The 56,796-nt window shown below is 71.4% G+C and carries 52 protein-coding genes and 2 pseudogenes (1 of these 54 only partly in view); 24 read left to right on the top strand and 30 right to left on the bottom strand.

From position 1 onward, the window contains the following. Positions 1 to 523, bottom strand: partial view of an LLM class F420-dependent oxidoreductase gene (locus E0H26_RS12765; RefSeq protein WP_131303994.1) — the 5' portion only. The gene continues 458 nt to the left of window position 1, outside the view; the window shows 523 of its 981 coding nt (coding positions 1-523); its start codon is at positions 521 to 523; its stop codon lies off the left edge, out of view. 146 nt (positions 524 to 669) lie between these two features. Between E0H26_RS12765 and E0H26_RS12760 the strand changes: the two genes are divergently transcribed. Together E0H26_RS12760 and E0H26_RS12755 are read left to right on the top strand one after the other, a co-directional pair. Then, positions 670 to 1,875 (top strand): low temperature requirement protein A, encoded by a 1,206-nt coding sequence (locus E0H26_RS12760; RefSeq protein ID WP_131303824.1) that lies wholly within the window; start codon positions 670 to 672, stop codon positions 1,873 to 1,875. A 48-nt stretch (positions 1,876 to 1,923) separates the two neighbouring features. Continuing rightward, on the top strand, positions 1,924 to 2,787 hold the full coding sequence (locus E0H26_RS12755; protein ID WP_131303823.1) for a DUF1028 domain-containing protein: 864 nt from the start codon (positions 1,924 to 1,926) through the stop codon (positions 2,785 to 2,787). A gap of 78 nt (positions 2,788 to 2,865) precedes the next feature. Here the strand turns inward: E0H26_RS12755 and E0H26_RS12750 are convergent, their stop codons facing one another. Further along, positions 2,866 to 3,720: a maleylpyruvate isomerase N-terminal domain-containing protein gene (locus E0H26_RS12750; RefSeq protein WP_131303822.1), complete on the bottom strand. Its 855-nt coding sequence runs from the start codon at positions 3,718 to 3,720 to the stop codon at positions 2,866 to 2,868. A gap of 85 nt (positions 3,721 to 3,805) precedes the next feature. After that, a complete protein-coding gene (locus tag E0H26_RS12745; protein ID WP_131303821.1) occupies positions 3,806 to 4,693 on the bottom strand; it encodes a phosphatase PAP2 family protein in 888 nt (295 codons plus the stop codon). A gap of 85 nt (positions 4,694 to 4,778) precedes the next feature. Here E0H26_RS12745 and E0H26_RS12740 point away from each other — a divergent pair, with 85 nt between their 5' ends. Continuing rightward, on the top strand, positions 4,779 to 5,450 hold the full coding sequence (locus E0H26_RS12740) for a DUF3159 domain-containing protein (RefSeq protein WP_131303820.1): 672 nt from the start codon (positions 4,779 to 4,781) through the stop codon (positions 5,448 to 5,450). Between the two features lie 302 nt (positions 5,451 to 5,752). On the opposite strand, the gene E0H26_RS12735 is transcribed toward E0H26_RS12740, so the two are convergent. After that, complete coding sequence (locus tag E0H26_RS12735) at positions 5,753 to 8,653, bottom strand: glycoside hydrolase family 48 protein (protein WP_131303819.1); 2,901 nt, start codon at positions 8,651 to 8,653, stop codon at positions 5,753 to 5,755. A gap of 961 nt (positions 8,654 to 9,614) precedes the next feature. Between E0H26_RS12735 and E0H26_RS12730 the strand changes: the two genes are divergently transcribed. Continuing rightward, entirely contained in the window at positions 9,615 to 11,108 is a 1,494-nt protein-coding gene (locus tag E0H26_RS12730; RefSeq protein WP_131303818.1) for a GH1 family beta-glucosidase, read from the top strand. Between the two features lie 220 nt (positions 11,109 to 11,328). Here E0H26_RS12730 and E0H26_RS12725 read toward each other — a convergent pair whose 3' ends face one another. Further along, the gene (locus E0H26_RS12725; protein ID WP_131303817.1) at positions 11,329 to 12,060 is read right to left on the bottom strand and encodes a hypothetical protein; all 732 of its coding nucleotides are present in this window, start codon (positions 12,058 to 12,060) and stop codon (positions 11,329 to 11,331) included. Further along, positions 12,057 to 12,560, bottom strand: a complete 504-nt coding sequence (locus tag E0H26_RS12720) for a SigE family RNA polymerase sigma factor (RefSeq protein WP_131303816.1) — start codon at positions 12,558 to 12,560, stop codon at positions 12,057 to 12,059. The genes E0H26_RS12725 and E0H26_RS12720 overlap by 4 nt, the downstream gene beginning before the upstream one ends. A 142-nt stretch (positions 12,561 to 12,702) precedes the next feature. Between E0H26_RS12720 and E0H26_RS12715 the strand changes: the two genes are divergently transcribed. After that, entirely contained in the window at positions 12,703 to 13,503 is an 801-nt protein-coding gene (locus E0H26_RS12715; protein ID WP_131303815.1) for a DUF3152 domain-containing protein, read from the top strand. Between the two features lie 90 nt (positions 13,504 to 13,593). After that, on the top strand, positions 13,594 to 14,823 hold the full coding sequence (locus tag E0H26_RS12710) for an MFS transporter (protein WP_131303814.1): 1,230 nt from the start codon (positions 13,594 to 13,596) through the stop codon (positions 14,821 to 14,823). A gap of 57 nt (positions 14,824 to 14,880) precedes the next feature. Here E0H26_RS12710 and E0H26_RS12705 read toward each other — a convergent pair whose 3' ends face one another. The 3 genes from E0H26_RS12705 to E0H26_RS12695 form a co-directional block, all read right to left on the bottom strand. After that, positions 14,881 to 15,303, bottom strand: a complete 423-nt coding sequence (locus tag E0H26_RS12705; RefSeq protein ID WP_131303813.1) for a roadblock/LC7 domain-containing protein — start codon at positions 15,301 to 15,303, stop codon at positions 14,881 to 14,883. Next, complete coding sequence (locus E0H26_RS12700; protein WP_206025044.1) at positions 15,300 to 17,816, bottom strand: sensor histidine kinase; 2,517 nt, start codon at positions 17,814 to 17,816, stop codon at positions 15,300 to 15,302. Before E0H26_RS12700 ends, E0H26_RS12705 begins: the two co-directional genes overlap by 4 nt. 121 nt (positions 17,817 to 17,937) lie before the next feature. Next, entirely contained in the window at positions 17,938 to 19,323 is a 1,386-nt protein-coding gene (locus tag E0H26_RS12695) for an FGGY family carbohydrate kinase (protein WP_131303811.1), read from the bottom strand. A gap of 255 nt (positions 19,324 to 19,578) precedes the next feature. Here E0H26_RS12695 and E0H26_RS12690 point away from each other — a divergent pair, with 255 nt between their 5' ends. After that, the gene (locus E0H26_RS12690) at positions 19,579 to 21,492 is read left to right on the top strand and encodes an anthranilate synthase family protein (RefSeq protein WP_131303810.1); all 1,914 of its coding nucleotides are present in this window, start codon (positions 19,579 to 19,581) and stop codon (positions 21,490 to 21,492) included. An 86-nt stretch (positions 21,493 to 21,578) separates the two neighbouring features. Here E0H26_RS12690 and wrbA read toward each other — a convergent pair whose 3' ends face one another. Beyond that, positions 21,579 to 22,196 carry an NAD(P)H:quinone oxidoreductase gene (wrbA, locus tag E0H26_RS12685; protein WP_131303809.1) on the bottom strand — a complete coding sequence of 206 codons (618 nt, stop codon included), beginning with the start codon at positions 22,194 to 22,196 and terminating at the stop codon, positions 21,579 to 21,581. Positions 22,197 to 22,343: 147 nt separating this feature from the next. Here wrbA and E0H26_RS29865 point away from each other — a divergent pair. From E0H26_RS29865 to E0H26_RS12665, 5 genes and pseudogenes are all read left to right on the top strand, one after another. Beyond that, positions 22,344 to 22,529 (top strand): annotated as a pseudogene (locus tag E0H26_RS29865) (ATP-binding cassette domain-containing protein); the annotation flags it as partial. Further along, positions 22,512 to 22,715: a response regulator transcription factor gene (locus E0H26_RS29860; protein ID WP_240742151.1), complete on the top strand. Its 204-nt coding sequence runs from the start codon at positions 22,512 to 22,514 to the stop codon at positions 22,713 to 22,715. The pseudogene E0H26_RS29865 and the gene E0H26_RS29860, both read left to right, overlap by 18 nt. Before the next feature lie 52 nt (positions 22,716 to 22,767). After that, positions 22,768 to 23,256 carry a GNAT family N-acetyltransferase gene (locus E0H26_RS12675; protein ID WP_206025042.1) on the top strand — a complete coding sequence of 163 codons (489 nt, stop codon included), beginning with the start codon at positions 22,768 to 22,770 and terminating at the stop codon, positions 23,254 to 23,256. Between the two features lie 70 nt (positions 23,257 to 23,326). After that, complete coding sequence (locus E0H26_RS12670; protein ID WP_420812839.1) at positions 23,327 to 23,914, top strand: HAD family hydrolase; 588 nt, start codon at positions 23,327 to 23,329, stop codon at positions 23,912 to 23,914. Positions 23,915 to 24,235: 321 nt separating this feature from the next. Then, a complete protein-coding gene (locus E0H26_RS12665; protein WP_131303993.1) occupies positions 24,236 to 25,312 on the top strand; it encodes a winged helix DNA-binding domain-containing protein in 1,077 nt (358 codons plus the stop codon). A 40-nt stretch (positions 25,313 to 25,352) separates the two neighbouring features. On the opposite strand, the gene E0H26_RS12660 is transcribed toward E0H26_RS12665, so the two are convergent. After that, positions 25,353 to 25,949, bottom strand: a complete 597-nt coding sequence (locus E0H26_RS12660; protein WP_131303805.1) for a maleylpyruvate isomerase family mycothiol-dependent enzyme — start codon at positions 25,947 to 25,949, stop codon at positions 25,353 to 25,355. Positions 25,950 to 26,077: 128 nt separating this feature from the next. Here E0H26_RS12660 and E0H26_RS29290 point away from each other — a divergent pair, with 128 nt between their 5' ends. The 3 genes from E0H26_RS29290 to E0H26_RS12650 all read left to right on the top strand — a co-directional run bounded on the left by E0H26_RS29290 (position 26,078) and on the right by E0H26_RS12650 (position 29,116). Next, the gene (locus tag E0H26_RS29290) at positions 26,078 to 26,227 is read left to right on the top strand and encodes a hypothetical protein (protein ID WP_165521835.1); all 150 of its coding nucleotides are present in this window, start codon (positions 26,078 to 26,080) and stop codon (positions 26,225 to 26,227) included. After that, positions 26,224 to 27,219 carry an NAD-dependent epimerase/dehydratase family protein gene (locus tag E0H26_RS12655; protein WP_131303804.1) on the top strand — a complete coding sequence of 332 codons (996 nt, stop codon included), beginning with the start codon at positions 26,224 to 26,226 and terminating at the stop codon, positions 27,217 to 27,219. The genes E0H26_RS29290 and E0H26_RS12655 overlap by 4 nt, the downstream gene beginning before the upstream one ends. 151 nt (positions 27,220 to 27,370) lie before the next feature. Further along, a complete protein-coding gene (locus E0H26_RS12650) occupies positions 27,371 to 29,116 on the top strand; it encodes an L-lactate permease (protein WP_131303803.1) in 1,746 nt (581 codons plus the stop codon). A gap of 57 nt (positions 29,117 to 29,173) precedes the next feature. Here the strand turns inward: E0H26_RS12650 and E0H26_RS12645 are convergent, their stop codons facing one another. The 6 genes and pseudogenes from E0H26_RS12645 to E0H26_RS12610 all read right to left on the bottom strand — a co-directional run bounded on the left by E0H26_RS12645 (position 29,174) and on the right by E0H26_RS12610 (position 34,271). Further along, on the bottom strand, positions 29,174 to 29,839 hold the full coding sequence (locus E0H26_RS12645) for a class I SAM-dependent methyltransferase (RefSeq protein WP_240742125.1): 666 nt from the start codon (positions 29,837 to 29,839) through the stop codon (positions 29,174 to 29,176). A 92-nt stretch (positions 29,840 to 29,931) separates the two neighbouring features. Next, on the bottom strand, positions 29,932 to 30,702 hold the full coding sequence (locus E0H26_RS12640) for a MerR family transcriptional regulator (RefSeq protein WP_131303802.1): 771 nt from the start codon (positions 30,700 to 30,702) through the stop codon (positions 29,932 to 29,934). A gap of 54 nt (positions 30,703 to 30,756) precedes the next feature. Then, the gene (locus E0H26_RS12635; protein ID WP_131303801.1) at positions 30,757 to 31,518 is read right to left on the bottom strand and encodes an ABC transporter permease; all 762 of its coding nucleotides are present in this window, start codon (positions 31,516 to 31,518) and stop codon (positions 30,757 to 30,759) included. 255 nt (positions 31,519 to 31,773) lie between these two features. Further along, positions 31,774 to 32,556, bottom strand: a pseudogene (locus E0H26_RS12625) (ABC transporter ATP-binding protein); the annotation flags it as partial. Positions 32,557 to 33,342: 786 nt separating this feature from the next. Beyond that, positions 33,343 to 33,537: a DUF397 domain-containing protein gene (locus E0H26_RS12615; RefSeq protein ID WP_131303800.1), complete on the bottom strand. Its 195-nt coding sequence runs from the start codon at positions 33,535 to 33,537 to the stop codon at positions 33,343 to 33,345. Further along, complete coding sequence (locus tag E0H26_RS12610) at positions 33,525 to 34,271, bottom strand: DUF5753 domain-containing protein (protein ID WP_131303799.1); 747 nt, start codon at positions 34,269 to 34,271, stop codon at positions 33,525 to 33,527. Before E0H26_RS12610 ends, E0H26_RS12615 begins: the two co-directional genes overlap by 13 nt. Positions 34,272 to 34,467: 196 nt before the next feature. Here E0H26_RS12610 and E0H26_RS12605 point away from each other — a divergent pair, with 196 nt between their 5' ends. The 3 genes from E0H26_RS12605 (at position 34,468) to E0H26_RS30410 (ending at position 35,296) form a co-directional block, all read left to right on the top strand. Further along, a complete protein-coding gene (locus E0H26_RS12605) occupies positions 34,468 to 34,764 on the top strand; it encodes a hypothetical protein (protein ID WP_131303798.1) in 297 nt (98 codons plus the stop codon). A 125-nt stretch (positions 34,765 to 34,889) separates the two neighbouring features. Further along, a complete protein-coding gene (locus tag E0H26_RS29855; RefSeq protein ID WP_240742124.1) occupies positions 34,890 to 35,042 on the top strand; it encodes a hypothetical protein in 153 nt (50 codons plus the stop codon). A gap of 95 nt (positions 35,043 to 35,137) precedes the next feature. Further along, positions 35,138 to 35,296 carry a hypothetical protein gene (locus E0H26_RS30410; protein ID WP_338106208.1) on the top strand — a complete coding sequence of 53 codons (159 nt, stop codon included), beginning with the start codon at positions 35,138 to 35,140 and terminating at the stop codon, positions 35,294 to 35,296. Between the two features lie 122 nt (positions 35,297 to 35,418). Here the strand turns inward: E0H26_RS30410 and E0H26_RS12590 are convergent, their stop codons facing one another. Genes E0H26_RS12590 through E0H26_RS12575 form a run of 4 tightly spaced genes read right to left on the bottom strand, consistent with a single transcriptional unit; the run spans position 35,419 to position 39,790 of the window. Next, positions 35,419 to 36,627, bottom strand: a complete 1,209-nt coding sequence (locus E0H26_RS12590) for an ABC transporter ATP-binding protein (RefSeq protein WP_131303795.1) — start codon at positions 36,625 to 36,627, stop codon at positions 35,419 to 35,421. Positions 36,628 to 36,638: 11 nt separating this feature from the next. Further along, positions 36,639 to 37,472 carry a carbohydrate ABC transporter permease gene (locus E0H26_RS12585; protein WP_131303794.1) on the bottom strand — a complete coding sequence of 278 codons (834 nt, stop codon included), beginning with the start codon at positions 37,470 to 37,472 and terminating at the stop codon, positions 36,639 to 36,641. A gap of 1 nt (position 37,473) precedes the next feature. Beyond that, the gene (locus E0H26_RS12580) at positions 37,474 to 38,475 is read right to left on the bottom strand and encodes a carbohydrate ABC transporter permease (RefSeq protein ID WP_131303793.1); all 1,002 of its coding nucleotides are present in this window, start codon (positions 38,473 to 38,475) and stop codon (positions 37,474 to 37,476) included. Positions 38,476 to 38,503: 28 nt separating this feature from the next. Further along, complete coding sequence (locus E0H26_RS12575) at positions 38,504 to 39,790, bottom strand: ABC transporter substrate-binding protein (protein WP_131303792.1); 1,287 nt, start codon at positions 39,788 to 39,790, stop codon at positions 38,504 to 38,506. Between the two features lie 244 nt (positions 39,791 to 40,034). On the opposite strand from E0H26_RS12575, the gene E0H26_RS12570 reads away from it, so the two are divergent. From E0H26_RS12570 to E0H26_RS12555, 4 genes are all read left to right on the top strand, one after another. Then, a complete protein-coding gene (locus tag E0H26_RS12570) occupies positions 40,035 to 40,613 on the top strand; it encodes a DsbA family protein (protein ID WP_131303791.1) in 579 nt (192 codons plus the stop codon). 54 nt (positions 40,614 to 40,667) lie between these two features. Continuing rightward, positions 40,668 to 41,372: a VOC family protein gene (locus tag E0H26_RS12565; protein ID WP_131303790.1), complete on the top strand. Its 705-nt coding sequence runs from the start codon at positions 40,668 to 40,670 to the stop codon at positions 41,370 to 41,372. A 188-nt stretch (positions 41,373 to 41,560) separates the two neighbouring features. Beyond that, a complete protein-coding gene (locus E0H26_RS12560) occupies positions 41,561 to 41,995 on the top strand; it encodes a RusA family crossover junction endodeoxyribonuclease (protein ID WP_131303789.1) in 435 nt (144 codons plus the stop codon). Positions 41,996 to 42,042: 47 nt separating this feature from the next. Next, entirely contained in the window at positions 42,043 to 42,312 is a 270-nt protein-coding gene (locus E0H26_RS12555; RefSeq protein ID WP_131303788.1) for a hypothetical protein, read from the top strand. A gap of 96 nt (positions 42,313 to 42,408) precedes the next feature. Here E0H26_RS12555 and E0H26_RS12550 read toward each other — a convergent pair whose 3' ends face one another. The 6 genes from E0H26_RS12550 to E0H26_RS12525 form a co-directional block, all read right to left on the bottom strand. Beyond that, positions 42,409 to 42,969 carry an isochorismatase family protein gene (locus tag E0H26_RS12550; RefSeq protein ID WP_131303787.1) on the bottom strand — a complete coding sequence of 187 codons (561 nt, stop codon included), beginning with the start codon at positions 42,967 to 42,969 and terminating at the stop codon, positions 42,409 to 42,411. A gap of 893 nt (positions 42,970 to 43,862) precedes the next feature. Next, positions 43,863 to 44,558, bottom strand: coding sequence for an HAD family hydrolase (locus E0H26_RS12545; protein ID WP_131303991.1), 696 nt, complete (start codon positions 44,556 to 44,558; stop codon positions 43,863 to 43,865). Between the two features lie 521 nt (positions 44,559 to 45,079). Beyond that, complete coding sequence (locus E0H26_RS12540; RefSeq protein ID WP_131303786.1) at positions 45,080 to 45,964, bottom strand: acetyltransferase; 885 nt, start codon at positions 45,962 to 45,964, stop codon at positions 45,080 to 45,082. A gap of 160 nt (positions 45,965 to 46,124) precedes the next feature. Then, complete coding sequence (locus E0H26_RS30290) at positions 46,125 to 46,259, bottom strand: hypothetical protein (protein ID WP_276320388.1); 135 nt, start codon at positions 46,257 to 46,259, stop codon at positions 46,125 to 46,127. 159 nt (positions 46,260 to 46,418) lie between these two features. Next, positions 46,419 to 46,991, bottom strand: coding sequence for a TetR/AcrR family transcriptional regulator (locus E0H26_RS12530; protein ID WP_240742123.1), 573 nt, complete (start codon positions 46,989 to 46,991; stop codon positions 46,419 to 46,421). A 347-nt stretch (positions 46,992 to 47,338) separates the two neighbouring features. Further along, positions 47,339 to 50,041, bottom strand: coding sequence for an MGH1-like glycoside hydrolase domain-containing protein (locus E0H26_RS12525; RefSeq protein ID WP_131303785.1), 2,703 nt, complete (start codon positions 50,039 to 50,041; stop codon positions 47,339 to 47,341). A gap of 42 nt (positions 50,042 to 50,083) precedes the next feature. Here E0H26_RS12525 and E0H26_RS12520 point away from each other — a divergent pair, with 42 nt between their 5' ends. Next, positions 50,084 to 52,015: an amylo-alpha-1,6-glucosidase gene (locus tag E0H26_RS12520; protein WP_131303784.1), complete on the top strand. Its 1,932-nt coding sequence runs from the start codon at positions 50,084 to 50,086 to the stop codon at positions 52,013 to 52,015. 86 nt (positions 52,016 to 52,101) lie between these two features. On the opposite strand, the gene E0H26_RS12515 is transcribed toward E0H26_RS12520, so the two are convergent. Further along, positions 52,102 to 54,015, bottom strand: a complete 1,914-nt coding sequence (locus tag E0H26_RS12515) for a Xaa-Pro dipeptidyl-peptidase (protein WP_131303783.1) — start codon at positions 54,013 to 54,015, stop codon at positions 52,102 to 52,104. 405 nt (positions 54,016 to 54,420) lie between these two features. Between E0H26_RS12515 and E0H26_RS12510 the strand changes: the two genes are divergently transcribed. Next, positions 54,421 to 55,746 (top strand): glycosyltransferase family 4 protein, encoded by a 1,326-nt coding sequence (locus tag E0H26_RS12510; protein ID WP_131303782.1) that lies wholly within the window; start codon positions 54,421 to 54,423, stop codon positions 55,744 to 55,746. Positions 55,747 to 55,771: 25 nt separating this feature from the next. Here E0H26_RS12510 and E0H26_RS12505 read toward each other — a convergent pair whose 3' ends face one another. Next, complete coding sequence (locus E0H26_RS12505; RefSeq protein ID WP_131303781.1) at positions 55,772 to 56,206, bottom strand: VOC family protein; 435 nt, start codon at positions 56,204 to 56,206, stop codon at positions 55,772 to 55,774. Positions 56,207 to 56,302: 96 nt separating this feature from the next. Next, positions 56,303 to 56,796: non-reducing end alpha-L-arabinofuranosidase family hydrolase (locus E0H26_RS12500; protein WP_276320386.1), on the bottom strand; the 494-nt coding region annotated here is incomplete at its 5' end.

Here is a 56,796-nt window from a genome sequence, read left to right as displayed (position 1 = left end):
AGTTGAGGATGACCCCGTCGGCTTCGGCGGCGGCCAGCCGCAGCATGCCCGGACGCAGCGCGGCCAGCAGCAGCGGCGGCGGTACGGCCGGCGGGCGTTGCAGGGTGAACCGGCGCACCGCGAACGTGTCGAAGGCACCGTCGACGGTCTCCCCGCGCAGCGCCGCACGCAGGAAACGCACCATGTCCCGGGTACGCCGCAACGGCGCGGTGAACTCCACCGCATTCCAGTCCGACACCAGCATCGGCGACGACGCGCCGATGCCGAGGCAGAACCGGCCGGGAGCGACGTCGGCGAGCGCGGCGGCGCTCATCGCCAGCAGGCCGGGGCCACGGTTGAACACCCCGGCGATGGCGGTACCGAGCCGTAGCCGTGGCTGCCAGGCGGCGGCCAACGCCAACGGGGTGAACGCGTCGGCACCGTTGACCTCGGAGGACCACACGTCGGTGAAGCCGGCCTCGGCGATGGCCGCGTACCCGGCGGCGTGGTCGGCCAGCGGGATACCGTCCAGCGGCACCGTCATCGCCCATCGCGTCGTCATCGATCGATGGTGCCCGCCGAGCGGCCCGCCGAGCAAGATCTTGTCGGTTTCCGGGTTACCCGCCACGAGGGCAGCCGGTGGTGTTACGACAACGGGATGGGCCGGACTGTTGATCGGGATCGCTGACCGTGGCGCGCGTCGCCGGTCGGCTGACGCCGGTCAGCCGGGACCCGGGGCGAGCGACGTTCCTGGAGTTGTTCTTCGATCTGATCTTCGTGTTCGCGCTCACCCGGATCTCCGCCCGGGCCTTCGAGGACCTCGCCCTGGAGCCCGGTGGCGCGACGGGGTGGACGCCGGTGACCGGGGGCGCCAAGACGCTGCTGTTGTTGCTCGCCCTGTGGGCGGTCTGGCAGGGCACCGCCTGGTCCACCAGCCGGTACGATCCGTACCACTCCGGGCTGCAAGTCATCGTGATCACCGCGCTGGTGTGCAGCATGGTGATGGGGGTGGCCATCCCCCGGGCGTTCACCGCCACCGGGTTGGCCTTCGCCGTGGCGTACGTGGTCGCTCAGCTCACCCGACCGCTGACCCTGCTCGCCGTCGGGACACCGGAGCGGCTCCTCAAAATCAGGACGGCGATCACCTACGCGGTCACCGGGGTGCTGTGGATCGTCGGCGCCCTGCTGCCGACCAACCCCCGGGTGGTGCTCTGGAGTTGCGCGCTGGGGGTCGAGTACGTCGCCGGCCGGTTCGGCTTTCCGATTCCTGGGCTGGGCCGCTCGATGGTGTCCCGCTGGGAGATCGCCGGCCGGCATCTGGCCGAGCGCTACCAGCAGTTCTTCCTCATCGCGCTCGGCGAGACGATCCTGGTGGCCGGCTTCTCCTACAGCGACAGCGGCTACGGCGCGGCCCGGACCGCCACCTTCGCGCTGGCCATGACGATCACGATCCTGCTGTGGCGGATCTACGTCCAGCGGGCCGGGCAGATTCTCGCCGAGGCGGTCGCCGAGGCCCGCCGGCCGGCCAGCATCGGCCGCTCGGCGGCGGACACCCATCTGGTCATGGTGATCGGGTTGGCCGCCATCGCGATCGGCTACGACCTGGCCATCCAGCATCCGATGGATCGCCCCGAGAACGCCTGGATCGCCATGATCGTCGGTGGGCCGGTGTTGTTCCTGATCGGCCGCGCCCGGTTCGAGTACGAGGTGTTCAACCGGGTCTCCCCGTCCCGGTGGATCGCCGCGCTGGTGCTGGCCGTCTCGGTGCCGGTGGTGGTCCACCGTCCGCCGCTCTGGTCGGAGGCCCTGGTCGCGGTCGTGCTGGGCGCGGTCGCGCTGGCCGACGCCCGCCGGGCCCGCAACGGCCCACCGGAGGCCCCGGCCCCGCCGTTCTGACCGCGCGGGACCGGCAACCGGGCCGCGACCAGCGCTAACCTTTCCCGCGTGACCTTCTCGCTCGTCGCCCGCTCCGCCGACGGCCGCCTGCACGGCGTCGCCGTGGCCAGCCGTTTCCTGGCCGCCGGCGCGCTCGTCCCGGCGGCCGAGGCCGACATCGGCGCGATCGCCACCCAGGCGCACGTGAACCTGGCCTACCGCCCGCAGGGACTGGCCCTGCTGGGTACCGGGGTGGCCGCCGCCGGGGTGGTCGCCGGACTGGTCGCCGCCGACCCGGAACGCGACCACCGGCAACTCGGTGTGGTGGCCGCCACCGGCCCCGGCGCCACGTACACCGGCGCGCACTGCCGCGACTGGGCCGGCGGGCAGGCCGGTGACGGCTGGGCCGCCCAGGGCAACATCCTGACCGGCCCGGAGGTCGTCGACGCGCTGCGCGACACCTGGCTGGCCGGCACCGATCTGCCCTTCGCGCAGCGGCTGCTCGCCGCACTGCGCGCCGGGCAGGAGGCCGGCGGCGACCGGCGTGGCCAGCAGAGCGCCGGGCTCGTCGTGGTCCGTCGCGGCGGCGGGTACGGCGGCACCGGCGACGTCATGATCGACCTGCGGGTCGACGACCATCCCGATCCGATCACCGAGCTCGACCGGCTGCTGGCCGTACACACCCTCATGTTCAGCCGTCCCGATCCGGCCACCCTGCTCGACCTGGCCGGTGCGGTGGCCGTCGAGGTGGCCGGGCTGCTCACCGCGCTCGGATATCCGGCCGACCCGGCCGAGCCCGAGGACGCGTTGGTCGCCTGGGCCGGTCTGGAGAACCTGGAGGAGCGGCTGGCGCCCGGCCGGATCGACCCGGTGGTGCTGGCCCACCTGCGCGCTGCCGTGCCCCACGTACCCGCACCTCGATCCGCCGCCTGACCGCCGCTCGCGGCGGGCCGGCAGGCGCCGGAGGCCGCTGCGGCACGCGGGCGGGACAGGCGTCGTCGATAGTGGTCGTCAGCGGCCGAAGGAGAGCAGTGGCAGGCCGACGCCGGAGAGGACCGCCTGCTCGGCCCGGCTACACCCGGCACGGCCGGTGACCTTGGCGATCAGGGTCAGCCGGTCCCAGCCCAGTTCCGCCGGCAGGCGACGCCCGCCGGTGAGCAGGTCGGCGATGACCCGGCTGGCGGTCGCGGTCAACCAGGGTGGCCGGTCCAGCGCCGCGGCCAGGTCCAGACCGTGCACCCCGACCTCCACCACCCGGGTACGCAGGAACTCCGGCACCGTCATCGCGTCGCCGTGCCGGGTGCGTACCACCCGCTCCGGTGGGTGTGCGTCGACCGCCGCGAGCGTGGCCCGCCAGGCCCGCTCGAAGTCCACGCCCGGCCCCGCCCCGCCGCCCGACCATGGGCGACCAGGACCACTCCGGCCCTGGCCCCAGCCTCGGCCCTCGACCCGGCCCCGGCCAGCCTCGACCTGGCCGGCGTCGATCCCGGATGTCTCGGCCCGGGCGGACTCCACCCGGGCCGCCTCGGCCTGAGCGGCGCCGATCCGGGCGGCGTCCACGTCAGGGGTGAACTTGGCGGCGCCGAAGTAGCCGGCGGCGTCGACCAGCGCGCCGGTCGGCGCGGGCGCGGCCAGCATGTCGACCAGCCGGCCGGCGCCGGTGCGTACGTGTGCCAGCAGTTCGGCCAGCGTCCACGGCGCGCAGCGGGTGGGCCGGTCCAGGTCAGCCGGATCGAGGGTGGCCAGCACTTCGGTCAGCCGTGCGCACTCGTCCCGGAAGGCCGCCCGGACGAGGTCCAGGTCCCCTACCCGCTCCCCCGACTCGGACAACTCGGCTGACTGCTCCGCGGACCGCTCACCGGACATCGACCGTCTCCGTCCCCCATCGCCGCCACGACCGCCCCAGTATTCATGATCGCGCTCAGGCGGGCGGGGCGACGAGGGCGTGGGGTCAGCCCTGGTGGCGGGGGACGATCCGGTGCACGGCGGACAGGACCAGCGCCATCACCACCCCCATCGTGCCGGCGATGCCGGCGGCACTGCCGGCGTACCCGACGAAGAGGGGCTGCCGGGACAGTTCGGCCGGCGCGGTGGCGCGCAGCCCGACCAGCCAGGTCAATGCCAGCGCGCAGGCCGCGATCGCCAGCAGCCCGCCGATGCCGAGCAGCAGTGCGCTGCCCCGGTGCGCGTCGGCCGAGGCCACCTGCGCCCGCTCCCGCTGGGTGATCAGCAGCAGCAGGCCGGCCAGGGCGGCCCACACCCCGACCACGAGGAACGCGGCCACCGCGTCGCTGGGTCGGTGCCAGCCGGCGGACAGGGTCGCCACCCCGGCGGCCGCCGCGTAGCCGGCGCCGACCAGGGCGGCGAAGGCCCGCCCCTTGGGCGGCAGTACGAGCACCAGCGCCACCGCCACCGAGGCGGCCACGGTGGTGTGACCGCTGGGCAGGCTGTTACCCACGTCGGCCCGCTCCGGGTCGATGCCGTAGTCCGGCCGCACCAGACCGTACTTGAGTACCTGGGTGCTGACGTTGGCCCCGGCGATCAGCAGGGTGGCCGCCACGGCGAGGGCCACCCGGCCCCGGATCAACGCGATGAACCCGATCATCACGGTGACCGCCAGCAGCGAGACCACGGACATCGCGTTGAGAATCCGGTTCACCGGATCCACGATGTGGTCGCGGCCGATCCGGTTGCCGGTCAGCGCCACCGTGTCGATCCACTGCCCGACGTCGGTGTAGAGGGCGAATCGCCAGACGACGATGAAGGCCACCGTCTGGACGAGGGCCAACACGACCAGCCAGACCGCAGTCCCACCCCTCGGCGTCACGCGCACCCGCACAACTTAGCGGCCCGCCTCTGCCAGTCGACCGGTGGCCCGCCGACCGCGTCGGGATAGGTTTGGGCACTGGTGAAGGAGGACGACGGTGACCGGTACGTCGGAGCGTGACACCCCGAGCGTGCAGCGACCGGAGTCGCTGGCCGACCTGCTCGGCGGGCGGCGGGGAGCGGTCGACGCGACCCTGCCGCCGGTCGCCTTCACGGCAGGCTGGCTGCTGGCCGACCGGTCGATCACGGCCGGCGTACTGGCCGCCCTGGCCGTCGGCGCCGCGGTGGCCGGATGGCGACTGCGTCGTGGGGACCGGCCCCGGTCGGTGCTGCTCGGGCTGCTCGCCGTCTGCGTGGCCGCAATCGTGGTGGCCCGCACCGGACGGGCCGAGGACTTCTTCCTGGTGCAGTTGCTCGCCAACGCGGCCAGCGCCCTGGTCTGGGTGGTCAGCATCGTGGTGCGGTGGCCGCTGCTCGGGGTGGTGGTCGGCGCGGCCCTCGGGCAACGGAGTCGGTGGCGGCGGGACCCGGCGCTGCTGCGGGCCTACGCCCGGGGCAGTTGGGTGTGGACGGCCACCTACGCGGTGCGGGTGGCGGTGTTCGTGCCGCTGTACCTGGGCGGTCAGGTGCTCGCCCTGACCGCGGCCCGGGTCGGGCTCACCTGGCCGCTGGTGGCCACGGCGTTGGCGGTCAGTTGGGCGGTGGTGCGCCGGTCGCTGCCGGCCGGGCATCCGGGGCTGCGGCATCCGGACACGGGGCCGCAGGCATAGCCACCGGGCTTCAGACATAAAGGGAGAGGCCGCCACGGGGGGAGCGGCCTCTCCGGTGATGTACGTTACTCCGTCCCCGGCGGTGTTGTGATCCCGGGGCGGCCACTTTTTTTCGCGATCTGCGTGGTGTGGCCCATCGGATAGTCGGCGGTGGGGTGGGCCGGCTGCTCCGCTGCGTCGGCCAGAGGGCCGACCCACCCCGGCCTGACCGTGGGAGTCAGGCCGCCGGCCGGACCTGCCTCTTACCCCCGAGGTCCGGCCGAAGCCTCCGGGTGGGTCACCGCCCACCCGGAGGGCGTCGTTCAGCCGTTGGGGAACAGCTTTCCGTAGTCGGCGTACGCCATCGCGACGTCCGCCTGGGCCCAGAACCGGTGGTAGCGGAACTCCGGCTCCGGCCCGCCGTCGAGGTACGCCTGGACCTTCGGCCACGCCGGGTCGTTCTTGTAGAACGACCGGATGTCGACGAAGCTCTTGCCCGGGGCGACCACGTCACCGTTGGGCATCCGGCCGGTCCAGCCCTGCGGGATGTACAGGCCCTGCCCGGTGGAGGCGTCGTAGACGTCGTCGAAGCGCCGGTAGTCGCCACGCTTCTCCACCGTCGACACACCCTGGGCGTCGCTGGCCGCGTGCAGCGCGTCCAGCAGCCCCTTGGCGGTGTTCTTCGCCGCGGTGTTGCCCGACTTGGCCGCGTACGCGATGAGCGTACGGGCGTAGGCCGCGGCGACACCGACGTCCTGACCCTTGACCGTCACCTCGACGTGCAGGTTGTTGTTCGGCTGCGGGTTGCTCGGGTTCCAGTTGGCGGGCTGGCCCGTCCACTTCATGTCCGACGGGATGGACCAGTTGGTGCCCAGCGTCGTGTTGGCGATCGCCCACGGCACCCACTTGTCCAGCAGCGCCTTGGCCCGGGTGTTGCCCGAGACCAGGTACAGCTCGGCGATGCGCTGCATCGACCAGGCCTGCATGCCGAACCACTGGTTCGACGGCGGGTCGTTGTAGACCGGGTCCTCGTCGTAGAACATGCCGTAGAAGGTGGCGGTGCCGGCCGGCGGAGTGCCGTAGTGCCCGCCCCAGCTGTTCGTCGCGCCACCGGCGATGCCGCCCTCGGCCGACTGCAACCAGGTGTAGAGCTCCAACTGCCGGTTGAGGCTGTTGGTCCAGTCCGCCGCCGCCGTCGCCGAGCGCGGCTTGAGCTCGTCGACGTTGGTCAGCGCCCAGGCCGCGAACGGGTTCTGGTAGCCGAAGTGGCTGTGGCTGGAGCCGATCCGCCAGGACCAGTTCTGGCTGGCGTCGTACGCGCCGCCCCAGGCGTAGTACCAGGACAGCAGGTAGTGCGCGGACTCGCGGTTGTTGCCGGCCGGGCAGGCGCTGGCCCCGACGCAGTTGCCGATCCGCTTGAAGTACTTGTCGAACAGGGCGTACCGCAGGTAGTCACCCATCCGCGCGGCCTTGGTCACGGTGGCCGCCACATCGGCCGCCTTGCCCTGCTCCTTGGCCCAGGTCAGCGCCCAGTACGCGGCCTGCACGGCGCGGGCGTCGGCGTCCGGGGCGTTGGTGTACTTCCACTGCCGGGCCGGGGCGCCGGACTCCTTGATGAACAGGTCCAGGTAGCCGTACTGGCCGCCGTGGCGGAAGGTGTCGCAGGACGGGTGCGGCACGGTTTCCCACACCGACTCCTGGGTGCCCCGCTGGAAGGTGTTGATGTACGCGGGGCGGGTGGTGCCGTCGCCGCAGCGGCCGTAGCCGTAGACGTTGTCCACGTCCAGCAGCCAGTGCATGCCGTAGATGTTGCCGGTGCCGTAGGTCTGCTGGAGTTCCGCGCGCAGCGGGTCGCGGCCGACGGGCACGTTGGAGTCCAACTGCGACGGGTACTGGTTGGGCAGGTCGTTCTCGGCCGCGTAGCTGGCGTCGCCGGGGCTGCCGGCGGTCGGCTGGTCGGCCGTGGACGGGATGATGTAGCGCTCCATCACCGTCCAGGCGTTGTTGAACGGCGTCCAGTTCTGGGTGACCCGGCCGTAGTACGCCTCCAGCCACAGCCAGAAGCTGAACGCCTCGGAGGTGGTCTGGTGGCCGTGGTCGGGCGCCTCGACGATGAGCGTCTCGATCGAGTGGTACGGCACGCCCTCGGGGCTGAAGTACCCCGAGTTCTTGATCTTGCCGTACTGGGTGAGGAAGCGCTGGACGTACTCGCCGTCGCCACCGGGCACGTCGTTGTCGATCTCGGTGACGGTGACGGTGGCCGGCGTGTAGCCCGAGGCCGAGGCGGTGACGGTGGCGGTACCACCGACGGTGTCGGCGTCCTCGGCGGCCCGGACGGTCACGTCGACCCCGGTGTTCCAGTTGCTCGGGGTCAGCGTCACCGAGGTCGGCGTGACGGTGATGTCGGTGTCGCCGGTACGGGCCAGGGTCGCCGCGACGTTGGCGGTGGGCGCCCGGTTCAGCTTGAGGTTGAACGTCGAGCTGCCGCCCTCTGCCACGCTCAGCGCGGTCGGGGTGGCCACCAGGGCCGGCGAGGTGGCGGCGGTGACGGTGAACGCCCGCTCGGCGATCGCCGACAGGCCGCTGTTGTCGAACGCCCGGGCCTGCACGGTGTAGTCACCGGCCGGCAGGTTCTCCAGGGTGTACGCGTACGGCGCGGTGGTGTCGGTGTTGACCAGCAGGCCGTTGCGGTAGAACTCGACGCGGGCGATGGTGCCGTCCGGGTCGCTCGCGGTGGCGGTCAGCGGCACGGTCGCCGGGGCCACGAACGGGCCGGCGGGGATCGACAGGCTCACCGTCGGGGGTTGCTGGGCCGTGCCACCGCAGGTGACCCCGTTGACCGAGAACGAGGTCGGCTTCGGGTTGCTGCCGGTGTAGGAGCCGTTGAAGCCGATGGTGGTGCTGGCGCCGGTGGCGAGGTTGCCGTTGTACGACTCGTTGACGGCGGTGACCTGGTTGCCGCTCTGGCTCCACCGGGCCGACCAGCCCTGGGTGACGCGCTGGTTGCCGGGGAAGGCGAACCGCAACGTCCAGCCGTTGATCGGATCGCCGATGTTTCTGATGGTGACGTTGGCGGTGAAGCCGTTGCTCCAGTCGTTGGTCGTGTAGACCACATCGCAGGCCGGCGCGGCCTGTGCGGCGCCGGCGGGTACGGTCACCCCGCCGATCGCCAGCGCCGCGGCGGCGAGCCACGCCAGGCGGCGACGTCTTGCCAGATTTCTCATCTGCGCGGTGTCTCCTCGAACCGGGCCGGGGACGGTGCCGCCCCGGCGGGACGCCTCGCCCACGACAGGGACGCGAGACGTCAGTGGATGGTGGTGAACCGGCCGATCGGCCGGAAACGCAGCAGGTCGCCGTCGGGTACGGCGCCACACCCACTGCACTCAGGGTGCCGTACCGGACGCACCGGAAGCCCTCGGCGACCCCGCGCTCACGCATACCTGGCTCCACGCGGTCGATCGACAGTGTGCCATGGAAGCGCTCCCAGCACCAGGGATCCCACTTCCGGAACCAGCCGGTTGTTTCGATCTCGTTTTGGGGCTTTCACAAAGCCGTGACGGGCGTTACAGTCGCAACAACGTCGATGGGAGCGCTTCCATCGACAAGGTTCCAAGCAATGGATTACCTGGCGCTGTGCCCACAGCACCGGGTACGAAGACCGCAGGCCGACGGCGGGCCAGCCCGGACACCGCCGTCAGCCGTCGCCCCACGACAGTGAGGGGAGGTGGATCCTCAAGCCACTCGCGTGGCCCGGCTCCCGCGCGACACGCACGACTGGGACGCCAATCCGCACGTGCGTGTACCGCAACACGGTGGGGACGGGGGTTGCCCTCCCCCGTCCCCACACTAAACCCCCGTTCACGATGGGAAAAGAGGCCGACGGGTCAGACGCGCATCACCCGCGCGCCCCGCACGGCAGTAGCCCCGCCCGCCGACCGTGCGCTGCCCCGCCGACCACCCCGGGAGCACGCCGCCGGTCCGCCCGCGGAACTCGGCGTACCCGGTCCCGCCACACCCGCTGCCCGACCGGCCGACGCCAACCCCCCATTCACCCTTGCCACCCCCGCCGCCACGACCGTTCGTGATCTGCGACGATCGGGCCCCGGCGGCGGCCGCCCACCCTCTACGCTGTATTGGGAGCGCTCCCGAGGCTCCGGGCGGCCACCCCATCCACAAGGAGAACCCATGTCGATGCTCACCAGGCGACACCTGCTGCGCCGCGCGGCGCTGTCGGCCACCGCCGCAACCCCGGCCGGCGCCGTCCTGGGCACGGCCGCCACCGCGGCTGCCGCCACCGCCCTCACCGGCTGTCAGCCCGGTGACCCCGCAGCACCGAGCGACCCGTCGGCCAGCGCTGCCGCCCGGTTGCAGTTCCCCACGAACTTCGGCTGGGGCGCGGCCACCTCGGCCTACCAGATCGAAGGCGCCGCCAAGGAGGACGGCCGGGGCGAATCGGTCTGGGACACCTTCAGCCGGGCACCGGGACGTACCCGCAACGGCGACACCGGTGACGTCGCCGCCGACCACTACCACCGCTACGCCGAAGACCTCGATCTGATGCGCGACCTGGGGCTGCGCAGCTACCGGTTCTCCATCTCCTGGCCGCGCATCCAGCCCGACGGCACCGGCGCCGCCAACCAACGTGGCCTCGACTTCTACCGCCGCCTCGTCGACGGCCTGCACGAACGCGGCATCGCCCCGATGGCCACCCTGTTCCACTGGGACCTGCCGCAGACCCTGCAGGACGCCGGCGGCTGGGAGTCCCGCGAGGTCGCCCACCGCTTCGCCGACTACGCCGCCACCCTCTTCGACGCGCTCGGCGACCGGGTACCGGTCTGGCTCACCATCAACGAGCCCAAGACCGTCGTACAGAACGGCTACCTCCAGGGCCACCACGCCCCCGGCCGGCGGGACCCGGACGCCGCGTACCTGGTCGCCCACCACCTGCAACTCGCCCACGGCCTCGCGGTCCAGGCACTGCGCGCCGACGGCGCCAACGGCCGCATCGGCCCGGCCTTCAACCTGCACCCCTGCTACCCGGCCGACGACTCCCCCGGCGCCGCCGAGGCCACCCGGCTGTACGACGGCTACGAAAACCGGCTCTACCTCGACTCGGCCCTCAAGGGCAGCTACCCGGAGGACGTCCTGGCCGACCTCGGGCCGGACAGCCGGATGGTCCGTGGCATCCGCGACGGCGACCTGGACATCATCTCCTCCCCCATCGACCTGCTCGCGGTGCAGTACTACACCCCGATCTACGTCACCGCCACCGGCGGCACCGTACGCCGCTGGCCCACCTCGGAGGCGACGTGGCAGCAGATCTACCCGGACGGGATGTACGACATCCTGACCCGGGTCACCCGCGACTACGGGCCGATCCCGCTCACCGTCACCGAGAACGGCCTGCCCACGCCCGACGTCCTGGCCGCCGACGGCACCGTCGAGGACACCGGCCGGGTCACCTTCCTGCGCGACCACCTCGCCGCCGCCCACCGCGCCATCACCGACGGGGTGCCGCTGGAGAGCTTCCACGTCTGGTCGCTGCTCGACAACTTCGAGTGGGCCGAGGGCTACGACCAGCGCTGGGGACTCATCTACATCGACTACCCCACCCAACGCCGGGTGTTCAAGCGCAGCGCCCACTGGTACCGCCAGGTCATCGCCGACAACGCCCTTTGAGGAAAGGCCCGGCCGGGCCCGCGCGGGGAGGCGCGGAAAGCCCAGGAGTTGACTGCCGGGCCGACGGCCGGTGGCGCGCGGGACGCGCCACACTCGGGCCCGGGGTGCCCACACCCCCGGGCCCGAGAACGGTCGACACTCGCACCATCGGCCAGTCTCCACGCCATGGCGTGGCAGACCCGACCGGCGCACCGTGCGCAGCGCCGCACCGGAATCGACATCAGAGCTGCCGGTCCTGCGCGTCCCAGGCGAGGATGCCGTCCAGGCGCTGTCCGGGGGGCAGCGACTTCGGGTGGAACCAGAAGATCACCACGTCGGAGTCCTCGCTCCAGCGGGACAGCTGCGCCGCGACGGGACGCTTGCCGACGCTGCCGACGATTCGCGCGGCCGGTCCCACGAAGTATCCGAACGTGGGCACGGGGTCGGCGGGCACCACCACGGCCGACGGTTCGTACCCGATCTGGTGGAAGCCGGGCCGACGGTCACTGCCCTCGAAGTCGTTGAGCAGGAAGTCCGCGGTCAGCCTGCCATCCGGGGAACGCCGGCCGGCGACCAACCCGATCGTCACCCCGGCTGCCCGGGGCACCTCCACCGGGACGAAATAGAAGACCCGCTCGTCGCCGCCGTACCAGATCCCGGTCCCCAGGACCTCGCCGAGCGCCGGCTTCTCCGGCGGCCCCGTGGGGTCGACGGTGGACCCCGCCCCCGGCGTGGTGGCCGTCGCGGTGACCACCGGCGGGACACCCGGCTCGACCGGGCCGGGTTGCCGGAGCACGACCAGGACGCCGACCGCCGCCACCGCGACCGACAGCATCACCCCGGCACCCGCCACGGCCCGTCGCCGATAGCGCAGCCGTCGCCCCTCCCGCATGATCGCCTCGACGTCGAACTGGCCCCAGCCCTCCGGTTCGGTGGCCCGGATGGCCGCGCGCAGGCGGTCCGTCTCGTTCATCGCTGCCCTCCCGGCGTACTCGGCAGCTCGACCAGGGTCTGACGCAGCTTGCCCAACGCGCGGGAGCTGGTGCTCTTCACCGTGCCCACGGAGACCTCCAGTTCGCGGGCCACCTGTAGTTCCGGAAGGTCGAACAGGTAGCGCAGCACGACGATCGCCCGCTCCCGAGCGGTCAGGGTGCCGAGCGCGATCTGCAGCCAGCGCCGGGCGGTCACCTCGTCCGCGACGTCGTCTCGATGCCGGTGCGGAATCTCGTCCGTGGGGTACTCCCGAATCGGGCGCCGCCAGTTGTCCACAATGTAATTGACCATTACCCGCCTGGTGTACGCGTAGGGATCGTCGCGTCGCACCCGCGACCACGAGGCGTAGGTACGTGCCAGTGCGGTCTGCGTGGCGTCCTCCGCCTGGTGGTGATCACCGGTCATCAGGTACGCGGCGTGCGCCAGCCGCCCGGACGCCGCGTGGACGAACTCGACGAACTCGGCGTCACCCCTGGCCATCGCCACCTCTCACCTGCCTCACGAGCTATCTGGACGAGTGGGACCCCGCAAAGGTTGAGCCGTCGACGGATCAACTTTGCACCGCCGCCGGTCGTCCTTCTCCCGCCTGCCCCGACCAGGGGTGGGCGGAAGAAGGAGAACCATGACCTCACCCACCCCTCGGGTATCCGCCGGCCGCACCCCGCTCCGGCTGGTGGCCGTACCGCTGGTCACCGTACTGCTGGCCGGCTGCGCGCCGGCCGCACCCACCGTGCCGGCCGCACCCGTCGTGCCGGCGCCACCGACCGCCGGGCCGACGCTGGCCGTCGAACCTGTCGCGTCACCGCCACCCATCAGTTACCCGGCCGAAGGCGGCAACCGGTGGCACATCGCCGACGGCGAGCCGGCATCCGGGTCGGGATCGGGTCGGTTGCTGCGCTACCGGGTGGCCATCGAGCGCGACATCGACGGCATCCCACCGACCGACTTCGCCGCCGAGGTCACCGAGATCCTCTCCGATCCGCAGGGCTGGACCGCGGGCGGGCAGTGGCGCCTGCGCCGGGTCGGCGCCGGGCAGCGCCACGACTTCACCATCTACCTGGCCACCCCCCGCACCCGTGACCTGCTGTGCCAGGACACCCCCGACGGCTACACCTCCTGCCGCAACGGCGACCGGGTGGTCCTCAACGTCGCCCGCTGGGTCAAGGGAGCACCCGCCTTCGGCACCGACCTCGCCCACTACCGTCAGTACCTGGTCAACCATGAGGTCGGTCACCGCCTCGGCATGGGTCACGAACTGTGTCCGGGGCGCGGACGGCCGGCACCGGTGATGCAGCAGCAGACCCTCGGACTGCACGGCTGCACCGCCAACGGCCTGCCGTACCTGAACGGCCGCCGCCACTCGGGGCGGCCCGGCGTCTACGACGACCCGATCCCACCCCCCGACCAGGGCCTGGGGAGCTGACCCGGCCCGGGCCCGGCGGCGGTCCGGGCCACCCGGCGGGATCGACCCCGAGCGTCGCCCACACCACGCGCGGCGCTCTAGGCTCCCGGCATGAACCAGAATCCCCGATCGCTGGGCCGACCGTTCTGGACGTTCTGGAGCGCCGCCGCGCTGGCCAATCTCGGTGACGGCATCCGGGTGGCCGCGTTCCCCCTGCTGGCCGCGGCACTCACCGACAACCCGCTGGCGGTCGCCGCCGTGGCCGCCGCCCAGTTCCTACCCTGGCTCGTCTCCGGCCTGCTCGCCGGCGCCCTCGCCGACCGCCGTGGCGCCCGGAGCCTGCTCACCGCCGCCGACACCGGCCGGGTCGTCGTGCTCGGCGCCCTCGCCGCCGCCGTCGCCCTGGGATGGGCCAGCATCGCCCTGGTGGTGGCCGCCGCGTTCCTGCTCGGCGTCGGCGAAACCATCCGCGACACCGCCGCCCAGACCGCCGTACCCCGACTCGTTCCGGACGCCCAGCTGGAGAAGGCCAACGGCCGGCTGGTCGCCGGTGAGATCGTCGGCAACGAGTTCGTCGGACCACCGGTGGGCGCGCTGCTGTTCGTCGTCGGCGCCGCCATCCCGTTCGCCGTCAACGGCGCCGCCCTCGCCCTCGCCGTGATGCTGGTGCTCTCCCTGCCACTGACCCTGGCCCACCGGCCCCGCATCGCCGACGACCCGCCCGCCGGTGCGGGCGACGGCATCCTCGCCGGCCTGCGTTGGCTGGTACGCCAACCGATGCTGCGCACCCTGGTACTGGTCACCGCCGCCGTGGCCGCCGCCGACACCGCCTGGTTCGCGATCTTCGTGCTCTACGCCCGGGACGCCCTCGACCTCGGCGCGTTCGGCTTCGGTCTGCTGCTGGCCACCGGCGCGGCCGGCGGCCTGCTCGGCTCGTTCACCGCCGACCGGTTGATCGGCCGGTTCCGCCACCGCACCGTCCTCACCTGGTCGATGGCCGTCACCGCTGGCGTACCGGTGCTGTTGGCCGTCGTGGCCGACCGGGCGGTGGCCGTGGTCGTGGTGGTCGCCACCAGCGCGGCGTTCGCCGTGCTCAACGTCGCCGCCCTGTCGGTACGGCAACGCCTGGTGCCGGGTGGGCTGCTGGGTCGGGTCATCGCCGCGTCCCGGCTGGTCACCTACAGCTGCACCGCACTGGGTGCGCTGGCCGGCGGGGCGCTGGCCGCGCACGTCGGCCTGGGGGCACCGTTCGTGTTCAGCGGCGCCGTCGCCGTGGCCGCCACGGCGGCCTGGTGGCTCGCCTCCCGACCCGCCGCTCCGGGCGCCCTGAGCCTGGGCTGACCGAGATGTTAACAGGGGGCCCCGCTACTACCGCAGGCGTTAGCAGGGGGCCCTTCCTTACCGGGGTAGGGCCTGCTGCAACTCGGCGCGCAGCGCCGGGGTGAGCATCTCCCCCGCCTGCTTGGCCAGCCGGGCCATCTCGTAACCCACCACACCGATGTCGGCGTCCGCCGCCGCCAGGGTGGCCAGGATCGAACCGTCGCGTACCTGCATCACCAGGAAGTAGCCACGGCCCATCTCCACCACGGTCTGCTTGACCACGTCGCCGTCGAACATCTGCGCCGCACCGGCGGTGATGCTCATCAGACCCGAGGTCACCGCGGCCAGCTTGTCGGCGTGGTCCCGCGGCAGGTTGGCCGAGATGGCGACCAACAGTCCGTCGGAGGAGACCACCACGGCGTGGGCCACTCCCGGCACCCGCTCCGCGAACGCGCTGACCAGCCAGCTCAGGTCTCGCGCCTCCTGTGACAACGTGGTCACCTTCGTCCCCCTTCACTCCATACCCCGGGCGGCGACACGGGTATTTCTCTGGTCTCCTCGGCCTCGGCCCGCCGCACACCGCTGTACAGCCTCGACAGCATGCCGCCGACCGCCTCCGGGTCCGGGTCGTGCCGGGCCGGTTGTTGCTGTTCCGGACGCGCCGACTGAGTCACCGCGCTCAGCTGCGCCATCGGTACGCGTACCGGCAGTCCCCGCTCGTTGGTACCCGCCGTCACCGGCACCGCCGGTGGTGCCGGCATCCCGGCGCCGGTCGTCGAAACCGCCGACGTCGGCCCCTCCCGCGACCACCAGCCGCCGCCCGGGTCGGCCGGCGTGCCCGCCGGGGCGAGGACGTCTTCGGCGCGTACCGGCACCGGCTGGGCCTGCCGGGGCACCGTGGTCGGCCGGCGACCGGCCACCGGCAGGTCCACCGGCCCGGGATCGACCGGCCGGTCCGGCCGGGCCACCGAGCCCGGCAACACCCGCGGCGACGGCGGCGGATCCAGGCTCGGCGGCGGCGCCACCGCCAGCAGCGAGCCGGGCAGCCGGACCCGGGCCACCAGCCCACCGGCGCCGCCGTGCAACCGCACCTCGATGCCGTGCCGGGCGGCCAGGTGGCTGACCACGAACAGACCCATCCGCTCGACCGTCGCCACGTCCGCCGCCGGCGGCTTGGCCAGTACGGCATTGGCCTCGGCCAGCGCCGTCGGACTCATGCCCAGGCCCTGGTCGGCGACCTCGATCGTCGCGCCGGACCCGTCCGCGCGGGCCATCACCTGCACGATCGTGTCGGGGCGCGAGAACGCGGTGGCGTTCTCCAACAGTTCGGCGAGCAGGTGCACCAACTCGCCGACGGCGTGCCCCACGAGATACAGGTCGGCCACCGCCTCGTGCCGCACCCGCTGGTACTGCTCGATCTCGGCGCTCGCCGCCAGCAGCACCGCGCCCAGCCCGATCGGTCGGTTCCACCGGCGCGTCGACTCGGTACCGGCGAGCACCAGCAGGCTCTCGTCGTTACGGCGCATCCGGGCGGCGAGGTGATCCAGCTTGAACAGGTTCTCCAACTGGTCCGGGTCGCTCTCCTCGCGTTCCAGGTCGTCGAGCAGCTCCAGCTGCCGCTCGACCAGCACCTGGCTACGACGGGCGAGGTTGACGAACATCGCGTTGACGTTGCGCCGCATGTTCGCCTGCTCGACGGCCACCCCGACCGCGCTGCGGTGCACCGCGACGAACGCCTCGGCCAGCTCACCGATCTCGTCGAGCGACCGCACCACCGCCGGGGAAACGTCGATGTGCGGCACGCCGCCGGACACCGATCGCAGCCGGGCCAACGCCTCGGGCAGTTCGATCTGAGCGATCCGCAACGCCTGCGAGCGCAGCAGGCGGATCGACCGGGCCAGTGAACGACCGATCAGCACCGAGATCAGTACCGCCACCAGCAGCACTGTGATGATCACACCGACGACCAGCAGCGTCTCGCGCAGCTGGGTCTCACTGGCCTCGTCCGCCTCGCCGGCCGAGTCCGCCAACACCTCGGTCTCGAACACCCGCAGCAGCTCGTGCCGGGCCTCGCTGGCCGTCCACCAGTCCTCGGCCGGCAGCACCGTCAGCGCCGTCGGGTTCTGGGTCAGCGCCCGCTCCTCCATCCGAGCCGCCTCGATAAAGGTCGGGTCCTGGCTCATCTGGTCGTAGCGGGCCACCTGGGCGCGGGTCGCGGCGATGCGGAAGGTGCCCAGTGCGGTCAGTTGCCGGGACCGCAGGTCGTTCAGCTGCGCCCGGTCCTCGTCGGCGTACTCGCGGGTGCGGGCCGCCGTGTACAGCTCCGCGCGGACCCGGGAGGAGAGTTCCTTGGCGCGGGCGAACTGCACGTAACGCAGCACCGCGTCGGACAGCTCCGGCCGGTCCGCGCCGGGCGACGGCTGGGCGAGCAGGGTCAGCAACGCGTCGACGGCGCGATGGTAGTTACCCAGGATGGTGTCGTTGCTCAACACCACGGTCGCCATCACGTTACGCATGTAGTCGACCTGCTGGTACGCCTGGAAGGCCACCGAGAAGGTGTCCTCCCAGGAGGCGTTCTCCTCGGCCAACGGCTCGGCCGCGCGCCGCAACGCCTGCGCCGCCTCGTCGGAGGCGTCGCGGTAGGGCTGGAGCGTGGCGAGCACCTTCGCGCTGGCGGCCTCGTTGCGGGCGGCCCGCAACGAGAACAGTTCGCCGGCCGTACGGTCGCGTTCCTGCTGCAACCGGTGCACCAGCTGGGCGACCTCCTGCCCGATGCCCACCTGCGCGGCGAAGTCGGCCAGGATGGTGGCCCGGCCGACCAGGCTCTGGGTCTGCACTCCGGCCAACACCAGGAAGGCGACCGACGGGATCACCAGCACCGTGGCGAGCTTGGTGCGCATCCGCCAGTCCTGGAGGCGAAGCGGCGAACGGCGCCGGTGGGGCACCACCCGGACATCGAACCGACGCCGGCGATGCTGCGACACCGTCGGGGCCGGGTCCGGTCCTGTTGCCACGAGTTCCTCCTCCCACGCGTCCGCCGCGACCCGGGGAGCGCCGTCCATCCAACCAGGCCCCGGAGCACTGTCAACGCCCTGGCCTTACGGATGGTTCAGCGAGGGCACTGCCGGCGTCACCCTATGCCGTGGCCGCCGATGATTGATCATCCGTCTGGCTGATGTCGGCCAACGCCACGGCGTCGCCGATTCGGCCACAGGCCACCAGCGCCGCACCGGTCGCCCCGATCTCCGGATGTCGACCGAAGCGCACCGGCCGGGGTGCCAGCACCGTCGCGAAGGCGCCGCGCCACCATGGTGAGGCCGCCATCGCGCCGCCGCCGAGAACCACCTCGACCGGCGAGGAGACGGTCGACTCCAGCGCCGCCAGGTCACCGACGACCTGCTCGCACACCCCGTACATCAGTCCGGCCAGCAACTGCACGGCGGTGGTGCCGAAGCTCAACCCGCGCAGCTCACCCGAGCCGGCACGGCGGTCTCCGGGCGGCCGGTCGCCACCGAAACCGATGTTCGCCGGTCGCCCGCCATCGGGCGGCAGCCGCCGCAGCGCCGCCTCCAACGCCGGGCCGGCCGGTAGCCGCAGTTCCCGGTCGGCCCAGGCGAACAGGTTCCCACCGGAGGAGTACGCCGCCCCGGTGACCACGTGGTCATGGTCGACGCGGTACCGCCACAGCTGCGCCGGCAGCGGCGCCAGCGGCGCGTACGCGGGCATCCGCTGGAGCAGCCGCACCGCCGAGGAGGTACCCACGGTCACCGCCGCCCGGGTCTGGTCGACGCAGCCGGAGCCGACGTTGGAGGCGGCGCCGTCACCGAGCGGCGCCGCCCACCGCACCCGGGCCAGGGTCGGCCACCGCCGGGCGTACGCCGGACGCAGCCGTCCCCGCCAGTCCGCCGGTGCCAGTTCGGGCAGCTCATCGCCCTCGATACCGGCCAACGCGCACGCCTCGGCGTCCCAGTCGAGGGTGCGCAGGTCCAGCAGCCCGGTACCGGACGCCTGGGACATCGACATCGGCGCGTCGTCGAGCAGTTGACTCAGCGCGTACTCCACCAGGCCGGTGAACCGGGCCACCGGACTACCACTGTGGGCGCGCAGCCAGGGCAGCCGCACCGACCAGTAGCAGCGGTGCCACCACGTGCCGGTGCGCTGGTGGAAGGCGTCCGGGTCGGCCGGCCCGGCCTGCGCGGGCAGCGGCTCGGGCCGGGTGTCCAGCCAGGTGAGCACCGGACCGAGCGGCTCACCGTCGGCACCGAGCGGCAGCACCGAGTGCCACTGCGCGCTGATCGCCACCAGCTCCACCTCGCGCAGCCAGCCCTGCTCGCTCAGCTCGTCCAGACACTCGATGAGGCAGGCCAGGTAGCCACGGCCGTCCAGGGTGCCGGTGCCGTCGTCGTCGACGGTCAGTTCCACCCGGCGCCGGGCCAACGCGCCCGGCACCGCCTGGATGTCGCTGTCCAGCACGAGCCCACGCACGGAGGAGGTGCCCAGGTCCAGCGCGAGAATGTTCATCGCGGGTCAACGTACCCGGTGGGCCGGGGCCGACAACCTCACCGCGCGCCCGGGTACGCCGATCGGCTTCCCCGCCGTACGCCCGGCACGTAAGGTGAGCCCATGCCCGCGCGACTGTCCTGCTGGTGGCCCGCCGACCCGGCGGCCCACCCCCGCGCGTAGCTACCCGCACGCGGCCGCCCGACGAGGCGGCCGCCGGTCATTTCCCGGCCCGTGGGCCGCCCCCGGACGGCGGCACCCGGCCCGAGGAGACCGATGAACCCGCTGACCGCACTACTCACCACCCTCGCCGCCGGCGCCGATCCGGGCCCGTTCGCCCTGGTCCGCCGCGACGGCGCCGAGCACCTGGATCTGTTCACCGGCACGGTGGGCACGGTCGACCGGCTCGCCGACGTTCCGTTACCCGCCGGCCCGGCCGGCCCCGCCACGCTGGCGCTGGTGCCGTTCCGGCAGGTCGCCGAGCGGGGTTTCGCCTGCGTCGACGACGGCGTACCGCTGGAGTGCCTGCGCATCGACCGGCAGGTACGACTGCCGTTGGCCGACGTCCTCGACGCCCTTCCCGACGAGCCGGTACGCACCACCGGCGCGGCCTTCGACAGCTCCGACGACGAGTACGCCGCCACGGTGGCCCGGGTGCTCGGCGAGGAGATCGGTCGCGGTGAGGGCGCCAACTTCGTCATCCGCCGCACGCTGCACGCGCGGGTGCAGGGCGCGCCGCTGACCGCCGCGCTGGCCGCGCTGCGTTCCCTGCTGCTGCGCGAACGCGGCGCGTACTGGACGTTCGTGGTGCACACCGGCGCCCGCACACTGGTCGGCGCCAGTCCCGAGCGGCACGTCAGCGTCGACGACGGGCTGGTCATGATGAACCCGATCAGCGGCACCTTCCGGCACCACGGCGCGGCCGCGGACCGGGCGGCGCTGCTGCGCTTCCTCGCCGACACCAAGGAGGTCGAGGAGCTGTACATGGTCCTCGACGAGGAACTGAAGATGATGGCCACGGTGTCCGAGCACGGTGGCCAGGTGGTCGGGCCGTACCTGAAGGAGATGTCGCACCTGGCGCACACCGAGTACCTGCTCGCCGGTCGCGGTTCCAAGGACGTACGCGACGTGCTGCGAGAGACGATGTTCGCCCCGACGGTGACGGGCAGTCCGATGGAGAACGCCTGCCGGGTGATCGCCCGGCACGAGCAGACCGGTCGCCGGTACTACGCCGGGGTGCTGGCCCTGCTCGGTCACGACGACGCGGGCCGGCAGACCCTGGACGCACCGATCCTCATCCGCACCGCCGAAATCACCCCGGACGGTGCCCTGCGGGTGCCGGTCGGTGCCACCCTGGTCCGCCACTCCACCCCGGCCGCCGAGGTCGCCGAGACCCACGCCAAGGCGGCCGGGGTGCTGGCCGCCCTCGGCCTGGGCCCGCAGGCACCGGCCGCCGACCCCGGCCCGACGGGCCGGCTGGCCGACGATCCGCAGGTACGCGCGGCGCTGGCCGCCCGCAACGCGCCGCTGGCCCGGTTCTGGCTGGACCAGCGGCCCCCGGGCGCACTGGCCGTACCGGCGCTGACCGGCCGCCGGGCCGTGATCGTCGATGGTGAGGACACCTTCACCGGGATGCTGGCGCACCAGTTGGGCGCGCTGGGCCTGGCGGTGACCGTCGTGCCCTGGCATGCCGACGTGCCGGTCCGTGGGTACGACCTGGTGGTGGTCGGGCCCGGCCCCGGCGACCCGAACAGCGACACCCCGAAGATGCGGACCCTGCGGACCCTGCTCAGCGCGCTGCTGGACGGCGGCCACCCGACGCTCGCCGTCTGCCTCGGCCACCAACTCCTGGCCGGGCTGCTCGGGCTGCGGGTGGACCGCCGCGCCGCGCCGTACCAGGGGCTGCAACGCACGGTCCCGCTGTTCGGCACGCCCCGGCGGCTGGGCTTCTACGCCACCTTCACCGCCCGCGCCGCCGCCGACCGCCAGGACAGCCCGTACGGTCCGGTCGAGCTGGCGCGCGACGAGACCGACGCGGCGGTGCACGCGCTACGCGGTCGCGGCTTCGCCGGGGTGCAGTTCCACCCCGAGTCGGTGCTCAGCCCGGACGGCCTGGCCGTGCTGGTCGATCTGCTGCGGGACCTGCTGCCGGCGCCGGCCGGTGAACTCTCCCCCACCGCGCAGGCATAGCCGCGCCGATCCCGGGTAGCGCTGTGGACGGCCGGTGGCCCGGGCGGGTTTGAGAGCCCCCGCCCGGGCCACTGGTTTGTCCGCCCTCAGCCGGCCAGGCCCTGCTTGAGCGCCGCACCGATCTGCACCGCCCGCTTGGCGGTCAGCGCCGTCGCGGCCAGCGCGACGTGATCCGGTGCGGTCTCGCCGTTGTTGCTGGTGTGCGACGCGCCGTACGGGTTGCCGGCGACGAACTGGCTGGGGTCGGTGTAGCCGGGCGCGACCACGATGCCACCCCAGTGGTAGAAGACGTGGAACAGGGAGAGCAGCGTCGACTCCTGCCCACCATGGTGGGTCGCGGTGGAGGTGAACGCCGAGTACACCTTGTTGGCCAGCGCGCCCTGCGCCCACAGCGGGCCGGTGGTGTCGATGAACTGCTTGAGCTGGGCGGCGATCAGCCCGTACCGGGTCGGCGAGCCGAAGATCACCACGTCGGCCCAGCTCAGGTCGTCGGGCTGGGCCTCGTCGACGTTCTGCGTCTCCAGCCGGTGCGCCTCCCACCCCGAGTTGGAACGGATCGCCTCGTCCGGCGCCAGCTCCCGCACCTTGCGCAGGCGTACCTCCGCCCCCGCGTCGCCCGCGGCCTCGCACGCCGCCTGGGCCATCTGGTAGGTGATGCCGGTCGCGCTGTAGTAGATCACCGCCACCTTGACCTGTGCCGCCATGTGATGTCCTTCCTGCCTCGGGGTTAGCTTCGGCGACTACCCGATGCTTGCGCCGGCAAACACCGACGCCGTCCACCGATCGACGGACAACCGCATTCCGTCCACCGGTCGTCCCGCGCCAGGACGGCGTTCGCCGACGATCGAGGTATGACCCCGAACCCCGCCATCCGCGTACGCGGACTGCGCAAAACGTACGGCGACACCCCCGCCGTCGCCGGCCTCGACCTGGACGTCGCCACCGGGGAGGTGGTGGCCCTGCTCGGCCCCAACGGCGCGGGCAAGACCAGCACCATCGAGATCCTGGAGGCCCGCACCGTGCCGGGGCTGAGCGTCAGCCGGCCCAGCCTCGAAGACGTGCTGCGGCGGGTCGGCCGGGGGTTGTCGAACGCCGAGACCGGCCGTGAGCTGCACCTCAGCGAGGCGACCGTGAAGACCCACCTGCTGCGTACCTTCGCCAAGCTCGACGTCTCCGACCGGACCGCCGCGGTCACCACCGCGATGGCGGCCGGCCTGCTGTGAGCCCGAGTAACCCGCTGGCCCGGACCGGCAGCCGGCTGGCATGCTCCCGGTCATGGAGATCAGGATCGCGACGGCCGAGGACTGGCCGGGCATCTGGCCCTTTCTCCGCGAGATCGTCGCGGCCGGTCAGACGTACACCTGGCCGCGCGACGTCGGCGAGGAACGCGCCCGGAGCATGTGGCTGGTGCCCCCGCCGGGTCGTACGGTGGTCGCGGTCGACACCGACGGCACCGTGCTCGGGTCGGCGAAGCTGACCCCCAACCAGCTCGGCCCCGGCGCCCACGTCGCCAACGCCAGCTTCATGGTCGCCCCGTCGGCGGCCGGACGCGGGATCGGCCGCGCCCTCGGCCGGTACGTGCTCGACCTGGCCCGCGCCGACGGTTACCGGGCGATGCAGTTCAACGCCGTGGTGGCCAGCAACACCCGTGCGGTGTCGCTGTGGCGGTCGCTCGGATTCGAGGTGGTCGGCCGGATCCCGGAGGGTTTCCGCCACCCCGACGAGGGCTACGTCGACCTGCTCGTGATGTACCAGCGGCTCTGATCGGTGTGCCGTGCGGCCGGACGACCACCGGTTCGGCGGTGTCCCTGCGGCCGGATAGCCTGGGCCGGTGATGCTGCCCCTGCCCGCCGGTGACTTCCAGGCGTACCTGTTCGACTGCGACGGCACCATCGTCGACTCCATGCCCCAGCACTACCGGGCCTGGCGGCAGGCCCTCGACGAGTGGGGCTGCGACTTCCCCGAGGAGTTGTTCTACGCCTGGGCCGGCCGGCCGACCGCCGACATCGTCGCCGCCCTCAACGACCAGCAGCGGCTGAACATGCCGCTGGAGACCGTGACCGCCCGCCGGGAGGCGCTGTTCCAGCAGTTGCTGCCCACGGCGGTCGGCATCCCCGGGGTCCTGCACCACATCGACGACGCGCACGGGCGGATCCCGTTCGCGGTGGTCTCCGGCAGCACCCGCGAGGCGGTCACCGCCTCCCTCGACGCGCTGGGCATCCTGGACCGGTTCGACGTGCTGGTCTGCGCCGGGGACTACACCCGCCCGAAGCCCGACCCGGAGCCGTTCCTCCGCGCCGCCGACCTGCTCGGCGTACCGCCGCGCTCCTGCCTGGTCTTCGAGGACGCCGACCTGGGCATCGAGGCGGCCACCGCCGCCGGCATGGCCGCGGTACGGGTACCACAGCCCCGCCAGGGTTGACCGCGATCGGCTTTGCTCAAGTTATCCGCAAGTTGCCCCGGTCACAGTTTCCCCGACCGACCGGCAAGCGCCATCCTGAGGAAGTACCGGCGCCGGCGATTCGTCGCCGCCCCGCGCCGGCGAACCTGAACGGGGGATCGCGCTTCGTCACCAACGGAGCTGGCGCAGCGCGATCAGGGGCCGCCTCTGGCGCCTCCGGGCAGAATCCGCACCGAGTGTCGGTGCCGGTCCCTATGCTGCCGTCGGAGACCGACGGAAGGCAGGCTCGTGGCACCCACCGGCTCGACGGCGCTGACCGGTGCCGAGGCGCTCGCGTTGCGGATGACCAGCCTCCGGCTGCGCCCCCACCCCACCGCCGCCCCGCTCTCCCGGGTGGCCGAGGTGGTGGAGTGGTTCGGCGCCATGCAGGCACAGGACCTGGCCAGCGGGATGTGGTCGCTGGGCGTACGACTACCCGGGTCCACCCACGCCGACGTGCACGACGCGCTGGAGCGCCGCGAGGCCCTGCGGACCTGGCCGATGCGCGGCACCATCCACCTCGTTCCCGCCCGGGACGCCCGCTGGCTGCTGGAGCTGACCGGGGTACGCGCCCTGGCCGGCGCGGTCCGACGGCGGGAGTTCCTCGGCCTGTCCGAGGCCGAGGCCGACCGCGCCGCCGACGTGCTGGGCGAGGCCCTGACCGGCGGCGGCCGGTTGACCCGCACCGAGTGCGTCGCCACGCTGGTCGAGGCCGGCATCGACGGCGCCGGTCAGCGTGGCTACCACCTGCTGTGGTACGCCGCCCAGCGCGGCGTCACCTGCATCGCCGCGAACGTCGGTGCTGAGCAGACCTTCGCGCTGCTCGACGAGTGGGCGCCCGGTCAGCACCAACCCGACCGCGACGAGGCGCTGGCAACTCTGGCGCTGCGCTACTTCCGCAGCCACGGCCCCACCACCCGGCAGGACTTCGCCGGTTGGACGGGCCTGACCGCGACCGACGCCAAACGAGGCATCGCCGCCGCCGGAGACGACCTGACCACCGTCCAGGTCGACGGCACCGAGGCGGTGCTGCACACGCCCCTGCTCGACGCACCCCGCGCACCGGCGGACGACGCGCTGGCGCTGCCCGGCTTCGACGAATACCTGCTCGGCTTCAAGGACCGGACGTTGATGCTCGACCCCGAGCACAAGCAGGCGATCATCCCCGGCGGCAACGGCGTCTTCCAGGCCACCGTCGTGGTCGCCGGGCGGGTGGTCGGCACCTGGAAACGCAGCCTCGGCAAGACCCGCGTGAGCATCGCCGTACGACCCCTGGTCGACCTCACCCCCGGAGTCCGGGGGCAGGTCGAGACGGCGCTGGGACGGTACGCCGATTTCCTCGGACTGCCCCTGGCCGTCACCTGGACCGCCGCGACCTGAACCCCTGATGGCGTGAGCCCGGGACGCCTCGGCCGGCGGGTCAGCGCCGGGGCAGGGCCCGACCGTCAGGCAACGCGCGACCGGACAGCAGCGCCACCAGCGAGCCACCGTCGGCCCGCACCGGCTCACCGCTCCCCCAGTTCCAGCCGCTGTCGACAGCCGCGAACCGCAGGCCGGTCAGGTCCACCCCGAACAAGGCACCGTTGGCGGCGGTGACCTGGTCGAGGACGGCGGTCACCGCCTCCGTCGGCGCGGCCGCAGGCCAGTCGCACGCCACTGTCACATCCACGGAATGGATCACCGCGTGATTCAACGCCCCGGCGGCACCACCACCCGGCGGTTGCCAGGCGTGCAGGATCGGCGACCGGAGCTGGTCGAGCAGGACAGCGGTCGGCAGCGATCCGTCCCGCGCCGCCACCGCGTCGGAGAGCACGGTGAAGTCACCACCGGCCGCCGCCATCTCCGCCCCGAACTGCTCGACGGTCAGCCGCGCCGGCATCGTCACGTGCGCGACCACATGACGTACGAGCCACTTCTCACACAACGACGGCGCATCCCACGTCTCGACGGGCGCGGCGGCGAGCAGATCCGCGAGCCGCTCGTAGGTCTGCCCTACCCATACCTGCGGATCGGTCATGCTCGGTCTCCTCAGATCAGGCCGACGAGATGCACGCGGTAGTGGGTCATCGCCGCCCCACACGGCCTCACGGTAGTCCGTCCGGGACGTGTTGACGGACAGCACTCACCATCGGGCGCCGTCGACAGGTGGCGCCTGATCCGGCCGGGCTGGATCGGCCGGACCAGGCGGAGAAGCGGCTCACCTCGCTGCGCGAAGAGGTCGCGGGCGCCGGCGTTCTGCCCACGGCGAAGATCCTTGGCCGCGGCGTACGGCTGCTGTTTCGCTGGTGGGCATGAAGCTGCTGGTACTGGGTGGGACGGCATGGCTCGGGCGGGAGGTGGCCCGGCAGGCGGTCACGCGGGGGTACGTAGTCACCTGCCTGGCCCGAGGCGAGAGCGGGGCGGTACCGCCCGGCACGACCCTCGTCCGCGCCGACCGCAACGATCCCACCGCGTACGACGCGCTGCGCGGCCATGACTGGGACGCCGTCATCGAGGTGTCGTGGCAGCCCGGCTTCGTCCGGGAGGCCCTGCGGGCGCTGCGTGACCGGGCCCGGCACTGGAGCTACGTCTCCTCGGTCAGCGCCTACGCCCGCCATGACACACCCGGCGCCGACGAGTCGACGCCCACGCTGCCGGCGACCGCTCGGGACACGGTCGGTCGCGAGGAGTACGGCGCGGCGAAGGTGGCCTGCGAGCAGCTGTCCGCCAGCCATCTGGGCGACCGCTTGCTGGTGGCCCGCGCGGGGCTGATCGGCGGCCCCGGCGACCACAGCGACCGCTCCGGCTACTGGGTCGCCCGCGCCGCCCGCGACCCCGACGCGCCGATGCTGGTACCCCGCACCCCCGACCTGCCGACCCAGGTCATCGACGTACGCGACCTGACGGCCTGGCTGCTCGACGGCGCTGTCGCCGGGACGACCGGCACCTACGACACGGTGGGACCGGTGGTGCCGTTCGGCGAGTGGATCGCCCAGTGCCGTGCCGTCGGCGGACACACCGGACCCGTGATCGACGCCGATCCGGCCTGGCTGGTGGCCCAGGGCGTGACGGAGTACATGGGCCCGGAGTCACTGGCGATGTGGCTCGTCGAGCCCGGCTGGGAAGGGTGGTCGGCCCGCAGCGGCGCGGCGGCGGCTGGCACCGGGCTGCGCCACCGCCCCCGCGCTGACCTGCTGGCAGACACCCTCGCCTGGGAGCGTGAGGCGGGGCTGCACCGGCAGCGCCGCGCCGGCCTCAGCGCCGCTCGGGAAGCCGAACTACTCGCCGCACTGGCCGGCGCGGCCTGAACGCGGTGGCCCCGCCGACGAGCCGGCCACCACTGCACGACGGGCGGAAACAGCGCAATTTTGGAGAGGTGCCGGCGTGACCGGCTCGGCACACTGAGCGCACTCTCGTACGGCGACCGGCCGGCCGACGTGTTGCTCCTCGGAGGTGCGCGTGTACCGCCCGATCCTGGACCCGCTCGCCGACTCGCTCGCGTTGAGCGCCCTCGTCGCCGCGCTGCCGATCGTCACACTGTTCCTGCTACTCGGGGTGGTGCGGGCACGGGCCTGGGTGGCCGCGCTCGGCGCGCTCGCCGTCGCCCTGGTGGTGTCCATCGTGGCCTACTCGATGCCGGCCGGGCAGGCGCTGCTCACCGCGAGTCAGGGCGCCACGTTTGCGCTGTTCCCGCTCGTGTGGACGTTCGGCACCGCCATCTGGATCTACCGGATGACCGTTACGAGCGGGCACTTCGACGTGCTCCGCCGCTCGTTCGCCCGGGTCAGCGACGACCAGCGAGTCCAGGCGCTGGTGATCGCGTTCTGCTTCGGTTCGCTACTCGAAGGGCTGGCCGGGCAGGGCACCCCGGTCGCGATCACCACGGTGATGCTGCTGGCGCTGGGGTTCGGTCCGATGAAGGCGGCCACCGTGGCGCTGGTGGCCAACACCGTGCCGGCCGCATTCGGGCCGCTGGGCCTACCGATCACCACCCTGGCACGGGTCACCGACCTGCCGACGGGCGACCTGGGCGCGATGGCCGGACGCCAGGTGCCGGTGATCGCGCTGTTCATTCCACTGCTCCTCGTCGGCATGGTCGGCGGTCGCCGAGCGCTACGCGGGACCTGGCACGTGGCACTGGCCTGCGGCGTGTCCTTCGCGTTGGCACAGTTCCTCACCTCGAACTACTTGGCGATGGCCCTGGCCGACATCGTCGCCGGCCTGGTCAGCGCCGTGGTCGTGGCCGTGACCGCGCGAATCTGGCCGCCACGGCGGCACGAGGACCAGCCGACCGAGGCCACGTCCCCGGGAGCATCGGCCGGACTCTCCGCGACGCCCACGCCGGGCGGGCCCGGTGCGCCGGCTGGGCCCGGCGGGGTTGATGGCGCCGGTGGGCCGGGCAGCCGACCAGACCATGGGGTCACCCTCGCCAGCCGTACGGCGGTGGCCCCGCACCCGCCGGACACCTCGGTCGAGGTCTGGCGGGCGTACGCCCCGTACCTGGTGATCGTGGCGATCTTCGGCCTGTCGCAGGTACCCGCGATCGCGGACGCGCTCAACGCGGTCACCGTGACCTTCAACTGGCCGGGACTGCACCTGCTGACCGTGTCCGGGACGCCGTCGTCGTTGCCGGTCTTCCGGTTCAACTGGCTCTCCTCCACCGGCACGCTGCTGGTCCTGGCCGGCCTGGTCACGATGGCGATCCTGCGGATCACCCCGCGCACCGCGCTCGTCACGTACGGGCAGACATTGGCCTCGCTGCGCTGGGCGATCCTGACCGTCTGCGGACTGCTGGCGCTGGCATTCGTGATGAACGGCAGCGGGCAGACCGCGACGCTGGGCACCTGGATGGCCGGCGCCGGTGGCCTGTTCGCGCTGCTCTCGCCGATACTCGGCTGGCTGGGTGTGGCGCTCACCGGCTCGGACACGTCCTCCAACTCGCTGTTCGGCGCGCTCCAGGTCACCGCCGCCGAGCGCGCCGGCCTGGACCCGGTGCTGCTCGCCGCGGCCAACGCCTCCGGCGGCGTGGTCGGGAAGATGATCTCGTTGCAGAACCTGACGATCGCGGCGAGCGCGGTGGGGCTCAGTGGCCGCGAGGGCGACCTGTTCCGCCGCATGTTCGGCTGGAGCGTGGTGTTGATCTGCGCGATGGCGTTGCTGGTCGGCTTGCAGGCAACCCCGGTGCTGAGCTGGATGGTGCCGTAATGGCTCCGCCGGAATGCCCTCGGCCATGAGGGCGTGTCGAGGTCGGCCAGCGTCAGCTCACCGGGCTTCGGCCAGCACCACCGCGTGATCGTCCCGTTCCGTGTCCCGGGCACGTCGCACCATCCGGCACACCTCGCGCAGCCCGACCGCCGCCAACTCGGCCACGACCTGGTCGGCGAGGTAGCGGTGGCGCTCAAGCTGGATCTCATGGCCGAACTGGCGGTACGCCGGGGCCACGTCGCGGATGCCTTCGCCGGACTGGAACCCGACCAGCAGGTGCCCGCCCGGACGGAGCACCCGGGCGGCCTCGGCGAAGATCCGCGACTGGCCGGCAGGTGGCGTGTGGATGATCGAATACCACAGCAGTACGCCAGCGAACCGGTCGTCCGGGTACGGCAGATCCGTCACGGAGCCCACGGCGAAGGCCAGGTCCGGATTGTCCCTGCGGGCCATGGCGATCATGCCCGGCGACAGATCCACCCCCTGCACCCGGCAGCCCTGGTCGGCGAGGTACCGGCTCATCCGGCCAGTGCCGCACCCGGCGTCGAGCACCCCCGCGTCCTCGCCGGCCGGAATCGCCTCGGCGAACGCGTCGACCATGGCGAGATCGAGTGACGCCTCCGCCCGGGTGTCCGGGAAGTAGGCGGCGTAGTCCTGCGCCACGGTGTCGTAGGCACGTCGTACGCCACGGAAATCAACCGGAGCGGGAGTCGCTAAAGACACGGCCGCATCATCGCATCACCCCCGCCGGCCGCGCGGCCCCCGCGCAGGGTGAGTTTGCGGCCGTGGGCCGTGGCCAGCGACGGCGGGGCGGCTCAGGCCTCGCGTTTCGCTACCCGGGTCCACCCGGTCCAACCACGCTCGGCGATCAGCTCGCGTAGCCGCCCAATGGCGGGATGGGCGGCATCGGCGAACGCGTCCACCAGGCCGATGAATGCCGCGTCAGGCATGACCTCGTCCTGCCGGTCCAGTTCACCGCTGGCCGACGCCTGCTCGAACAGGTCGCTCATCAGGTCGGCCGTCTCGCGCAGCAGTTCCTCGTCTGCCCCACTCTCTGCGATACGCCCGAAGAGGTGATAGAGCCGGACCGTCTTCGGGTCGGCCAGTTGCGCGACCTTCTCGGCCATCATCACCGGAATCGCTTCCGGCCAGCGGGCCGCCATCAGGATCCACGCGTCGCGCTCACCCTCGATCAGGACGCTCGGCGCGCCGACGGCACGAAGACGCTCCAGGTAGTCGACCACCTCCTCGGGGACAGCCAGGGAATCGCCGCCGCCCAGCCGCGCGATTCGCCGCCGGTGCTCCTGTAGCGTGCGGATCTGCCCGCGTAGCCGTCGGTCGATGTCGGCGGTCGCGGCGGCGAACGTCTCGGGGTCCGCGTCGAGCAGCTCGCGGACCCGGGCCAGCGGCACGCCGGCCTCGGCCAGCGTCCGGATCCGGATGAGTCTCACCACCGCCGCCGCGTCGTACGTTCGGTAGCCGGAGGCGTCACGCTCCGGCTCCTGAAGCAGCCCGATCTGGTGATAGTGCCGCACCGCGCGGATGGTCACTCCGGCATAGGACGCCAGCCGTCCGATCGTCAGCATGGTGTCATCCTGCACAAGAAGGAGACATGGGCACCTGATCCGGTGGTAGCAGGGTCAACTGATCTTGCGGCGGTACACGACCATGGCGACGCCGTACGCGACGACGAGCAGACCACCACACCAGGCGAGGGCGATCCAGATGTCGCCACCGACGCGCTGCTGGGCGAACAGGTCGCGGATCGTGTTGACGATGGCGGTCACCGGCTGGTGCTCGGCGAAGGCGCGCACCGGGCCGGGCATGCTCTCCGTGGGTACGAAGGCCGAGCTGACGAACGGCAGGAAGATGAGCGGATAGGAGAAGGCGCTCGCCCCGTCCACGGACTTCGCGGTCAGGCCCGGGATGATGGCGAGCCACGTCAGGGCCAGCGTGAACAGCATCATGATGCCGGTGACCGCCAACCAGTCCAACGCGCTGGCGCCCGAGCGGAAGCCCATCACCAGCGCGACCAGCACCACCACCACGAGTGAGATCAGGTTGGCGACCAGCGAGGTCAGCACGTGCGCCCACAGCACCGACGGACGCGCGATGGGCATGGACTGGAACCGCTCGAAGATGCCGCCCCTCATGTCCAGGAAGAGGCGGTACGCGGTGTAGGAGATGCCCGAGGCCACAGTGATCAGCAGAATGCCGGGCAGCAGGTAGTTCACGTAGCTGTCCGACCCGGTCTGGATCGCACCGCCGAACACGTAGACGAACAGCAACATGAATGCGATCGGCATGACCGCGGTCGTGATGATGGTGTCCGGGCTGCGGCTGATGTGCCGCAGAGACCGCCCCAGCAGGACGATCGTGTCGCCGAAGAAGTGCTTGATCATCGAGGGTCCTCAGTTGCTCGTACCGGTGGGACTGGCGACGCCTTCGCTACGGCCGGTGCCGTCGGTGGGCTCGTTGCGGTCGGTGCGCTCGGTGCGCTCGGTGCGCTCGGTGCGCTCGGTGCGCTCGGTGCGCTCGGTGCCGTCGGTGGGCTCGTTGCGGTCGGTGCGGTCAACGCCGTCGGTGCCGTCGGTGCCGTCGGTGCCGTCGGTGCCGTCGGTGCCGTCAGCGCCGTCAGCGCCGTCAGCGCCGTCAGCGCCGTCAGCGCCGACGATGGCGAGGAAGACGTCTTCGAGGGTCGGCTGCTTCTCGACGTACTCGACCTTGGCGGGCGGGAGCAGTTGCTTCAGCTCGGGGAGGGTGCCGTTGGCGATGATGCGCCCCCGGTGCAGGACCGCGATCCGGTCGGCGAGCTGTTCGGCCTCGTCCAGGTACTGCGTGGTGAGCAGCACCGTCGTGCCCTGCCGGGCGAGTTCCCTGACGGCCTGCCACACCTCAAGCCGCGCCTGCGGATCGAGCCCGGTCGTCGGTTCGTCGAGGAAGATCACCGGCGGACTCCCGATGAGGCTCATCGCGATGTCGAGGCGGCGGCGCATGCCCCCCGAATACGTCGACACCCTCCGCCTGGCCGCGTCGGTCAGTGAGAAGCGGGCCAGCAGCTCGTCCGCGATCCGGCCCGGGTTCCGCAGATGCCGCAACCGGGCGACCAACACCAGGTTCTCTCGCCCGCTGAGGATCTCGTCGACGGCCGCGAACTGTCCCGTCAAGCTGATCGACTCCCGCACCTTCGCCGCCTGCGTGGCGACGTCGAACCCATTCACACTGGCCGTACCCGCGTCGGCCCTGAGCAGCGTGGACAGGATCCTGACAACGGTCGTCTTACCGGCCCCGTTGGAGCCGAGCAGGGCGAAGATGCTGCCCCGCGCGACGTCGAAGTCGACGCCGCCCAGCACGTGCAGTTTCTGGTACGACTTCACCAGGCCCCGCACCTGGATCGCAGGCCCGCTGGCCCGCTCGGTGATCTGAGATTGCTCGGACATGGCGACAGCATGCGGGGTTGACGCTGCGTCAGGGTCAAGCCCGAAAGCAGCCGCGCTCAGCGGCGACCGGGCGGCACAGGCCGGGTACCAATGTCGGTGGCCGCTCGACACCCGTCGTTGCACCTCGACCCGGGTGAGTGCTACCGCAAGCTCGGCGACCTCGGCCGTGCCCTCGCGTGCCTCCAGCGGTCGGGATCGGCGCGCTCGGCGACGGAGAACGGCCCCAAACTGCCTGTAACGGCTGACGAAACAGTTGACCACCGGCTTCCTCGCCACCGGCGAGGACGGTCAACCGATCCTGGCGCGCCTGGGTAGCCGCGCGTCGCCCAGAAGCGCCCGCTAAGTTCCGTCTCGCGGATCTTGTTGGTCGGGGACGGCGGGTAGGCCGATCGAAGTTCGACGAGTCGAGCAAGGCGTAAAAGTCGGTACCGAGCATGTCGTACCTGGCCGCCTGGTCGCGCCAGCGCTTGCTGGCCGCGGATCTTGGTACGAAATGGCCCCCATGGGCGCCGTTTCGTGCCAAGATCCGCGAGACAGAACGCGCCGGAAGCGCTGCCGCCCGGTCCAGTGGCATCGCCTCGCAGTCAGGTACCGACACACCGCACTCGCAGGACCAACCGCGCCGTGCCGAGCATGGCCGACGCGAGATCTTGGAACGTTTCCGTTAGCTACTAACGGAAACTGTCCAAGATTGATCTCAACCGATGCCGTACCCACCCCGACCCACCAGGCGGCGCGCAACGAAACGCCCGCCCCATGTGGGGCGGGCGGCTTCGCGAGCCTGCGTCAGACCCGCCCGGCGACATGGGCGACGAACGCCCGCCACGCTGTCGGGCCGAAAGCCAACGCCGGGCCGCTCGGATCCTTCGAGTCCCGCACCCCCACGACGCCAGCAAGGTTGTCCGCCACCTCGACACAGTCACCGCCGTTCGAGCTGCTACGGGTGCTCTTGCGCCAATCGGCGCCGGTCAGGTCAGCCATGATCGTGCCTCTAGAAAGTCGATGGTCTGGCGGCGCAGAAGTGCCACTGATCGCAGCGTATCCCAAATGGCCCAAAGGGCGGCTGTGTCGTTCGTCAGCCGGCCGGCCGCCTGGTCATCCAGATAGGCGATATCGCCGTCATCGGTCGTAGCGATGACGAACGGCCCGGCTTGCCCCGCATGGAGGCCGGCGTCCAGAGGCAGCACATGCAGAAGGATGTTGGACCGCTCCGCCATGTTCATCAGGTGATCCAGCTGCGGATGCATGATGTCCGGTGCACCTCGCCGCAGGGCAAACTCGTCGATAACCGCAACGAAGAGTGGCGGCTTGCGTCGTTCAAGGACCGCTACCTGTCGACGCATTCGGGTCTCGACGTACTCGATCACCTCGTCGGGCCCAAGCAACCCGCTGCTGAGAACCGCCGAGGCGTACTCGCGTGTCTGCAACAGACCCGGGATGACGGCGACCTGAAAGGACCGAAGGGCAGTCGCCTGCAGTTCGGTCTCCACCCACGGCCGGAGCCACGCTGGTTCATGACGTCTCGATACGTCCGGCCAAATGTCCTCAACCGAACGCCCGAGCGCCGCAGCCGCCGCCGCCCGGTGGCGGGGGTGAGGCACACGCCCCGGCCTAACCCACCGCGCGACTGTCTTCGGATCCACACCGACCTGCTCGGCAAGACTCTCGACGGTCCCTCCTGTGTCGGCGATAGCTGCCCGCAGGGCCTGATTCATGCCTGCCTCCCACAAGACGTCCCTAACGTCTACAGAACTTATGCCTACAGGGTGTAGCCGTCCATACCCGCTCGGCAATCGTGTCACTTAGACGGCATGGCGGGCCTGGGACGACACCCGCTCGCCGTGCCGTCGGGGGTCGCCCGTGGGCGAGCACTCAGGGCGACCCCCTCCACCGTCTACGGAGGAGGCGCCCGTGTCCGTGTCCAAGCCCGCGAACGCCGTCCCGGCTTCGCGTTGGGGTCATCCCGCTCCGCGTACGGGCTTCGCCGTTGGGGATGTGATCCGGGTATCCGAGGACGCCTACCTGCCCGGCACCGGCGAGCTGAGGCTGTACGTCGCCGAGGTGGTCGGCCGGACCGAGCGCGACGGGAACGTGTGGATCGAGGTGTACGGGCACGAGGTGAAGGAGGATCGCACCCTTCGCATCCGGCGCCGGTACGCGCAGATCCGGCCTGACCTCGCCGACGTCCTGCCGGCCCGTGTCCGGTGACGCCGCCCCGGGTCTCCCCCGGCGTGTACCTCCTGAGCCGGGATGCGTCCCCGCAGTTCTCGCAGCCAGTTCTGGTACGGGTCATCCGGACGTTGGACCGGCCGACGTACCACGGGTGGGCCTGGGTGGACGTCTATCAGCTGGACCGGCACGGCGACGCGACGCAGCGCCGGGCCCTGTATCTGATGCCGGCGGGGATACGCCCGGTGACCGTACCGCCCGTTCCCTACGGACGTCGCGGCCCGCCGCGCTCCGCCGCCGCGAACGTGACCGGGTAAGTGGCCGGTTGCTAGCGCACATACCGTCCCGCCCGACGTGGCGCTGCGCGGCGTGCGGGATTCCGTGGCCGTGCTCCCCGGCGAAGCTGCGGCTGTTGGCCGAGTACAAGGACGACAAGCCGGCCCTCGTGATCTATCTGGTGACGCTGCGCGAGGAGGCCACCGCGCAGCTTGCCGAGTTGGACTCCGGTACGTCCCCGGCAGACCTGGACAAGCGCTTGACGGACTGGGTCCCCGTCCGCCCCGCGACGTGAAGACGCCCGCCCCGCTCCCGCGACATCCCCCCGTCGCAGGCGCGGGGCGGGTTCCCTCAGGGCGTCCACCCTCGATGCCCCGGCTCCGCCCGGCGGACGCCGGCCACAGCGTCCGCCCGGCGTCAGTCCGCCAGGGCGCCCGCTGAGCGGCCTTCGTGCAGGGTGAGGTTTCGGCCGTTCGTCGGATCGAACAGGTGGATCTTCTCCAGGTTGAACCAGACCCGCCGGTTCTCCCCCTCGGTCACCGTGGACTCGGCCGACAGCCGGGTGACCAGGTTCGAGCCGGCTCCGGCGAAGTCGGCGGCCCCGGCGTCGGCGGCCAGTTCCTCCAGTTCGGCGGCGGAGGCCCGGCCGCCCTCGACGGTCAGGTAGACGTACTTGTCCGAGCCCATCGACTCGACGATGTCCACCGGCGCCTCGAACACCGTGCCCCGGCGACGGGTTTCCTCGTCGACCAGTTCGGCGTCCTCGAAGTGTTCGGGACGGATGCCGAGGATGAGTTCTCGGGGCGCGTCGGCGCCCTCCAGTTCGCGGCGGATCCGGTCACCGATCGGCACGTCACCCAGGGCGGTACGCAGTTTGCCCTCCTCGACGCCGGCCGGCAGGAAGTTCATCGACGGCGAGCCGATGAAGCCGGCCACGAAGAGGTTGTTCGGGTGGTCGTACAGCTCCTGCGGCGGGCCGACCTGCTGCACCGCACCGCCTCGCATGATCACCACGCGGTCGCCGAGGGTCATCGCCTCGGTCTGGTCGTGCGTGACGTAGACGGTGGTGGTGCCGAGCTGCTTCTGCAACCGGGACACCACCGTACGCATCTGCACCCGCAGCTTGGCGTCCAGGTTGGACAGCGGCTCGTCCATCAGGAACGCCTTGGGCTGCCGGACGATCGCCCGGCCCATCGCCACCCGCTGCCGCTGCCCGCCGGAGAGGTTGGCCGGTTTGCGGTCCAGCAGCGGGGTCAGTTCCAGGACCTTCGCCGCCTCCTCGACCTTCTGGTCGATGGTGGCGCGATCCAGCTTGGCCAGCCGCAGCGGGAAGGCCATGTTCTCCCGCACGGTCATGTTCGGGTAGAGCGCATAGGACTGGAAGACCATCGCGATGTCCCGGTCCCGGGGCGCCTTGTCGTTGACCCGGTTCCCGTCGATGCGCAGCTCACCGGAGCTGATGTCCTCCAGCCCGGCGATCATGTTGAGGGTGGTGGACTTACCGCAGCCGGACGGGCCGACCAGGATGACGAACTCGCCGTCGGCGATCTCCAGGTCGACGTCCCGCACCGCCGTGGTGCCGTCCGGGAACTTCTTGCTCACCTTGTCGAGCACGATGTCAGCCATGAGAAACCCACCTATCCCTTGACGGCGCCGGAGGTCAGGCCGGAGACGATGCGGCGCTGGAAGAAGAGGACGAACAGGATGATCGGTACGGTGATCACCACGGCGGCGGCGCAGATGGCCCCGGTCGGGTCCTCGAACTGCGAGGCGCCGGTGAAGAACGACAGCGCCACCGGCACCGTGCGGGATCGCTCGGTGGAGGTCAGCGAGATGGCGAACAGGAAGTCGTTCCAGCAGAAGATGAAGACCAGGATGGCCGTGGTGAACAGCCCCGGCGCGGCCAGCGGGGCGATCACCCGCCGGAACGCCTGTGCCTGGGTGGCGCCGTCCATCTTGGCCGCCTTCTCCAGGTCCCAGGGGATCTGCTTGAAGAACGCCGAGAGCGTGTAGATCGCCAACGGCAGCGCGAAGGTGATGTACGGCAGGATCAGGCCCGGCCAGGTGTCGAACAGACCCAACTGCCGCTCGATCTCGAACAGCGGCGACACCAGCGACACCTGCGGGAACATCGCGATCAGCAGGGAGACGCCGATCAGCACCCGCTTGCCGGGGAAATCGAGCCGGGAGATCGCGTACGCGGCCATCGCGCCGAGCACGACGGCGATCACCGTGGCGATCAACGCGATGCCGATCGAGTTGATCAGTGCCCGGACGAACTGGTCGGTGGCGAAGATCGTCCGGTAGTTCTCCAGCGTCCACTCGCGGGGGATGAACTTCCCGTCGGTCAGCGTGGCCGGCGTCTTGAACGACAACGACATGATCCACAGCACCGGGGTGAGCGCGAAGACGACCACGGCGACATCCAGCAGGCCCCAGCGCAGCTTTGCTCGGGTGGTGGTGTCAGCCATGTCAGCGCCTCTCCCCGTCGTCGCTACCCGGGGCAGCGGTACCGAACAGCTTCACGAAGATGAACGCGATGATCGCCACGGTGATGAAGATCAGCACCGACATGGTCGAGCCGATGCCGAGGTTGAGGCCCCGGATCAGGTTGTTGTAGGCGATCATCGACACCGACGAGGTGTCGTTCGCCCCGGCGGTCAGCACGTAGATGTTGTCGAAGACCCGGAACGCGTCCAGGGTGCGGAACAGCAGCGCGACCAGGATGGCCGGCTTCATCACCGGCAACATCACCTTGGTGAACCGCTGCCACGCGGTGGCTCCGTCGGTGGAGGCCGCCTTGAGCAGGTCCTCCGGCACCAGGGCCAGACCCGCCATCAGCAGCAACGCCATGAACGGCGTGGTCTTCCAGATCTCCGCCAGCATGATGATCGCCAGCGAACTGGCCCGCTCGGTCAGTGGCGCCCCGTCGGAGAAGAGGTTGGCCAGGTACCCGGTGCCGGGCGTCCACGCGTACCGCCAGGAGAACGCGGCGACGACCGTGACGATGCCGTACGGGATCAGCGCCGAGGTCCGGACGATGCCCCGGCCGACCAGCGTACGGTGCATGATCAGCGCCAGGCCCATGCCGAGCACGAGTTCCACGGCCACGGTGACCACCGTGATCAGCATGGTCACCCCGAAGGCCGTCCACCAGAACTCGTTGGTCAGCACGGTGACGTAGTTCTGTAGGCCGACGAACTCCCGCTCAGCGGGAAAACGCAGGTCGTAGCGCTGCAACGACAACCACACCGAGTAGAGGATCGGGTACGCGGTCACCGCGAGCATGACCAGCGCGGCGGGGGCGCACAGCAGCAGACCCAACCGGCGTTCGGCCCGTTTGTTCTCGCTCAACGGCGCCTTGCGCCGCCGGTTGTTCCGCTGCGCGGGCACGGCGGCGTGCCGACCGGTGCTGCGGGTGTCGGTCCCGTCGGCGGCCACGTCCGCGCCCGCCGGGGTGGCGTTGGCGCTCATGCCCTCACCCCCGTGTGGTTTCGCTGGCTCATGGCAGGACCCCCCGCGACTCCAGCGCGTCGGCGATCGCCTCGCGCAGCTCGTCGGCGGTCGCGTGCGGGTCGATCGCCGCCGGCGGCGACAGGATCGCCGAGGTCACCGTGGAGATGCTCTGGTACGCGGGAGTCAGCGGCCGGACGGCCGGATCCCGCAGCTGTTCGAGGATGGTCTCCTTCATCGGGTACGCCTCGTCCATCTCCGGGTCGTCGTAGACGCGTTCGATGGTCGGCGGCACCCCGTCGTTGATCGCGGAGAACTTCTGGTGCTCCGCGTTGCGGATGCACTTGGCCGCGTCGAAGGACTCCTCCGGGTGCTTGGAGTACCGGCTGATGGCGAGGTTGACCCCACCGATGGTGACCCGGCTCGGCGTACCCGCGTCGATCCCCGGCACCCGGGCCCAGCCGACCTGCTCGGCCAACTGCGGGTTGGCCTCCTGCATCGCCGGGTAGACGAACGGCCAGTTCACCTGGAACGCGCCGGTGCCGGCCTGGAACTCCAGCCGTACCGGATCCTCGGTGGCGTTGCTGAACGACGGCGAGGCCACGCCCGAGGTGGCGAAGTTGTGCAGCACCTCCAGCGCCCGCACCGCGCCGTCGTCCACCACGGACTCGGTGCCGTCGGCGTTGAGCAGGTTGCCGCCGGCACTGGCGACCAGGGTGTTGAAGAGCACCACCAGTCCCTCGTACTGCGCGCCCATGGTCAGCACCTGGTGCGGCTGGTTCTGCTCCCTGAGCCGCTGCGCCATCGAGATCATCTCGTCCCAGGTGGCCGGCGGCTCCGGCACCAGATCCTTGCGGTACCAGAGCAACTGGACGTTGGTGTTCTTCGGCGCCCCGTAGAGCTTGTCCTCGTACCGGGCGGTGTCCAACGGGCCGTCGAGGGTGCCCTCCTCCACCTCGGCACGGTCGGCGCCGGTCCACTCCAGGATCCAGTTCGCGCTGGCGAACTCCTGCGTCCACGTCACGTCGAGACCGAGCACGTCCATGCCGTCGTCCTCGGCGGCGAGCCGGCGTACCAGCTGCACCCGCTGCTCGTCGGCCTCCCGCGGCAGCACCCGGTTGACGATCCGATACCGACCGGCGGCCGCCGTGTTGCACTCGTCGACCACCTGCTGGAGATTCTGCTCAGGCGGGTAGTACAGGTTGATCACGGGCACACCGGTGTCATCGCCGGAGGCACAGGCTGCCAGCGGCGCCACCAACGTCAGCGCCGCGGCCGTCGCCGCCACGCGTACCCGAGGTCGGCGCCGGCTTCGGGCCTCGTCTGGGTCGCTCATGTCGGCATCCCCTCCCCCTTTTCTCCACGTCGCCCCACAACCAGGGGAGGCTTCCGCGCCCCGGCGCACGGCGAGACGACCAGAGCCCCTGACCTGCCGGTTTCCGGGCCCCGCGTTTCGTGGCAGCAACACTGCCCGACCTGCGAAGTCGCGAAACCTGACCAGGTGAGACACCTAAACACCGATCTTTGTGGCCCAGGTCACACACGCGGTGCTGTCCTACCGGCGGCGCTACCCTCGTGCGGTGGACGCGACCTTCTTCTTCGACCCCGTTTGCCCGTGGACCTGGCGGACCTCCCGCTGGCTGGTGGCCGTCGCCGAGGCCCGTGGCCTGGACATCGAGTGGCGGGCGTTCAGCCTGAGCATCCTCAACGGCGGCGCCATCCCGCCGGAGTACGCCGAGGCGATGACCGCCTCCGGCCGGGCCCTGCGCCTGGTCGAGGCGCTACGCGCCCAGGGCCGCCACGCCGACGCCGGCCGGTTCTACGCCGAGCTGGGTGCCCGTACCCACGACGCCGGCAACCCGCCGAGCGGCAAGCTGGTGGAATCGGCCGTCGAGGCGGCCGGGCTCGACGACGCGGCAGCCGCCCTCGACGACGAGCGCTGGGACGAGGCCGTACACGCCTCACACGCCCTGGCGTACGCCTCGGCCGGACCCGACATCGGCTCGCCGGTGCTCATGGTGCCCGGTGCCGAACGGGGCATCCACGGGCCCATCCTGACCGAGGTACCCGGTGGCGAGGACGCGCTGACCCTCTGGGACAACCTGCTCCCGCTGTTGCGGATGCCTGCCTTCCACGAGGTCAAACGCGGCCGACACTGACCGGCGACCACGCCCGGCCGGCGGATGTCGCTGGCGCCCGGCATGATCGGCGCCATGCTGGCACGCTTCAAGGACCTCTGCCTCGACGCCCGCGACCCGCACGTCCTCGGCGGTTTCTGGGCCCGGATGCTCGACTGCGGGCTGGTCGACACCGGCGACGGTGACACCCGGGTGGACCGGCGCCCGGGTCGCTCCACCGCCGAGTCGATCTGGGTGAACCGGGTGCCGGAGCCGCGTACCGGGAAGACCCGCGTACACCTGGATCTTCGGCTGGCCCAGGCGAACCCGACGGCGCTGCTCGACGCCGGTGCGCGGCTGGTCCGCGAGCCGGACGCGGAAATCAACTGGTGGGTGCTGGCCGACCCGGAGGGCAACCAGTTCTGTGCCTTCGCCCCCGGCGACGATTCCGGGCCGGGCCCGTTCGAACTGGTGGTGGACTCGGCCGACCCGGCCGCACAGGCCGCCTGGTGGGCCGCCATCCTCGGTGGCCGGGCCGAACCCAGCGACCACGGGACGGCCTCGCTCGTCGGTGCGGCCGGTTTTCCATGGGACTACTGGGTGTTCGATCCGGTGCCCGAGCGCAAGACGGTGAAGAACCGGATGCACTGGGACGTCGACCTGACCGACCCCGACCCGACCGGCCTGATCAGGGCCGGCGCCACCCTGCTGCGCGAACCGGACGACGCGGCAAGCTGGTGGGTGCTGGCCGATCCGGAAGGTAACGAGTTCTGCGCGTTCGCGCCGCGTCCCACTATGTAGGCGCGGGATGCTACCCCGACGCCGTCAGGTGGACTAGCGTTGAACGAGCATCGCCGTCAGCGCGTACGCCGTCGCCGTCGATACGCCACCGGCCGACCCCGATCCGCCCGATCGGTTGGTTCTCCCGCGAACAGCGCGTCACCGGTCCACTGATTGGGCAGGATCAGCTGCAACGAGGAGGTGCCGTCGTGGCGCAGGACACCCGCGCTCTCGCCCTGACATTCGAGGTGAGCGGCCTGCCACCGGTAAAAACCGAGGCGTTGTCCATCTTCGCCGCCGGGCACCGGCAGGCGACGAGGGTACGCGCGCTGCTGCAAGCCGCCTGCGCGGCGGCACAGCGCACCGGCTGGACCCCGCTGTCCGGACCGATCGAGGTGGACCTGACGCTGCGCTGCCCGCCCGGGCACCGCACCTCCGACGCGAGCACCCTGCTCGGCGGGGTGTGCGCGGTGTTGCAGGACAAGAAGCGGGTCTCCAACATCGGGCTGGCCCACCTCGGTGTCCTGGTCGACGTCGCCGTCTACGACGACGACAAGCAGATCCGCCGGCTGTCGTACGTCGAGGAGCCGGCCGAGGAATTCTCATACCAGGTTCGCGTCGCGGCCGTACCACAGGCGGTTTGACCGACGGCCGCGGTGGGGTACCGCAGCCGCCGACGAAGGGAGCACCGATGTCGGAGCCACATGTCACGCTGGAGCCCCGTGACCCGGTGCAGGAGAAACTGCGCGGGCCGCTGGAGGAGCAGCTGACCTCGGCGCTTCAAGCAGCCGCCGACCGGGTCCGGCACCAGTACGCCGGTGAGCCGGTCGAGCAGGTCTGCCAACGGCTGCTCGACGAGACCCGCGCCGGCCTACACCCCGACATCGCCGCCGGATTCCAACCCGACATGGACGAGTTCTGCCGGGTCGCAGTCGCCATCGTGCGCGGCGAAGCCACCTGACACACCGCGCGTTTCTGGGCGGAGGCGAGCAGGCCGGCGCCGTCGCGGCCCGCAGCGCCGCCTGGTCCGTACCGCCGTAGGGGACGACTCCGGTCCTCAGGATGCTGCGGCGAAGTTGACGTCGGCTGTGGTGACCGTGCCGGCCGTGCGGCCGGGCGCGGACTGGTGTGCCCAGTACAGGTTGGTGTGGGCGATCACCTGCGCCGGCGGCGGCGCACCCCAGGCGGTGAGATCCTCCGTGGTGTGCGCGTCACCGACCAGGATCACGTCGTAGCCACGGACGAGCGCGCCATGCAAGGTCGAGCGGATGCACGCGTCGGTCTGCGCGCCGGTGACCACGAGCCGCCCGACGCCGAGCCCCGACAGGACCGTTTCCAGCTCAGTCGCCTCGAACGAGTCGCCGTAGTTCTTCTCCACGAGCGGCTCGGCGTCGATCCGCTTCAGCTCCGGAACGAACCGCCAGTCGTCGCTGCCCTGGGCCAGCCCGTCGTCGGAGTGCTGGACCCAGACGACCGGGACGTCCTCCTGCCGAGCCTTCTCGATCAACCCGGCGATGTTGGCGACGACCTCGTCTCGTCGGGTCGCCCCGGCGACAACACCGTTCTGCACGTCGACGACAAGCAGCGCGGTGTGCGGGCGGTTCTCGAAAATGGTCACGACTCCCCCGTCGGCTCGATGTGCGGCCCACGCTAGACGAGACGTCCGACAAACCGCGATCCTTGCCGACCATCCTGAGGTGTGGTCTCGGGTCAGGACCGGGCCCGCACGCCCCGGCCCTGACCCCGGTTCGGCGTGGCAGCGGGCCAGGCCAAGCGCTGCTGCGGCGTGTCGGCAAGCCCCAGCACGGTAGCCGGCCCGCCCGCACTCAGCTCCACGGTGCCCCACACCGAACCTCGACGCCGCAGCCCACCCCGGCGAGCCGCGGCGCCGAAGGCGAGGCTAGGCGGCCCCGGATGGCCGGACAACAGCCGACGCTCCCTGGACCGGATGATTACCAGCAGGGTGGAAAAACGGCAGGCCGCTGTAACATCGCGCCGGCCACCGACGCTGATCAAGATCGGACCTCATAGCCGCGACACGCGGATCGGCCGGCGCACCCGGACGAGCACAGATCACCACTGCGCTCTCCGCCTGCTGGCGCTCCCGCCCGGCCGGTAGCAGGCGTGATCACGGCTGCAGCCGACGCCTCGGCCCCGACTCAGGTGGCGCTGCGATCGGGCCTGGCCGCACAGCAGTGTCCCGGCTTCCTGCACATCCCCGGCGGCGACGACCCGTTGGACTCCTCCAGCGTGCACCGAGCTGGCCCGCCGGCAGCACGAGCTGGCCCGCCGGCAGTGCGGTGGGCTCTCCGGTGGGCAGAAACGCCCGGCGGCATCCGCCAGGCCGCCGGCAGCGCGATCGTCGGCACCGGCTGTCGAAGGCATGGTCGGCATCGGCCGCCCGGGGCCGCGCCCTCGTCGGCACCGGCCGCCCGGGCCGCGCCCTCGTCGGCACCGGCCGCCCGGGGCCACGCCCTCGTCGGCACCGGCCGCCGAGGAGCGGTGACAGCGTCAGAAGTGGTGCAGCAGTTCCGGAAAGGCGTTCAGGTGCAGCACACCCTCGTCCGCCAGGTCCAGTTCGTCGTGCTCCAACACCCAGGTGTTGGCGTTCGGGACGAACACCGCGCGCCACCCGGCCGCCCGAGCGGGCAGGATGTCCGATCGCGGCGAGTTGCCGATCATCCACGCCCGCGCCGGGTCGACCGCGTGTTCGCGGACCAGCCAGCGGTAGGTCTCGACGTTCTTCTCCGGCACGATGTGAGCGGCCTTGAAATGGTGCAACAACCCGCAGGCGTCCAGCTTGCGCTGCTGCTCCTCGTGCTCGCCCTTGGTCAGCAGCAGCAACTCGTGCCGGCCGGCCAGCTCGTCCAACGCGTCGGCCACGCCAGGCATCAGCTCGACCTGATGGTTCACCAGCGCCACCGCCAGTTCATCGATCTCGCGACGCTCCGCCTCGCTGGCCGGTCGCTGCCGCAGCCGCTCCAGGCACTCGCGCAGACTGCGCAGGAAAACCTTGCTGCCGTACCCGTGGGCGACCGCGTTGGCCCGTTCGATGTCGTCGAGCACGGCCCGAATCTGCGCCCGGTCGAGGGTGGGATGATCCACCCAGGCCAGGAAGTCGTCGATCACCCGCTCGAAGACGACATTGTTCTCCCAGAGCGTGTCGTCGGCGTCGAAGACGAGCACTCGGCCCGGCTCGACCACCATCGCATCGGCAGTCACGCTGCGACTCTAGGAAACCCAGCGCCTCCCGACGACCCGATAATCCGCCCCGCCCCACAGTCAGACCCCCGCCACCACCTCCCGCCGGACCCTCGCCACCGCGTACCGCCACCACGGCGACGCCCGCCACCCCGTACCGCCGCCACCGCGACCTTCGCACACGGCCTCCCGCTGCCGGACCCCCGCCACCGCGCACCGCCACCACGGCGACGCCCGCCACCCCGTACCGCCGCCACCGCGACCTTCGCACACGGCCTCCCGCTGCCGGACCCCCGCCACCGCGCACCGCCACCACGGCGGCACCCGCCATCGCGTACCGCCACCACCGCGACCCCCGCACACGGCCCTCCGCCGCCGGACGCTTGCCAGCGCGTACCGCCACCACCGCCGTCACGCCCGCCGCCGCCATGACCGCAGTCACCGCGACCAATCTTGGACAGTTTCCGTTAGCTGGTAACGGAAACTGCCCAAGATTGATGGTGGGTGCGATCCGGCCGGGGCGGCCGTCACGCCGGGGTGAAGGCCGTCCGGGAGCGCACCCGGCGGAATCCGGTCCGTTCAAGCTCCGCGACCACGGCCACCCGGTGCGCGTCCACGTCGGCGACCACCTCGTACGCGCCACCTGCGGTCAATGTCGCGACCGCGTCGACCAGCAGTTCACTCAGCACCGCCGCGTCGAGCAGCCCGAGATAGGCGATCATCGGATAACAAGCGTCTCCGGCCGGCGCGGCGAGTCCGATCGGCTCACCGTCGTCCAGCGCGACGCGCCAGTCATGGGCGGGACCGGTCAGCCAGGCCAGCGGATCGTGGGCCAAGTTCACCCCGGCGACCATTCGGGCGGTCTCGGCGCCGGTCAGTAGCTCCGGATCGCCGATCCGGGCGACCAGCGAATTGATCTCCGCCGGGTTGATGGCGGGACGGAACGAGAAACGCCCGGCACCGGCTGGCAAGGGTCCGCCCGTCCACGAGCAGCGCAGCCGCTCGTCCCCTTCGACCAGGCCGGCGAGACGGGCCGCCGCCTTCGGCGTCTCGACCACCGCGCGCACCTGGGGCTGCCACCGCCAGTACGCCGGTGCCGCAGCGTAGTACGCCTTCGGTCCACCGAGCGCCTCGTGCGCGGCATGCAGCAGTGCGGCACCCACCGACGGCTCAGCGGTCAGATCGAACCGTTCGAGCCACGGATCACCAACGGAGCCCGGCGGCAGCAACCAGGCAGCCCGGCCGACCACCTGGCCGGCACGCAGCGCGACCCAGGTGCGCTCGGGACGGTAGCCGCCGCCAGCAATCCCGTCGGCATAGCTGACCTGCCGCAGTTGCGGCAGCGGATCGGGCATCGAGTCGAACAGTTCTTCCTCGCCCGCGACGAGCGGACGGATGACCAGATCGGTCATGGATCAATCCTCCAGGAGCGAACGCCCCCAGGTCAGATCCGCGTGGACGCCAGGCCACGGAAGGGACGCAGAACATCGGACATTATTCTGACCTCCTTCCTCCAACGGCGTGCCCGCGAACCTACACCCCACCCCCACCCACCACAACCCACCCCTACCCCTACCCCTCGCCCTCGCCCTCGCCCTCGCCCTCGCCCTCGCCCTCGCCCTCGCCCTCGCCCTCGCCCTCGCCCTCGCCCTCGCCCTCGCCCTCGCCCTCGCCGATCATGCACTTCCTGCCCTCACATACGTCCACAAAGCAGGCTTACGGGCGACCACAAGTGCAAGATCGGCGCGCGGGAGCCGGGGCGAGCCGGACCAGGCGAAGGCCAGACCAGGCGGGAGCCAGACCAGGCGGGAGCCAGACCAGGCGGGAGCCAGACTGGGGTGAGTCGAGGGGCGGGTGGGGGTGGAGCTAGAGAGGGGGGAAGAGGTGGGTGGTTAGGAGGGATTCGCGTTGGTCTTGGGCTTCGGGGCGGAGTCGGCCGCCGCGGGTGAGCATCACCATGCCGTGCAGGAGGCTCCAGCCGAGTTCGGCGAGGGTGTCGGGATCCCGGCCGGCGGACAGGGGGGCCAGCGCCGCGCGCAGCTCGTCGAAGGTCGCCGCGACCGTCTCGGGGGCCTGTTCGGCGCCGAGGGTCAGGTCGGGGGTGTGGGCGAACATCGCGTCGTACACCTCGGGATTGGTGTAGGCGAAGTCTAGGTAGGCGGCCATCACTGCGGGCCACACCTGGGCCGGGGAGTCGGCGGCGGTGCGGGCGGCGGTCAGCGCGGCGGCCAGGTCGGCGAAGCCGCGCACGGCGACCGCGGCGACCACCGCGTCCCGGTCGGCGAAGCGCTCGTAGAGCGCGCCGAGATCGACAGCGGCATGTTCGGCCAGCCGGCGGGCGGTCACCGCCGCCCAGCCCTCGGCTTCGGCCAACTGCCAGGCGGTGGTGACGATCGCATCGCCGCCCGGCTCCACGTCTCCGTGCTCTGCTCCGGACACCCCGCCGAGCCTAGTTGCGCCGCGACCAGGTGAGCGCCTCGCGACGGATTGGCGACTTTCCGCACCTCGTCGACATGATCGACTCCGTTTCGCCGTAACGGCGGTATCGGGCACGGCCGGAAACCACCGTTCCGGCGGAACGGCACAGGCCCCACAGCCAGGCACAGGCCCCACAGCCAGGCACAGGCCCCACGCCCAGGCACAGGCCCGACGCCCAGGCACGGGCCCCACGCCCAGGCACGGGCCCCACGCCCAGGCACAGGCCCCACAGCCAGGCACAGGCCCCACGCCCAGGCACGGGCCCGACGCCCAGGCACGGGCGCTGGCCGGGCGTGGGCGGGTGCCGGTTAGCGGCGGAGGGTGAGGATGAGGTCGGCGACCAGGGCCGTCCAGCCGGTCTGGTGCCAGGCACCCAGGCCGGCGCCGTTGTCGCCGTGGAAGTACTCCGGGAAGGCGATCAGGTCGCGCCAGTCCGGGTGGGTCTGGAACAGTTGCGCGGCGCCGTAGATCGGCCGGCGACCCCAGCTGTCCCGGGTGAACAGCGCGATCAGCCGGGCGGAGAGGTCGTCGGCGATCTCGTCGAGCGTCTTCTTCACCCCGGAGCGGGTCGGATATTCGACCTGGAGGTCGTCGCCGAAGAACGCCGCGTAGTCGCGTAGCGCGCTGATCAGCAGGAAGTTCGTCGGCATCCAGATCGGGCCGCGCCAGTTGGAGTTGCCGCCGAACAGGCCGCTGGTTGACTCGGCCGGCTCGTAGCCGACACAGAACTCCTGCCCGCCGAGGGTCACCGCGAACGGCTTGTCCAGGTGGGCGCGGGAGAGCGTACGTAGGCCGTACTCGGAGAGGAATTCGTCGGTGTCCAGCATCCGGGCGAGCAGCCGGACCACCTGCTCGGGGCCGCACATGGACAGCAGCCGCTGCTGGCGACCGTCGGGGCCGATCCGCCGGGCGCCGACGACCGAGGCGTACTCGGGGCGGTTGGTGAGGAACCAGCGCAGCCGGGCACCGAGTTCGGGCAGCCGGTGCAGGGTACGCGCGGGCAGCCGGGTCACCGCGGCCAGCGGGAGCAGGCCGACCACCGAACGTACCTTCAGCGGCACCTTCGTGCCGTCGGCCAGCCGCAGCACGTCGTAGAAGAACGCGTCCTCGTCGTCCCAGAGTCCCTGGTCGTACGCGGCCGCCGCGATATAGGTGAAGTGTTCGAAGAACTTCGTGGCGGTGTCCACCCAGGTGCGGTCGTGCTCGGCCAGCACGATGGCGATGTCCAGCAGGTTGAGCGCGTACATCGCCATCCAGCCGGTGCCGTCGGACTGCTCCAGCACCCCGGCCACCGGCAGCGCCGCCGACCGGTCGAACGGGCCGACGTTGTCCAGCCCGAGGAAGCCACCTTCGAAGACGTTGTTGCCGCCGGTGTCCTTGCGGTTGACCCACCAGGTGAAGTTCATCAGCAGCTTGTGCATCATCCGGGCCAGGAAGTCGTGGTCCCGGCTGCCGTCGATCTCGAACACCTTCAGCGCCGCCCAGGCGTGCACCGGCGGGTTCACGTCACCGAAGGCCCACTCGTACGCCGGGATCTGCCCGTTGGGGTGCAGGTACCACTCGCGCAGCAGGAGCAGCAGTTGTTCCTTGGCGAAGCCGGGGTCGACCCGGGCGATGCTCACGCAGTGGAAGGCCAGGTCCCAGGCGGCGTACCACGGGTATTCCCACGGATCCGGCATGGAGATCACGTCGAAGCTGGTCATGTGCCACCAGGCGCTGTTGCGCCCGTGCCGGCGTCCGGCCGGGGGCGTGGAACCCGGATCGCCTTCCAGCCACCGTTTCACGTCGAAGTGGTAGAACTGCTTGCCCCACATCAGCCCGGCGATGGCCTGCCGGGCGATCAACGCCTCGTCGGCGCTGGCCTTGTCCGGGATCACCCCGGCGAAGAACCGGTTCGCCTCGGCCCGGCGCGCCCACACCACCGTGTCGAAGCCGTCACCCAGGTCGGCCGGCGGCGGGTCGCCGTCGCAGGGCGGCGGTGCGGTACGGGTCAGCCGCAGCCGGATCTGTCGCTGCCCGCCGGCCGGCACGTCCAGGACGTAGTGCAGCGCCCCCTTGGTGCCGGTCAACTCCGGGTTCACCGTGTCCGCACCGGAGACCACGTGGTCGTTGATGCCGTCCTTCGGGTACGGGGTGCGGCTCGGCAGCCCCCACAGCCGCTCGGCGTTGGTGTCGTTGTCGCAGAGCAGTGGCGTCGGGTCGCCGTCGCCGTCGAGCACGATCTGCCCGAGTATCCAGTGCTCGCCGACCAGCCGGCCCCCCTGCCCGACGAGGCACGGCACCCGGTCGGTGCCGGGTAGCCCCCACGCCCAGGTGTTACGGAACCACAGGTGTGGCAGCACGTGCAGCCGGTCGGCCCGGTCCCCCCGGTTGGCCACGGTCACCACGATGCACAGGTCCGTCGGGGTGGCCTTGGCGTAGTCGACGGTGACCGCCCAGTACCGGTCGTCGTCGAAGATGCCGGTGTCGACCAGTTCGTACTCGGTGTCGTCGCGGCCGCGCAGCCCGTTGACCGCGACCAGTTCGTCGTACGGGAAGGCGGCCTGCGGGTAGTGGTAGCGCCAGCGCATCCACGAGTGGGTGGGCGTGGAGTCCTCGTACCACCAGTAGTCCTTGACGTCCTCGCCGTGGTTGCCGCCGTCCCCACCGAGCCCGAACATCCGTTCCTTGATGATCGGATCGCGCCCGTTCCACAGCGCCAGGGCGAAGCAGAAGGTCTGCCGGTCGTCACACACGCCCGCCATGCCGTCCTCGGACCACCGGTAGGCTCGGGATCGCGCGTGGTCGTGGGGAAAGTAGTCCCAGGCCGTACCGTGCTCGCTGTAGTCCTCCCGTACCGTCCCCCACGCCCGCTCGGACAGATAGGGACCCCATGCGCGCCAGTCCTGCTCGCCGGCATCTGCCTGGGCGAGCCGGACTCGTTCGGCGTCGGGGGCCGGGGCGGAGGGCGAACCGTCAATGATCACCTTTACATCTTCGACACCGCTGGGGTACTTCACCACAGCGACCATTGTCGTCGTGTCGTGTTACACCTCGCCGCCGGTGGAGGAAAGTTGATCGAGATTCGCTTCGGTTCGCAGGTCTGCGGCGAGCTGACCAGCGCCGCCAGCCGTGAGTGGCTGGTACCCGACGGCCTCGGCGGGTACGCCATGGGCACCATCGCCGGGCTGCGTACCCGCCGGTACCACGGGCTGCTGGTGGTCCCGGGAGAAACCCCGGCCTCCCGAAAGGTGGGACTGGCCAGCCTCGACCCGGCGGTGCTGCTGCCCTCCGGCGCCCGAATCCGCCTCGGCGCGCACGAGTGGCTCTCCGGCAACGCAGACCCGCGCGGTTTCGAGCTGCTGGAGCGTTTCGACCTGGCCGACGGGCTGCCGCGCTGGCGGTGGCGCATCGGCGACGTGGTGATCGAGCGCGAGCTGGCCATGGTGACCGGGCGCTCGTGCGTGGCGGTGGTGCACCGGCTGGTCAGCGGCGGACCGGTCGAGCTGGAGTTGGCCGCCGCCTGCACCTGGCGGGACGCGCACGGCGAGCGCCGGGCCGACGGGCCGCCGCTGCGGATGGATCCGGTCGACGGCGGCACGGTGATCGAGGGGGCGTACCGGCTGTCCGGGCCGGGTTGGACGCCGCAGGGCCACTGGTGGCGGGGCGCGTACCACCGCGAGGAGGCGGCGCGCGGCCTGCACCCGGAGGAGGACCTGTGGTACGCGGGCCAGTTCCGCGACACCCTGCACCGCCCCGGCGACACGGTGTCGGTGCTGGCCTGGGCGGATCACCTGGAGCAGGAACCGCCACCCGGTCCGGAGGTGGTGGCGACGGCCCGGCGGCGTAACCGGCAGGTGGTGGCGGCGGCCAAGCCCGCCGACGACGTCGAGGCGACCCTGACGCTGGCCGCCGACGCGTTCGTGGTGCAGACCCCCGGCGGGCCGGACGTGGTCGCCGGCTATCCGTGGTTCGGGGCCTGGTCGCGGGACACGATGATCTCCTACGAGGGGTTGTTCCTGCGGACCGGACGCGCCGACCTCGGTCGGGAGCTGCTGCGGTCGTACGCGGCGACGCTGTCGCAGGGGATGCTGGCCAACACCGCCGACACCGGCCGGGTGGAGTACAACACGGTCGACGGCACGCTGTGGTTCCTGCACGCGGTCAGCCGGCACGTCACCGTCACCGGCGACACCGACCTCGGCGACGAGTTGCTGCCGGCGCTGTGCGCGGTGATCGACGCCCACCTGGCCGGCACCCGGTTCGGCATCGCCGTCGACCCGGCTGACGGGCTGCTCACCTCCGGTGCGCCGGGCGCCGCACTGACCTGGATGGACGCCCGGGTGGACGGGGTGCCGGTCACCCCCCGGCACGGCAAGCCGGTCGAGGTCAACGCCCTGTGGATCAACGGGGTGGCCGGGGTCGCCGAACTCGCCGAGCTGGCCGGGCAGGACGCCGACGGGCTGCACCGGCTGCACGAACGGGCGGTCAAGGCGTTCCGGGACCGCTTCCCCACCCCGGCGGGCTGGCTGCACGACGTGGTCGACGCGCCCGCCCCGGCGTACCCGCTGGGTGGTGCCGCCCACCACGACGACGACCTGCTGCGCCCCAACCAGTTGCTGGCCTGGTCGCTGCCGAACGCACCGCTGGAGCCCGACCCACGGGCGATCAGGCTGGTCGGTGCCGGGTTGCTGACCCCACTGGGCCCACGCAGCCTCTCCCCCGACTGCCCCGGCTTCATCGGACGGCACCGGGGCGGGCCGGCCGAGCGGGACGGCGCCTACCACCAGGGCACCGTCTGGCCGTGGCTGATCGGCCCGTACGCCGACGCCAGCCGCCGCGCCGGCCTGCCGGTCGACGAGCTGTTCACCGGGCTGGAGGCGCACCTGACCGAGTACGGCCTCGGCTCGGTCAGCGAGACCGCCGACGGCTCGGCCCCGCACACCGCCACCGGCTGCCCGTTCCAGGCCTGGTCGGTGGCGGAGCTGCTGCGCGTCCGCCGCTAACGGGTGCGGGCCGGACCGCCTGCGCGGCCCGGCCCGTACTCCCGGCGGAGTCGGTGGGGTGCCCGGCGGGCACCCCACCGACCGACTCAGCCCAGGCCCGCCGCCACGGCGGCCTTGCGGCCACCGACAACCGGCAGGGTGATCCGGGTGCTGTCGAAGTGCACCGTGATCTCGGCCCGGGTCTGCTTGGCCCGGCTGCTGTAGCCCGAGTAGGAGCCGAGCAGCACCACACCGATCTGGTGGCCGCTCTCGAACACGTAGTCCTCCGGCATCAGCGGCACGTCGACACCGTACTTCTGGCCGGGCACCAGGGGCGTCGACACGTACAGCGAGTCGAGGTTGAGCCCGTCGATGATGCCCTTGGTGACCAGTTCCTGCGGGTTGCTCGCCACCGTCTTGACGACCTGCCGGTAGCAGGCCTCCTCCGTGTGCCCGCCGAAGTTGGCCGTCTCGCCCCAGCAGTCCTCGGTGGTCAGGGTCCGGATGCCGTCACCGGTGGTGCTGAACCGCTGCCGGGTGCCGTAGTCGACGAGCAGCCCGGCGAAGCTGGTGTCCGTCCCGTTGACCGAGGCCTTGATCCGGACGATCGGCGTGCCGGAGATGTGCAGCGGCGCCTTCAGCGGCTCGGAGAGGAAGACCAGCCGGTTGTCCTTGTTGGCCAGCGGGTCCGACGGGTGCCGGATGGCGTTGGCCTGGCTCATCGTCGGCGTGTCCTGGAACGTCGCCGACCGGTTCCCGGGGCCGGACTTCACCGACAGGCCACCGGCGCCGCCGTCGGTCGCCGGCAGCAGGAACACCTGGGTCGGCTGGGTGCCGGGGATCGGCCAGTCGGCGTGCGTCTCCCAGACGTCCGGCAGCCGCTCAAGGTCGACCATCGGCTCGCTCATGATCCCGTTGTCGATGCCCTGCAACCAGAAGTCGAACCAGCGGTGCAGGGTGTCCACCCACTCGGCGCGGCGGAAGTCGAACGGGTCGATGTGTCCGGTTCCGGTGAGCCACAGCTTGCGCGGGACGTTCTGCTCGGCCAGCGCGTACCACCACTTGCTGAAGTGGTCGGCCCGCACGTTGTCGTCGTTGATGCCGTGCACCAGCAAGACGCTGGCCCGCACCTTGTTCGCGTGCGGCAGGTAGTCCCGCTCGGCCCAGAAGTCGTTGTAGTCGCCGGTGACGTCGTCACCGCCCACGCCGAGCTGGGTACGCACCGGGGCGCAGTAGGCCCGGCGGTTCGGGTTGGTGACCGTGTTGGCCAGGCTGCCCGAGTAGTTGTTGGCCCGGGTCACCAGGCCGTTGCTCCGCGAGTAGTCGTACCAGTTCGAGATGGCCGAGATCGGCACGATGGTGGCCAGCCCCTCGACGCCGTTGGCGGCGGCGGCGTTGGCCAGCGTGCCGTCGTACGACTTGCCGATCATGCCGGTCTTGCCGTTGTGCCAGTCGGCGACGACCTCGTTACCGGCGGCGTCGAAGCCCTTGCGGCGGCCGTTGAACCAGTCGATGGCGGTCGGCGCGCTGATGTTGTCCGCGTTGCCGCCGGTGACCGGGCAGCCCGTCGAGTTGTTGGTGCCGATCATGTCGAGCAGGACGACCGCGTAGCCGCGCGGCACGAAGTAGTTGTCGTAGAACAGCGGCCACCGGTCGAGCAGGCCGTCGCCGTCGAGGTCGGCCTTGCACTCGCTGTCGTTGCCCCGGCACACGGTCGAGTAGTAGGGGCTGGCGTCCATCACCACCGGAACCCGCAGGCCCTCGTCGCTGGCCTTGGGGCGGATGATGTCCATCGCCACGACGTCGAGCGCGCCGTCGGCGTCGGTGTCGACATCGGAGGTGACGAAGATCCGTTCACGGATCGCGTCGGCGTAGCCGAAGACCGGCTGGGTCACGCCGTCGGTGATGACCAGTTCGGTAGGGGTGGACGCGGGCTGCGCCAGGGCCGGGGTCCCGGGCAGCATGGCCGCGGTCACCGCGACCACCACCGCCCTGCCCAGCCATCGCCTCGTGGTTCGCATCGTGCTTCTCCTTCCAAGGCACCTGGCGTCGACCACCGCACGCCGATGCTGGCGCGCGGACCGTGAGCCCCTCGGTGCACCGTCGGGATAGAACCTACGAACCGGGCCCGGACAGGTCATCAGACAGCTGTGGGAGGTGCGGGCCGCCCACTCCTACGGCTGTCGCACCGGTGGGCGCAATGTCGGGCCGCGTCCGTTCCGCACGCGCCCAGATTCCTGCCCGACAGGAGTGCGCCCTAGCAGGATCCACCGGATCATCGGGCGGGCTTTACAGCACCGCAATGGGGATGTCTCCGCTGGTTATCCAGCTACCAGCAGGATTGGGCGTGATCCAGCCGCGACACCAGCGCCGCCCGCCGGGGGGCGGGACGACGGCCGCGCGGAGACAACTCAAAGGGGGCGCGTATGTCACCGAACGCCGACGTGATCGACATCAACCCCGTACGTTCGCAGCGGGTGCTGATGTTGTCCTGGGAGTATCCGCCGGTTCTGGTCGGCGGTCTCGGCCGCCACGTGCACGCCCTCTCCGTGGCGTTGGCCGCCGCCGGCCACCAGGTCACGGTCGTCACCCGGCACGCCGACGGGGCGCCGCTGGAGGAACACCTCGATGGCGTACGCATCCTGCGCGCCGCCGAGGATCCGGTCACCTTCCCGCTGGCCACCAACTCGCTGCTGGCCTGGACGATGGCGTTCAACCACACGCTGACCCGCACCGCCCTGCACGCCGCCGACACCGGCGAGTTCGACGTCGTCCACGCCCACGACTGGCTGGTCGCGCACACCGCCATCACCGTGGCCGAGCACCTGCACCTGCCGCTGGTGACCACGATGCACGCCACCGAGGCCGGCCGGCACCAGGGCTGGCTGCCCGAGGAGATGAACCGCACCATCCACGGCGTCGAGCACTGGCTGAGCAACGCCTCCACCCGCCTGATCGCCTGCTCCGGCTACATGCGCGACCAGGTCACCACCCTGTTCGACGTGCCGGAACACCAGGTCGAGGTGGTGCCCAACGGCGTCGACGACCGGGCCTGGCGGGCCCGCCCCCGCGCGGTCGCCTCGGCCCGCGCCCGGTTCGCCGGAGACGGCCCGTTGATCGGGTACGCCGGCCGACTGGTCTACGAGAAGGGCGTGCAGCATCTGGTGGACGCCGTGCCGCAGCTACGGGAACGGCACCCGGGGCTGCGGGTGCTGATCGCCGGAGACGGACCGTACCGGGGCGAGTTGGAGGAGCGGATCCAGCAACTCGGGCTCGGCGGGACCGTGCGCTTCGCCGGTTTCCTCGACAACACCCAACTGCCGGCGGTGCTCGGCGCCACCGACGCGACCGTCGTACCCAGCCTCTACGAGCCGTTCGGCATGGTGGCGCTGGAGGCGGCGGCGGCCGGGGCGCCGCTGGCGGTGGCCCGCACGGGCGGTCTGGCCGAGATCGTCGAGCCCGGCGTCACCGGGGTGACCTTCCCGCACAGTGATCCACCGGCGCTGGCCAGTGCGGTCGGACAACTCATCGGCGACGAGGTGTTCGCCCGCCGGGTCGCCCGGCAGGCCCGCAGCATGGTCGGGCAGCGGTACGGCTGGGCCACCATCGCCGCCCGTACCGCCGAGTCCTACGCCACCGCCCGCCGCGAGCACGCACCGGCGCAGGCTCGCCGGGCCGCCGTCGAGGTGCCGGCCCGGCGTCGGTCGATCGCCATTCCGGACGGCAACCTGCTCGCCACCGCCGCCTGCTAGCGGGCCGGCGCCGGTCTGCGGCCAATCAGTCGAGACAGAACTCGTTGCCCTCGACGTCCTGCATCACCAGGCACGACTCGTTGAAGCCGTCGGCACGCAGTAGTCGCACCTTCACCGCGCCGAGGGCGACGAGTCGTGCGCCTTCGGCCTCGAGCGCGGCCACGCGCTCCTCGCCGACGAGCCCGGTGCCGGCCCGTACGTCGAGGTGCAGCCGATTCTTGACGACCTTGCCCTCGGGTACCCGCTGGAAGAACAGCCGCGGGCCCACACCCGAGGGGTCGACGCAGGCGAACGCCGAGCCCTGCCGCTCCGGCGGCAGGGTGCGATCGAACTCATCCCAGTCGGCAAACCCCGGCGGTGGCGGCGGGACGACGTAGCCCAACACCTCACACCAGAAACGCGCGACGCGCTCGGGTTCCGCACAGTCGAAGGTGACCTGGACCTGCTTGACTGATGCCATCAGCCCACCATAGAGGCGGGTTCTGCGGTCGCCTCCACTGGGCGGGGCGTGAACGGTACCGGCTGGTCCACGGACGTGGACCAGCCGGTTGCGCGTTCAGCGTTGCAGGGTGAGGATGCCCGGTCGGTACGGCAGCAGACCGTAGTCGCCGCCGGAGTTGGGGGACCGGCCCTGGTACAGCAGTTGCAGGTTGCACGGGTCAACCGTCATCGTCTGATCGGCGTTGGTACGGATCAACTCACCATGACTGATGTCGTTGGTCCACGTCGCGTTGCTGTTCGCCTTCCCCGCGAACGGGTTACTCTCCGTCGCCGCCTGCGGCGTCCACGTCCCACCCAGACTCGTCGCCGTGAACGACCGGAAGTACCGACCCTGCGCACCGATCGCCTCGACCAACATCAGATACCGGTTCTGGCCCTGCAACCTGTAGACCTGCACCGCCTCGAACAGGTTGTTCGTCGTGTCCGTCATGATCGTCGTGTAGTTCGACCCGAAACTACCCGGGAAGTTCCCAATCGGCATACTCGCCCGATAGATCCGACCATTGTCCCCCGCGAAGAACAGATACATGTTCTGGTCATCACCGATCA

The sequence above is a fragment of the Micromonospora zingiberis genome (assembly GCF_004331455.1).
GTDB classification, from domain to species: domain Bacteria; phylum Actinomycetota; class Actinomycetes; order Mycobacteriales; family Micromonosporaceae; genus Micromonospora; species Micromonospora zingiberis.
This window is presented reverse-complemented; position numbering and strand designations above follow the sequence as displayed.

Coding starts and splice junctions, on each gene's coding strand:
- E0H26_RS12750 (WP_131303822.1), bottom strand. CDS start 3,720: ATGTCCGGTGAGCGGTCCGCGGAGCAGTCAGCCGAGTTGTCCGAGTCG.
- E0H26_RS12735 (WP_131303819.1), bottom strand. CDS start 8,653: ATGAGAAATCTGGCAAGACGTCGCCGCCTGGCGTGGCTCGCCGCCGCG.
- E0H26_RS12730 (WP_131303818.1), top strand. CDS start 9,615: ATGTCGATGCTCACCAGGCGACACCTGCTGCGCCGCGCGGCGCTGTCG.
- E0H26_RS12725 (WP_131303817.1), bottom strand. CDS start 12,060: ATGAACGAGACGGACCGCCTGCGCGCGGCCATCCGGGCCACCGAACCG.
- E0H26_RS12720 (WP_131303816.1), bottom strand. CDS start 12,560: ATGGCCAGGGGTGACGCCGAGTTCGTCGAGTTCGTCCACGCGGCGTCC.
- E0H26_RS12715 (WP_131303815.1), top strand. CDS start 12,703: ATGACCTCACCCACCCCTCGGGTATCCGCCGGCCGCACCCCGCTCCGG.
- E0H26_RS12710 (WP_131303814.1), top strand. CDS start 13,594: ATGAACCAGAATCCCCGATCGCTGGGCCGACCGTTCTGGACGTTCTGG.
- E0H26_RS12695 (WP_131303811.1), bottom strand. CDS start 19,323: ATGAACATTCTCGCGCTGGACCTGGGCACCTCCTCCGTGCGTGGGCTC.
- E0H26_RS12690 (WP_131303810.1), top strand. CDS start 19,579: ATGAACCCGCTGACCGCACTACTCACCACCCTCGCCGCCGGCGCCGAT.
- wrbA (WP_131303809.1), bottom strand. CDS start 22,196: ATGGCGGCACAGGTCAAGGTGGCGGTGATCTACTACAGCGCGACCGGC.
- E0H26_RS12675 (WP_206025042.1), top strand. CDS start 22,768: ATGGAGATCAGGATCGCGACGGCCGAGGACTGGCCGGGCATCTGGCCC.
- E0H26_RS12670 (WP_420812839.1), top strand. CDS start 23,327: ATGCTGCCCCTGCCCGCCGGTGACTTCCAGGCGTACCTGTTCGACTGC.
- E0H26_RS12665 (WP_131303993.1), top strand. CDS start 24,236: ATGACCAGCCTCCGGCTGCGCCCCCACCCCACCGCCGCCCCGCTCTCC.
- E0H26_RS12660 (WP_131303805.1), bottom strand. CDS start 25,949: ATGACCGATCCGCAGGTATGGGTAGGGCAGACCTACGAGCGGCTCGCG.
- E0H26_RS12655 (WP_131303804.1), top strand. CDS start 26,224: ATGAAGCTGCTGGTACTGGGTGGGACGGCATGGCTCGGGCGGGAGGTG.
- E0H26_RS12640 (WP_131303802.1), bottom strand. CDS start 30,702: ATGCTGACGATCGGACGGCTGGCGTCCTATGCCGGAGTGACCATCCGC.
- E0H26_RS12635 (WP_131303801.1), bottom strand. CDS start 31,518: ATGATCAAGCACTTCTTCGGCGACACGATCGTCCTGCTGGGGCGGTCT.
- E0H26_RS12615 (WP_131303800.1), bottom strand. CDS start 33,537: ATGGCTGACCTGACCGGCGCCGATTGGCGCAAGAGCACCCGTAGCAGC.
- E0H26_RS12610 (WP_131303799.1), bottom strand. CDS start 34,271: ATGAATCAGGCCCTGCGGGCAGCTATCGCCGACACAGGAGGGACCGTC.
- E0H26_RS12590 (WP_131303795.1), bottom strand. CDS start 36,627: ATGGCTGACATCGTGCTCGACAAGGTGAGCAAGAAGTTCCCGGACGGC.
- E0H26_RS12585 (WP_131303794.1), bottom strand. CDS start 37,472: ATGGCTGACACCACCACCCGAGCAAAGCTGCGCTGGGGCCTGCTGGAT.
- E0H26_RS12580 (WP_131303793.1), bottom strand. CDS start 38,475: ATGAGCGCCAACGCCACCCCGGCGGGCGCGGACGTGGCCGCCGACGGG.
- E0H26_RS12575 (WP_131303792.1), bottom strand. CDS start 39,790: ATGAGCGACCCAGACGAGGCCCGAAGCCGGCGCCGACCTCGGGTACGC.
- E0H26_RS12565 (WP_131303790.1), top strand. CDS start 40,668: ATGCTGGCACGCTTCAAGGACCTCTGCCTCGACGCCCGCGACCCGCAC.
- E0H26_RS12555 (WP_131303788.1), top strand. CDS start 42,043: ATGTCGGAGCCACATGTCACGCTGGAGCCCCGTGACCCGGTGCAGGAG.
- E0H26_RS12545 (WP_131303991.1), bottom strand. CDS start 44,558: ATGGTGGTCGAGCCGGGCCGAGTGCTCGTCTTCGACGCCGACGACACG.
- E0H26_RS12540 (WP_131303786.1), bottom strand. CDS start 45,964: ATGACCGATCTGGTCATCCGTCCGCTCGTCGCGGGCGAGGAAGAACTG.
- E0H26_RS12525 (WP_131303785.1), bottom strand. CDS start 50,041: ATGGTCGCTGTGGTGAAGTACCCCAGCGGTGTCGAAGATGTAAAGGTG.
- E0H26_RS12515 (WP_131303783.1), bottom strand. CDS start 54,015: ATGCGAACCACGAGGCGATGGCTGGGCAGGGCGGTGGTGGTCGCGGTG.
- E0H26_RS12510 (WP_131303782.1), top strand. CDS start 54,421: ATGTCACCGAACGCCGACGTGATCGACATCAACCCCGTACGTTCGCAG.
- E0H26_RS12505 (WP_131303781.1), bottom strand. CDS start 56,206: ATGGCATCAGTCAAGCAGGTCCAGGTCACCTTCGACTGTGCGGAACCC.